This window comes from Massilia sp. Root133, from assembly GCF_001426525.1.
GTDB classification, from domain to species: Bacteria; Pseudomonadota; Gammaproteobacteria; order Burkholderiales; family Burkholderiaceae_D; genus Telluria; species Telluria orientalis.
In genome coordinates, this window is record NZ_LMEW01000031.1 from 123,691 (window position 1) to 180,049 (window position 56,359).

The 56,359-nt window shown below is 68.1% G+C and carries 51 protein-coding genes, 2 tRNA genes, 1 pseudogene and 1 riboswitch (1 of these 55 cut by a window edge); of the genes and pseudogenes, 29 read left to right on the forward strand and 25 right to left on the reverse strand.

From position 1 onward, the window contains the following. Window positions 1-20: 20 nt before the first annotated feature. The 4 genes from ASD28_RS18630 to ASD28_RS18645 all read right to left on the reverse strand — a co-directional run bounded on the left by ASD28_RS18630 (window position 21) and on the right by ASD28_RS18645 (window position 3,523). Window positions 21-97 (reverse strand) — tRNA-Arg (locus ASD28_RS18630). Window positions 98-145: 48 nt separating this feature from the next. Continuing rightward, window positions 146-1,921 carry a S8 family serine peptidase gene (locus tag ASD28_RS18635; RefSeq protein ID WP_229412134.1) on the reverse strand — a complete coding sequence of 592 codons (1,776 nt, stop codon included), beginning with the start codon at window positions 1,919-1,921 and terminating at the stop codon, window positions 146-148. A gap of 89 nt (window positions 1,922-2,010) precedes the next feature. Next, window positions 2,011-2,097: riboswitch (cyclic di-GMP riboswitch) on the reverse strand. A 305-nt stretch (window positions 2,098-2,402) separates the two neighbouring features. Further along, entirely contained in the window at window positions 2,403-3,035 is a 633-nt protein-coding gene (locus ASD28_RS31255) for a PEP-CTERM sorting domain-containing protein (RefSeq protein WP_082577292.1), read from the reverse strand. A 411-nt stretch (window positions 3,036-3,446) separates the two neighbouring features. After that, a tRNA-Arg gene (locus ASD28_RS18645) sits at window positions 3,447-3,523 on the reverse strand. Window positions 3,524-3,674: 151 nt separating this feature from the next. On the opposite strand from ASD28_RS18645, the gene ASD28_RS18650 reads away from it, so the two are divergent. Together ASD28_RS18650 and ASD28_RS18655 are read left to right on the forward strand one after the other, a co-directional pair. After that, entirely contained in the window at window positions 3,675-4,529 is an 855-nt protein-coding gene (locus ASD28_RS18650; protein WP_229412133.1) for an SPFH domain-containing protein, read from the forward strand. A 12-nt stretch (window positions 4,530-4,541) separates the two neighbouring features. Continuing rightward, the gene (locus ASD28_RS18655) at window positions 4,542-4,736 is read left to right on the forward strand and encodes a hypothetical protein (RefSeq protein ID WP_056131399.1); all 195 of its coding nucleotides are present in this window, start codon (window positions 4,542-4,544) and stop codon (window positions 4,734-4,736) included. Between the two features lie 129 nt (window positions 4,737-4,865). On the opposite strand, the gene ASD28_RS18660 is transcribed toward ASD28_RS18655, so the two are convergent. Next, complete coding sequence (locus ASD28_RS18660) at window positions 4,866-5,327, reverse strand: GNAT family N-acetyltransferase (protein WP_200948860.1); 462 nt, start codon at window positions 5,325-5,327, stop codon at window positions 4,866-4,868. Between the two features lie 202 nt (window positions 5,328-5,529). Between ASD28_RS18660 and ASD28_RS18665 the strand changes: the two genes are divergently transcribed. Beyond that, on the forward strand, window positions 5,530-9,435 hold the full coding sequence (locus tag ASD28_RS18665; protein WP_229412132.1) for a two-component regulator propeller domain-containing protein: 3,906 nt from the start codon (window positions 5,530-5,532) through the stop codon (window positions 9,433-9,435). On the opposite strand, the gene ASD28_RS18670 is transcribed toward ASD28_RS18665, so the two are convergent. Together ASD28_RS18670 and ASD28_RS18675 are read right to left on the reverse strand one after the other, a co-directional pair. Continuing rightward, entirely contained in the window at window positions 9,432-10,376 is a 945-nt protein-coding gene (locus ASD28_RS18670) for a D-2-hydroxyacid dehydrogenase (RefSeq protein WP_056131407.1), read from the reverse strand. The genes ASD28_RS18665 and ASD28_RS18670 overlap by 4 nt on opposite strands. Before the next feature lie 116 nt (window positions 10,377-10,492). After that, on the reverse strand, window positions 10,493-10,822 hold the full coding sequence (locus ASD28_RS18675; protein ID WP_056131410.1) for a hypothetical protein: 330 nt from the start codon (window positions 10,820-10,822) through the stop codon (window positions 10,493-10,495). A 211-nt stretch (window positions 10,823-11,033) separates the two neighbouring features. Here ASD28_RS18675 and ASD28_RS18680 point away from each other — a divergent pair, with 211 nt between their 5' ends. Together ASD28_RS18680 and ligD are read left to right on the forward strand one after the other, a co-directional pair. Then, complete coding sequence (locus tag ASD28_RS18680; protein WP_229412131.1) at window positions 11,034-12,704, forward strand: M28 family metallopeptidase; 1,671 nt, start codon at window positions 11,034-11,036, stop codon at window positions 12,702-12,704. A gap of 73 nt (window positions 12,705-12,777) precedes the next feature. Further along, window positions 12,778-15,384, forward strand: a complete 2,607-nt coding sequence (gene ligD / locus ASD28_RS18685) for a DNA ligase D (protein ID WP_056131412.1) — start codon at window positions 12,778-12,780, stop codon at window positions 15,382-15,384. A 56-nt stretch (window positions 15,385-15,440) separates the two neighbouring features. Here ligD and ASD28_RS18690 read toward each other — a convergent pair whose 3' ends face one another. Genes ASD28_RS18690 through ASD28_RS18700 form a run of 3 tightly spaced genes read right to left on the reverse strand, consistent with a single transcriptional unit; the run spans window position 15,441 to window position 17,822 of the window. Next, the gene (locus ASD28_RS18690) at window positions 15,441-15,737 is read right to left on the reverse strand and encodes a hypothetical protein (protein WP_307168578.1); all 297 of its coding nucleotides are present in this window, start codon (window positions 15,735-15,737) and stop codon (window positions 15,441-15,443) included. Further along, on the reverse strand, window positions 15,738-16,829 hold the full coding sequence (locus ASD28_RS18695; protein ID WP_056131415.1) for a Ku protein: 1,092 nt from the start codon (window positions 16,827-16,829) through the stop codon (window positions 15,738-15,740). It abuts the gene before it with no gap. Between the two features lie 21 nt (window positions 16,830-16,850). Next, on the reverse strand, window positions 16,851-17,822 hold the full coding sequence (locus ASD28_RS18700) for an SDR family oxidoreductase (RefSeq protein WP_056131418.1): 972 nt from the start codon (window positions 17,820-17,822) through the stop codon (window positions 16,851-16,853). 147 nt (window positions 17,823-17,969) lie between these two features. Between ASD28_RS18700 and ASD28_RS18705 the strand changes: the two genes are divergently transcribed. From ASD28_RS18705 to ASD28_RS18750, 11 genes are all read left to right on the forward strand, one after another. Continuing rightward, window positions 17,970-19,406, forward strand: coding sequence for a GGDEF domain-containing protein (locus ASD28_RS18705; RefSeq protein WP_056131421.1), 1,437 nt, complete (start codon window positions 17,970-17,972; stop codon window positions 19,404-19,406). Between the two features lie 14 nt (window positions 19,407-19,420). Continuing rightward, entirely contained in the window at window positions 19,421-21,073 is a 1,653-nt protein-coding gene (locus ASD28_RS18710; protein WP_229412406.1) for a sulfate permease, read from the forward strand. 91 nt (window positions 21,074-21,164) lie between these two features. Then, entirely contained in the window at window positions 21,165-21,326 is a 162-nt protein-coding gene (locus ASD28_RS31930) for a hypothetical protein (protein WP_156133696.1), read from the forward strand. Between the two features lie 256 nt (window positions 21,327-21,582). After that, on the forward strand, window positions 21,583-22,407 hold the full coding sequence (locus ASD28_RS18715) for an urease accessory protein UreD (RefSeq protein WP_056131424.1): 825 nt from the start codon (window positions 21,583-21,585) through the stop codon (window positions 22,405-22,407). A gap of 9 nt (window positions 22,408-22,416) precedes the next feature. After that, window positions 22,417-22,719, forward strand: a complete 303-nt coding sequence (locus ASD28_RS18720) for an urease subunit gamma (protein ID WP_056131427.1) — start codon at window positions 22,417-22,419, stop codon at window positions 22,717-22,719. A gap of 7 nt (window positions 22,720-22,726) precedes the next feature. Continuing rightward, window positions 22,727-23,044 carry an urease subunit beta gene (locus ASD28_RS18725; protein WP_056131430.1) on the forward strand — a complete coding sequence of 106 codons (318 nt, stop codon included), beginning with the start codon at window positions 22,727-22,729 and terminating at the stop codon, window positions 23,042-23,044. Beyond that, entirely contained in the window at window positions 23,044-24,744 is a 1,701-nt protein-coding gene (ureC, locus tag ASD28_RS18730; RefSeq protein WP_056131434.1) for an urease subunit alpha, read from the forward strand. The genes ASD28_RS18725 and ureC overlap by 1 nt, the downstream gene beginning before the upstream one ends. 15 nt (window positions 24,745-24,759) lie before the next feature. Beyond that, a complete protein-coding gene (gene ureE, locus ASD28_RS18735; RefSeq protein ID WP_056131437.1) occupies window positions 24,760-25,260 on the forward strand; it encodes an urease accessory protein UreE in 501 nt (166 codons plus the stop codon). Beyond that, window positions 25,257-25,922 carry an urease accessory protein UreF gene (locus tag ASD28_RS18740; protein ID WP_056131440.1) on the forward strand — a complete coding sequence of 222 codons (666 nt, stop codon included), beginning with the start codon at window positions 25,257-25,259 and terminating at the stop codon, window positions 25,920-25,922. Before ureE ends, ASD28_RS18740 begins: the two co-directional genes overlap by 4 nt. 13 nt (window positions 25,923-25,935) lie before the next feature. Beyond that, window positions 25,936-26,547 (forward strand): urease accessory protein UreG, encoded by a 612-nt coding sequence (gene ureG, locus ASD28_RS18745; RefSeq protein ID WP_056131442.1) that lies wholly within the window; start codon window positions 25,936-25,938, stop codon window positions 26,545-26,547. Between the two features lie 11 nt (window positions 26,548-26,558). Continuing rightward, window positions 26,559-27,173, forward strand: coding sequence for a HupE/UreJ family protein (locus tag ASD28_RS18750; RefSeq protein WP_056131445.1), 615 nt, complete (start codon window positions 26,559-26,561; stop codon window positions 27,171-27,173). On the opposite strand, the gene ASD28_RS18755 is transcribed toward ASD28_RS18750, so the two are convergent. Then, a complete protein-coding gene (locus ASD28_RS18755) occupies window positions 27,147-27,779 on the reverse strand; it encodes a 1-acyl-sn-glycerol-3-phosphate acyltransferase (RefSeq protein WP_056131447.1) in 633 nt (210 codons plus the stop codon). The genes ASD28_RS18750 and ASD28_RS18755 overlap by 27 nt on opposite strands. Before the next feature lie 160 nt (window positions 27,780-27,939). Between ASD28_RS18755 and arsC the strand changes: the two genes are divergently transcribed. From arsC to ASD28_RS18775, 4 genes are all read left to right on the forward strand, one after another. After that, entirely contained in the window at window positions 27,940-28,287 is a 348-nt protein-coding gene (gene arsC / locus ASD28_RS18760) for an arsenate reductase (glutaredoxin) (protein WP_056131450.1), read from the forward strand. A gap of 101 nt (window positions 28,288-28,388) precedes the next feature. After that, window positions 28,389-29,867 (forward strand): glycoside hydrolase family 30 beta sandwich domain-containing protein, encoded by a 1,479-nt coding sequence (locus ASD28_RS18765; protein ID WP_200948858.1) that lies wholly within the window; start codon window positions 28,389-28,391, stop codon window positions 29,865-29,867. 260 nt (window positions 29,868-30,127) lie between these two features. After that, window positions 30,128-32,236 (forward strand): elongation factor G, encoded by a 2,109-nt coding sequence (fusA, locus tag ASD28_RS18770; protein WP_056131457.1) that lies wholly within the window; start codon window positions 30,128-30,130, stop codon window positions 32,234-32,236. Window positions 32,237-32,384: 148 nt separating this feature from the next. Beyond that, a complete protein-coding gene (locus tag ASD28_RS18775; protein ID WP_056131458.1) occupies window positions 32,385-33,215 on the forward strand; it encodes an aldo/keto reductase in 831 nt (276 codons plus the stop codon). Between the two features lie 7 nt (window positions 33,216-33,222). On the opposite strand, the gene ASD28_RS18780 is transcribed toward ASD28_RS18775, so the two are convergent. Genes ASD28_RS18780 through ASD28_RS18790 form a run of 3 tightly spaced genes read right to left on the reverse strand, consistent with a single transcriptional unit; the run spans window position 33,223 to window position 36,694 of the window. Continuing rightward, window positions 33,223-34,968, reverse strand: a complete 1,746-nt coding sequence (locus tag ASD28_RS18780) for a bifunctional diguanylate cyclase/phosphodiesterase (RefSeq protein WP_056131461.1) — start codon at window positions 34,966-34,968, stop codon at window positions 33,223-33,225. After that, complete coding sequence (locus ASD28_RS18785; protein WP_229412130.1) at window positions 34,965-36,311, reverse strand: sensor domain-containing diguanylate cyclase; 1,347 nt, start codon at window positions 36,309-36,311, stop codon at window positions 34,965-34,967. Before ASD28_RS18785 ends, ASD28_RS18780 begins: the two co-directional genes overlap by 4 nt. Continuing rightward, window positions 36,308-36,694 (reverse strand): hypothetical protein, encoded by a 387-nt coding sequence (locus tag ASD28_RS18790; RefSeq protein ID WP_056131464.1) that lies wholly within the window; start codon window positions 36,692-36,694, stop codon window positions 36,308-36,310. The genes ASD28_RS18785 and ASD28_RS18790 overlap by 4 nt, the downstream gene beginning before the upstream one ends. Window positions 36,695-36,860: 166 nt before the next feature. On the opposite strand from ASD28_RS18790, the gene ASD28_RS18795 reads away from it, so the two are divergent. Further along, window positions 36,861-38,153, forward strand: coding sequence for an AMP-binding protein (locus tag ASD28_RS18795; protein WP_082577290.1), 1,293 nt, complete (start codon window positions 36,861-36,863; stop codon window positions 38,151-38,153). A 521-nt stretch (window positions 38,154-38,674) separates the two neighbouring features. On the opposite strand, the gene ASD28_RS18805 is transcribed toward ASD28_RS18795, so the two are convergent. Further along, window positions 38,675-39,121, reverse strand: coding sequence for a thioesterase family protein (locus tag ASD28_RS18805; RefSeq protein WP_056131469.1), 447 nt, complete (start codon window positions 39,119-39,121; stop codon window positions 38,675-38,677). 78 nt (window positions 39,122-39,199) lie between these two features. Continuing rightward, window positions 39,200-40,066, reverse strand: a complete 867-nt coding sequence (locus ASD28_RS18810; protein ID WP_056131471.1) for an endonuclease/exonuclease/phosphatase family protein — start codon at window positions 40,064-40,066, stop codon at window positions 39,200-39,202. A 130-nt stretch (window positions 40,067-40,196) separates the two neighbouring features. On the opposite strand from ASD28_RS18810, the gene ASD28_RS18815 reads away from it, so the two are divergent. Continuing rightward, window positions 40,197-40,577, forward strand: a complete 381-nt coding sequence (locus ASD28_RS18815) for a hypothetical protein (RefSeq protein ID WP_200948856.1) — start codon at window positions 40,197-40,199, stop codon at window positions 40,575-40,577. A 19-nt stretch (window positions 40,578-40,596) separates the two neighbouring features. Here the strand turns inward: ASD28_RS18815 and ASD28_RS18820 are convergent, their stop codons facing one another. The 3 genes from ASD28_RS18820 to ASD28_RS18830 form a co-directional block, all read right to left on the reverse strand. Then, window positions 40,597-41,427 carry a hypothetical protein gene (locus tag ASD28_RS18820; protein WP_056131474.1) on the reverse strand — a complete coding sequence of 277 codons (831 nt, stop codon included), beginning with the start codon at window positions 41,425-41,427 and terminating at the stop codon, window positions 40,597-40,599. A 2-nt stretch (window positions 41,428-41,429) separates the two neighbouring features. Continuing rightward, on the reverse strand, window positions 41,430-44,078 hold the full coding sequence (gene pepN, locus ASD28_RS18825; protein ID WP_229412129.1) for an aminopeptidase N: 2,649 nt from the start codon (window positions 44,076-44,078) through the stop codon (window positions 41,430-41,432). A 195-nt stretch (window positions 44,079-44,273) separates the two neighbouring features. Beyond that, window positions 44,274-45,338: an alkene reductase gene (locus tag ASD28_RS18830; RefSeq protein ID WP_056131477.1), complete on the reverse strand. Its 1,065-nt coding sequence runs from the start codon at window positions 45,336-45,338 to the stop codon at window positions 44,274-44,276. 162 nt (window positions 45,339-45,500) lie between these two features. Here ASD28_RS18830 and sugE point away from each other — a divergent pair, with 162 nt between their 5' ends. Next, window positions 45,501-45,821, forward strand: a complete 321-nt coding sequence (gene sugE / locus ASD28_RS18835; protein WP_056131479.1) for a quaternary ammonium compound efflux SMR transporter SugE — start codon at window positions 45,501-45,503, stop codon at window positions 45,819-45,821. Window positions 45,822-45,839: 18 nt separating this feature from the next. On the opposite strand, the gene ASD28_RS18840 is transcribed toward sugE, so the two are convergent. Beyond that, window positions 45,840-46,607 carry a transporter substrate-binding domain-containing protein gene (locus ASD28_RS18840; protein WP_162252946.1) on the reverse strand — a complete coding sequence of 256 codons (768 nt, stop codon included), beginning with the start codon at window positions 46,605-46,607 and terminating at the stop codon, window positions 45,840-45,842. Window positions 46,608-46,812: 205 nt separating this feature from the next. On the opposite strand from ASD28_RS18840, the gene ASD28_RS18845 reads away from it, so the two are divergent. The 4 genes and pseudogenes from ASD28_RS18845 to ASD28_RS33105 form a co-directional block, all read left to right on the forward strand. After that, window positions 46,813-47,853 (forward strand): glycosyltransferase family 2 protein, encoded by a 1,041-nt coding sequence (locus tag ASD28_RS18845; protein ID WP_056132479.1) that lies wholly within the window; start codon window positions 46,813-46,815, stop codon window positions 47,851-47,853. Further along, window positions 47,850-49,448, forward strand: a complete 1,599-nt coding sequence (locus ASD28_RS18850; protein ID WP_056131484.1) for a glycosyltransferase family 39 protein — start codon at window positions 47,850-47,852, stop codon at window positions 49,446-49,448. The genes ASD28_RS18845 and ASD28_RS18850 overlap by 4 nt, the downstream gene beginning before the upstream one ends. Window positions 49,449-49,452: 4 nt before the next feature. Further along, entirely contained in the window at window positions 49,453-50,316 is an 864-nt protein-coding gene (locus ASD28_RS32310) for a phosphatase PAP2 family protein (protein WP_056131487.1), read from the forward strand. Next, a pseudogene (locus ASD28_RS33105) lies at window positions 50,309-50,536 on the forward strand (lipid-A-disaccharide synthase N-terminal domain-containing protein); the annotation flags it as partial. The gene ASD28_RS32310 and the pseudogene ASD28_RS33105, both read left to right, overlap by 8 nt. A gap of 24 nt (window positions 50,537-50,560) precedes the next feature. Here the strand turns inward: ASD28_RS33105 and ASD28_RS32485 are convergent. Further along, window positions 50,561-51,172 (reverse strand): LysE family transporter, encoded by a 612-nt coding sequence (locus ASD28_RS32485; protein WP_056131490.1) that lies wholly within the window; start codon window positions 51,170-51,172, stop codon window positions 50,561-50,563. Between the two features lie 68 nt (window positions 51,173-51,240). Beyond that, window positions 51,241-52,215: a succinylglutamate desuccinylase/aspartoacylase family protein gene (locus ASD28_RS18865; protein WP_056131492.1), complete on the reverse strand. Its 975-nt coding sequence runs from the start codon at window positions 52,213-52,215 to the stop codon at window positions 51,241-51,243. Between the two features lie 99 nt (window positions 52,216-52,314). Between ASD28_RS18865 and ASD28_RS18870 the strand changes: the two genes are divergently transcribed. Then, on the forward strand, window positions 52,315-53,463 hold the full coding sequence (locus ASD28_RS18870) for an acyltransferase (protein WP_056131495.1): 1,149 nt from the start codon (window positions 52,315-52,317) through the stop codon (window positions 53,461-53,463). Here the strand turns inward: ASD28_RS18870 and ASD28_RS18875 are convergent. From ASD28_RS18875 to ASD28_RS18885, 3 genes are all read right to left on the reverse strand, one after another. After that, a complete protein-coding gene (locus ASD28_RS18875) occupies window positions 53,432-53,917 on the reverse strand; it encodes a hypothetical protein (protein WP_056131497.1) in 486 nt (161 codons plus the stop codon). The two genes, ASD28_RS18870 and ASD28_RS18875, sit on opposite strands and share 32 nt — an antisense overlap. A 106-nt stretch (window positions 53,918-54,023) precedes the next feature. Continuing rightward, a complete protein-coding gene (locus tag ASD28_RS18880) occupies window positions 54,024-54,917 on the reverse strand; it encodes a pirin family protein (protein ID WP_056131501.1) in 894 nt (297 codons plus the stop codon). Window positions 54,918-54,942: 25 nt separating this feature from the next. Further along, entirely contained in the window at window positions 54,943-55,536 is a 594-nt protein-coding gene (locus tag ASD28_RS18885; RefSeq protein ID WP_056131504.1) for an FMN-dependent NADH-azoreductase, read from the reverse strand. A gap of 109 nt (window positions 55,537-55,645) precedes the next feature. On the opposite strand from ASD28_RS18885, the gene ASD28_RS18890 reads away from it, so the two are divergent. Continuing rightward, window positions 55,646-56,359 carry the 5' portion of a LysR family transcriptional regulator gene (locus ASD28_RS18890; RefSeq protein ID WP_056131507.1) on the forward strand. 198 nt of this gene lie beyond the right edge of the window, so 714 of the gene's 912 nt are visible here — the first part of the coding sequence; its start codon is at window positions 55,646-55,648; the stop codon falls past the right edge of the window.

Below are 56,359 nucleotides of genomic sequence, written 5' to 3' on the forward strand. Positions count from 1 at the left end.
ATCTGGCCTTTCGTATAAGYTGGTGCGGCTGGCAGGAATCGAACCCACGACCCCTTGGTTCGTAGCCAAGTACTCTATCCAGCTGAGCTACAGCCGCCCCGAGGCCGGCATTATAGCGGACTTTTTCCTTTTGGCAAATACGAGATCACTTCGTCGTCACGGTGACCGACGTGCTGCTGGTATTGCCCGCCGCATCGCGCGCCGTCGCGGTGATGGTGTGCTGGCCGGCAGCGACCTTGCGCGTGTTCCAGTTATAGCCGAGCGTACCGCCCGTGCCCTGGGCCTTCGTCTGGCCGTCGATGACGAGCGTGGTCTTGATGCCGGCGGCGCCTGCGTCGTCCGTCGCGTTGACCGAGACCGCGACGTTGCCGTTGACCGTACCCGCCACCGGATTGCCGATGGCGACGGCAGGCGCCGTCGTGTCCTTGCTGACCGTCGTCACGCTGTTGGCGACGTTGACGGCGACGGCGGCGGACTGGCCGGCGTTACCCGCAGCGTCGTAGGCGACGGCGACCAGGCTGGCCATGCCGTTGGCGACGCCGGTCGAGTCCCAGCTGAAGCTGTACGGCGCGGCGGTGTCCGTGGCGACCACGGTGCCGTTGACCTTCAGGTCGACGCGCGCCACGCCCACGTTGTCGCCGGCATTCACGGAGACGCCGACGAGGCCGGAGACCGAGCTGTTCGCCAGCGGCGCGGCGATCGATGCGAGCGGGGCGGCCGTGTCGACCGGCGACTGGTAGGCCACGGTGGCGCGCAGGGCGGCGGCGGCATCCACGCGGCCGTAGCCGAATACCGGATCGCGGCCGGCCGCGCCGAGATCGACGGCCGTCGAGTACAGCAGCGACTGGATCGTGTTGCCGCCCAGGTCGGGACGGGCCGCCATCATCAGCGCGGCGACGCCGGCAGTGACCGGGGCCGAGAACGACGTGCCGTTCCATGCCGAATAGCCGAGCGAATTGTTCGTCGTCCAGATGTTCGTGCCCGGCGCTGCGATGGTGACGAAGCTGCCCCAGCTCGAGAAGCTGGCCTTGGCGTCGTTGCTGTCGGTGGCCGACACGACGACCAGCGCCGGATCGGGCACCACGTTCTCGTCGACGTTGTTGTTGCCGGCGGAAACGAACACGAGACCGCCCTTGCTGTTCATGTAGCGGGCCGCGCTGAGGATGGCGGAGCTGCCGGCGATGCCGGTATAGCTGATGTTCGCGATCCGCGCCCCGTGGTCGGCCGCATACGTGATCCCGCTGGCGATCGTGCTGAAGTAGGCGTGGCATCCGGTGCTGTCGCTGTAGGCGATGCGCAGGGGCATGATGCTGGCCGCGCCCGCGATGCCGGCCACGCCTGCCGCGTTGTTGGACGTGGCCGCCGCCGTGCCGGCGACGGCAGTGCCGTGCCCGCAGACGTCCGTCAGGTCGGTGTTGCTGCCATAGACGTTATAGCCGGCGACGAGGCGGTCCTTGAGGTCGGGGTGGTTGACGTTCACGCCCGAGTCGAGCACGGCGATCGTCACGCCGCGGCCGAGGGAGCTGTCCCACGCGCTGGTCGCGCCGATCTTGTTCAGGTGCCACTCGCTGCCGGCATACGGGTCGGTCACGGCCAGCGCGGCCGGCACGATGCGGTCGAGTTCCGCGAATTTGAGTTCGGGGCGGTGCGCCAGCTTCGCGACGACGGCCACTTCCGACGCGTTGGCCGGCAGGTCGACGATTTGCAGGCGGCTTTGTCCGAGCTTGCGGCGCTTGCCGCCGTGTTCCTTGAGGATGCGATCCAGGGCCGCGTCCGACAGGCCCGGGCGCGCCTCGACCAGGATGCGGCCGCGCGCATAGCCGGCGTCTTGCGCGGCGAGGGCGGACTGTGCGGCACCGATGGAAAGGGTGCTGGCGATCAACATCGGCAGCAGGCTGAGGGAGGTGTGTGCGGACTTCATCACGTACGATTCCTTGAGATAAAAATTAGCAGGATCGTGCGCAATGACGTTCTGTCGCGACAGGCGGGGGCCTGTATCGAAAGCTGGCATCTGGCAGTCCTGCCGTCCTGGAGCCTAAGCTCGTTAGACCGTTGACTTTGCGTCACCCGCTTTCGCGGGCTTTGCCCTTTTCAATAAGCAGCGTTCAGCTGTTTCGGGAAATCATAATCGTTTCCGGAAACAAATTTACTGCGAAATGGAAAGAAAATGTAAGCGTATCGCGATTTAATTGCGCTGGCGCAACAGTTCAATATCGAAAGTGAAATGGGTGTGATAATGAAATTAATACATTGCTGGGTAAAGAGAGGGAATCAGAAAAAACGAAACGATTAAAAACAAGGAAAGTGACTTGCAGTCAAAACAAGACTTTTTATGAGCCTGGAATAAAAAAAGCCCACCGGGCGGTGGGCTTTGAGATGAGCGAGGAATGCGGCCGAAAAAATCAGCCTTTGCGGCGCAATTTGGTCATGCCGAGCAAGCCGAGGCCGAGAAGTGCCAGTGTCGCGGGTTCCGGCACTTCGCCGCCGCCCGAATCGCCCGATCCGTCGCCATTCCGGTAATACACGGAGATATGCGAGATATTGTGCACGGTCGAGGCGCCATTCAGCGGGAACGGCGGATCGGTGAACGGCGACGAGTAAGTGCCGCCGTAAGGCATCTTCAGCAGATACCCGACCAGGTTGGTATTGTCGCCGTCCTTGAAGATCAGCATCACGTCCTGCGGTGCGGGGGAGCCGCCGGCATAGATGTAGGTGCCCGACACGTTGTTGCCGGTGAAGTTGAACAGTGCCGAGGTGTCGCTGCCTCCGGACGAGTCCATGTTGTCGTACTTCCCGTCGAACAGCCAGTTCGAGATGCCGAAGAAGCCACCGGAATTGATGGTGGAGAGAGAGTTGTCATTCTGGTTGGCGTCGATCGGCGAGAGAATTGCGCAATTACTGGTATTACTGACTTTGCCCGAAATATCGTAAGCGGGCGATACGCCGGTACACGATACCGTAGTGGCAAATGCGCCTTGTGCAGCGAACAGTATGGAGCAGGCGACGCTGGCTTTTACAAGATTTGTGCGGAACATGATTTCTCCCTGGTTTCAGATGGGTGGTAATGCAATGATTAATGCTGCAATGACCGTGCCAGGAAATAGAAACCTTGTGTTTACGGCGATTTAATTTAGAAACTCTTGGTTAAAAAAGATCGATGTAAATTTATTCGACAGATATAGTTGTTTCTAATCAAGTGATCTAAAGAAAGAGAGAAGGAAACGATGAAATAGACCGCTTCAGCGGAACATTCATTTCCGGCGAGACCGGGTAGAGGCCGCGCTGGCGTGGCAAGAATATTGCGTGATGGAATTGCGTGAGGCGAGGCGGCGCGCGTCGAAGAAAACGGCAAAGGCAGAAAAGACGGAAAACGTCGCAGAACGGTACGCATCAATGAAAAATGGCTCATAAACCGCAATGCGTTTTATGAGCCATTCGTAATGAGTTGGTGCGGCTGGCAGGAATCGAACCCACGACCCCTTGGTTCGTAGCCAAGTACTCTATCCAGCTGAGCTACAGCCGCCCGAGGCACGCATTATAGCAGGCTTGCCCCGAATGACAAAATGGAACGCTTGACAACGCGGAAAGGTGATCCTAAAGTGATATCACTTTCATATAACCTCATGGGATCCTGCATGTCCGCACACACTCGTCAGGAAATACCGCTCTCTTCGATGAATGGCTACCTCGCCCTGGCCGGTGGCATCCTCGCCGTCCTGGCCGGCGCCTGGCTGGTCCACCTGTCCATCCTGGGCAGTATGGCGGGCGGGGCGGCGCTGGTCGGCATTGCGCTCGTCTTTGCCGGCGTGTTCGTGTGCGCAGGACTGTACATGCTGCAGCCGAACGAGACGGCCGTGCTGACCTTGTTCGGCCGCTATATGGGCACGGACCGCGGCGAGGGCCTGCGCTGGGCGTTCCCGCTGTATCGCAAGCGCAAGCTGACCGTGCGGGCGCGCAACCTTAATATGTCGACGCTGAAGGTCAACGACAAGCGGGGCAATCCGGTGGAACTGGCCGCCGCCGTCGTCTGGCGCGTGCGCGATACGGCGCAGGCGCTGTTCGAGGTCGACGATTTCGAGCGCTACGTCAGCGTGCAGGCCGAAGCGGCGCTGCGCCACCTGGCCGCGCAATACGCGTACGACGAGGGCGAGGACCTCGCGCCGGGCGAAACGACCCTGCGCGGCGGCGCGGCGGAAGTGGCGCACGCGCTCAGCGTGGAACTGACCGCGCGCTTCGAGGCGGCTGGCGTCGAAACGCTGGATGCGAAGCTGACGCACCTGGCCTACGCCCCCGAGATCGCCCAGGTGATGCTGCGCCGCCAGCAGGCGCAGGCGATCATCAGTGCGCGCGCCCGCATCGTGCATGGCGCCGTCACGATGGTGGAAGATGCCCTGAAAGGCCTGGCCGAGCGCGAGATCGTCGAGCTGGACGCGGAACGCAAGGCGTCGATGGTCAGCAATCTGCTGGTCGTGCTGTGCTCGGACCGCGACGCGCAGCCCATCATCAATGCAGGCACCCTGTACAACTGAGGCGGTGCGTCGATGGCAAGTCCCGGCAAGAAGTCCTATCCGCTGCGGATCGATCCCGCGTTGTGGGAGCAACTGCAGCGGCTGGCCGCCAACGATTTGCGCAGCGTGAACGCGGAGATCGAATTCCTGCTGCGCGAGGCGCTGGCGCGGCGGGGCATCCGGGTCGGGTCCGCGCAGCCGGATGCGGAAGAGGGAGGCGCAAAATGAAAAAGGCCAGATCTTGCGATCTGGCCTTTCGTATAAGCTGGTGCGGCTGGCAGGAATCGAACCCACGACCCCTTGGTTCGTAGCCAAGTACTCGCATTATAGCAGCGGTTTCCAGTTTGGCAAAGCGCGTTACAGCTCGTGCGTGTACACGATGAAGCCCAGGTGCCGCGCGACCTTGTCGTAGAGCGCGCGCCCGGCCGCATTGTCCGTGTGCGTCTGCCAGTACACGCGCGAACTGCCGGCCGCGCGCGCCTTGTCGTAGACGGCTTCGATCAATTGTCGGCCGACGCCCAGTCCGCGCCTGTCGGGTGCGGTGAACAGGTCTTGCAGGTAACAGACGTCGTGCAACCGCGTCGTGCTGCGATGAAAGATGTAATGGGCGAGGCCGACGATACGGCCGGATGCCTCGGCGACCAGCGCGTGCACGGGCTCGGCCGGATCGAAGAACCGGTGCCACGTGACTTGCGTAATGGATTCGGGCAGGGCCGTCGGGCCGCTGCGTCCGTAGAAGGCGTTATAGCCGTCCCACAGCGGGCGCCAACTGGCGAGGTCCTGGGGATCGAGGGGGCGAATGATGAGCTGGTCGGACATGATGAGATGTGGCGCAGCAAATGGAAAAGGCCAGATCTTGCGATCTGGCCTTTCGTATAAGTTGGTGCGGCTGGCAGGAATCGAACCCACGACCCCTTGGTTCGTAGCCAAGTACTCTATCCACGCATTATAGCAGTGGCATGGCGAATGAGGAAGTCTTAATTTAATTCAACATTTTCGGGGGTTCTGGTAGATTAGCCCTGTGTCCTGGAAACCCGAACTCCTCCCGTCAGTCAACCAAGCGCTGCGGCGCATGCTGTGCGGCCTGCTGCTGGCCTGCGTGTGCTCGCTGGCGCTGGCGGGCAGTCCGCGCAGCCTGCGTTTCGAGCGCATCGGGCTGGAAGAAGGACTGTCGCAGGAATCCGTCCTCGCGATCCTGCAGGATCACGACGGCTTCATGTGGTTCGGCACGCAGGCGGGCCTGAACCGCTTCGACGGCTACCGCAACCAGGTCTTCCGCAACGACCCCAACGACCCGGCCAGCCTGGCCGACAACTACGTGCAGGCCGCGTACGAGGATAGCCAGAACCGGCTGTGGTTCGGCACGCGCGGCGGGCTCGCACGGTTCGATCCCGCGAGCCGCAAGTTCATCCGGCTGCCCCTGCTGGCCGGCACGGAACCCAATGCGCGCAACAGCGCCGTCACCGCGATCATCGGCGACGGCGCCAACGGCCTGTGGGTCGGCACCAGCGACGGCATCGTGCACGTCGATCCGGCGGCGGGCGCGCTGCGCACGCTGCGCCACGATGGCCGGGATCCCGGCAGCCTGCGCGACGACCGCGTCACGGCGCTCGCCCTCGACCCGCGCGGCGGGCTGTGGGTCGGCACCGGCGTCGGTCTCGACCACCTGCCGGCGGGCGCCACCCGCTTCGCCCATTACGACATCGACACCGGCAAGCGCAATGCGGTCGCCGCGTTGTCGATGGGCCCGCGCGACACGCTGTGGATCGGCACCGACGCCGGCCTGGAAGCGTGGCGCATCGGCCAGGGTGCGCCGCAGCGCCACCATGTCGGCGCCGACGAAGGCATGGACGACGGCCGCGTGCAGTCGCTGTACCACGACCAGGGCAACACGCTGTGGGTGGGCACGGAACTCGACGGCCTCAAATGGCGCGACCCCACGACCGGGCGCTTCATCGGCTACACCAGCCAGCCCCTCGATCGCCACACGCTGTCCGACAACCGCGTCATGGCGATCTGGGTGGACCGCACGGGGACGCTGTGGGCGGGCACGATGTTCGGCGGCGTCAGTCGCGCGGACCTCGCCAGCGGCGGCTTTTCCCGCTTCGCGCTGTTGCCGGGGCAGGTGGCGGACCCGCGCAGCGCGCGCAAGATCCGCAGCATCGCCGTCGGCGCCGACGGCCGCCTGTGGCTGGGCACGACCGGCGGCGGCATCCTGCACCTCGATCCGGAGAGCGGCCGCGTGGAGATGCTGCGCCACGATCCGCACGACGCCGCCAGCCTGCCGGACGACACGGTCAACAGCGTGCTGCCGGGACGGGGGCGCTTGTGGGTTGGCTCGCCCAGCGGCCTGTCGTGGCGCGATCCGGCGACCGGCCGGTTTACATCCGTGCCGCTGGGGCGCGAGGCGGGCGCCAACTGGGTCCAGGCGCTCACGCTCGACCGCACCGGCGCGCTGTGGATCGTCACGCGCGGCGGCCTGTTCATGCTGGAGGCGGACGGCACGCTGCACGGCTGGCGTCACGATCCGGCGAATCCGGCCAGCCTGGGCGACAACTATGGCTTCGCCGCGTTCGAGGACCGTGCCGGCACGATCTGGATCGGCACGGAGAATGGCCTCGACCGTTACGACCGCGCGACGAACACGTTCACGCACTTCCGCCACGACGCGCGCGACCCCGCGAGCCTGGGCCACAACCGCGTCTATTATCTGCAGGAGTCCGCGCGCGGCGACCTGTGGGTCGGCACGGCGGGCGGCCTGCACCGCATGCAGCGGGAGCCCGGCGGCAAGACGGCGTTCCGCAGATTTCCCGTCGCACCCACGCGCGAGCAGGTGCCGATCGGCGGCATCCTCGAAGACGGCAACGGCCAGATCTGGGTCAGCACGACGACGGGCCTGACCCGCGTCGATCCGGAGACGGGGCGCTACAAGAACTACGCGGCCAGGGACGGCCTGACGGACGGCTCGTACTTCGTCGGCTCGGCGGCGCGCGGCGCGGACGGCGAGCTGCATTTCGGCGGCATCAACGGCATGACGTCGTTCCAGCCGGAAGACATCCACGACAACCCGTTCCCGCCCGCAGTCGTCATCACCGACTTCCTCGTGTTCAACCGGCCGCGCGCGCTGCCCGTCGCCGTCGACCGCCTGCGCGCCATCCGCCTGAGCCACCGCGATTCCGTGTTCACCCTGGAATTCGCCGCGTTGCACTACGCCGATCCGCAGGCGAACCGCTATGCCTACCGGCTGCTCGGCTTCGACCAGGACTGGACCGAGACGGACGCCCGCAAGCGCTTCGCCACCTACACGAACCTCGATCCGGGCGAGTACGTGTTCGAGGTGAAGGCCGCCAACAAGGACGGCGTGTGGAGCGAACGTCCGGCTACCCTGAACATCTCGATCCCGCCCCCGTTCTGGATGACGTGGTGGTTCCGCCTGCTCGTGGCGACCGTGCTGGCGACCATCGCCGTCGCGCTGTACCGCTTGCGCGTGCGCGCGCTGGTGCAGCAGAAGGCGCGCCTGGAACGCCAGGTCGGCGCGCGCACGGCGGAACTGGTGTTGCAGAAGGAGCAGGCGGAAAAGCGCAAGCAGGAGGCCGAGGCGCAACAGGAAGCGGTGGAGCAGGCGCGCCGCAACATCGCGCTGCTGTCCGACATCGGGCGCGAACTGACGGCGAACCTCGACGGCGAGGCGATCATGGCCAACGTGTACGGCCAGGTGCGCCAGTTGATGGACGCGCCGCTGTTCGCGATCGGCGTGGCGCGCGTGGACGGGCCGATCGACTACCCGTACGTCGTCGCCGACGGCCGCCGCGTGCCCGAACAGGGACGCTTGCCCGCGCGCGTGCGCGGCCTGGGCGAATACTGCCTCGCGACGGGCGAGGAGATCCTGATCGGCGACCTGGCGCGCGACTACGCCCGGTTCGCGGGACTCGTGCGCGACGTGCTGGGTGCGGATCCGGCCAGCACGGACGCCGACACGCCGCCGGCGCCGCGCTCGCTGATGTTCGTGCCGATCCTCGTGGGCCAGCGCGTGCTGGGCGTGATCACGGTGCAGAGCGGCCGGCCGGGCGCGTACCAGAACGTGCAGCTCGACATGCTGAGCACCCTGGCGTCCTATGTCGGCGTCGCGCTGGACAATGCGGACGCCTACCGCCAGCTGAAGGAAACCCAGGCCCAGCTGGCCGCGCGCGAAAAACTCGCGTCGCTCGGCTCCCTCGTCGCGGGCGTCGCGCACGAATTGAACACCCCGATCGGCAACAGCCTGCTGATGGCCAGCACCCTGGAAGAAAAGACGAACGCGCTGGCCGACCGCTTCGCGCACAACGCGCTGAAGAAATCGGACCTGGAGACGTGGATCGCGGCGGCGCGCGAAGCGGCGGGCCTCATCGTGCGCAGCCTGCACGGCGCGGCCGACCTCGTGAACAGCTTCAAGCAGGTTTCGGTGGACCAGGCCAGCACGCAGCGGCGCCGCTTCGACCTGGACCAGGCCTGCCACGAGATCGCGGCGACGATGATGAACCAGGTGCGCCGGGCCGGTCACACGCTCGACCTGCAGGTCCCGGCCGGCATTGCGATGGACAGCTATCCCGGCCCGTTCGGCCAGGTCGTCATCAACTTCATCAACAACGCGCTGCTGCACGCGTTCGACGCGCCAGGCGGCCACATGCGCATCGATGCCCGGCCGCTGGACGGCGACCGCGTGCGCATCGAATTCGCCGACGACGGCCGCGGCATCGCGCCGGAGCACTTGTCGCGCATCTTCGATCCATTCTTCACGACGCGCATGGGACAGGGCGGCACGGGCCTCGGCCTCAACATCGCCTACAACCTCGTGACCACGCTGCTGCAGGGGACGATCCGGGTCGAGAGCCGGCCCGGCCACGGCACGGTGTTCATCATCGAGCTGCCGCTGCGGGCGGACGGTTAGACCACGTTGGTCGGCTTCCCGGCCACCCACGCCTCGAGATTATCGACCAGCATGTCGGCCAGCGTCTGCATCGCGCCGCCGCTGGCCCACGCCACGTGCGGCGTCAGCACGAAGTTCGGCAGACGCAGCCGCAAGAGCGGATTGTCGGGCACGGGCGGCTCCTTGCTCAGGACGTCGAACCCGGCGCCGGCGATCGTGCCTTCCGTGAGCGCCCGCGCCAGCGCCGCTTCGTCGACGAGGCCGCCGCGCGCCGTGTTGACCAGGATGGCGCTCTTCTTCATGGCCGCGAGCTCGCGTGGTCCGATCATGTGGCGGGTCTGGTCCGTGAGCGGCAGGTGCAGGCTGACGACGTCCGACGTGGCCAGCAGCTCGTCCAGCGGCAGCTGCACGACGTCCGTGTCCGCCACGGGCGAACGCGACGTGACGGCGACGTCCATGCCGAACGCGCGCGCGATCTGGGCGACGCGGCGCCCCAGCGCGCCATAGCCGACGATGCCGAGGCGGCTGCCGGCCAGGTCGCCGATCGGGTGGTCGAGCAGGCAGAAACGCGTCGACGCCTCCCAACGCCCGTCCTCGACGTCGGCCACGTAGGCGCGCAGGTTGCGGCGCACGGCGAGGATCAGCGCGAAGCAGTGTTCGGGCACCGAGACCAGCGAGTAGTTGCGGATGTTCGCGACGACGATGCCCCGTTCGCGGCAGGCGGCGAGGTCCACGTTGTCCGTGCCCGTCGCGGCCACGGCGATCATCTTCAGGTCCGGCAGTTGCGCGATCGCGTCCGCGCGCAGCGGCACCTTGTTCGTGATGGCGATGGTGGCGCCGCGCAGGCGTTCGACGACCTCGTTCGCGTTCGTGGCGGGGTAGTCGCGCCAGCGGTGCTCGAAGGAGGGTTTGCGGATGTTCGCGATCAGGCTGTCGCGATCGAGGAAGACGATGTCGTGCATGGTAGTCCCGGCTGATAACGGACTGCCATTGTAGATCGCGGACGAAAAAAAGACAGGGCGAACCCTGTCTTCGGAGGATGGAGGGGCTTGAGCCGGTTATGCGCTGCCGGAGGGGCTTACTTGGCAGCGGCGGCTTTCTGGTCTGCGTGTGCCTCGGCCTTGTCGGCTGCGGCTTCCGCCTTGGCTTTGGCGGCTTTCTTGTGTGCTTTGGCTTTCGTCTTCGCGGCGTCTGCCTTGGCGACGGCGACGTCCGCATTGGCTTCCGCGGCTTTCTTCTCCAGCTTCGCGTCCGCTTTCACGTCGGCCTTTTCTTCCTTGGCTTCCGCCTTCGCGGCCTTCTTGTCGGCCTTCATTTCTGCATGGGTCGTGGCCGGGGTGGCGGTCGTCTGGGCGTACACCGAGGTGGCGAACAGGCCTGCGATCAGGGTGGCGACGATTTTGTTCATGGCGGTGTTTCCTTCAGGTGTCGTTAAGGGGTGCTACTGGGCCAGAAACGCGGCCGTGCAGCGGGTGGTTGACGATGCTTTACATCCCGTTACAAGTGTACGTACGGAAATCCTTTTGTCGGAACGATGTTTGACAGTGGAAATCATTCGAACGATACTTTGGCGGCACTATCCGTGCCCATCCAATAATTCGACGCCCAAGAGACCGCTCGTGAGACCACAAACTTCCCTCCGTACCACCCTGACCGCCATCGCGCTCGCCACCGCGGCGCTGGCGGCCCACGCCGCAGACGCCGTCCACATCGATCCGAAAATCCTGTCGCAGGACGTGAAAGTCCTGTCGTCCGACGAGTTCGAAGGCCGCGGCCCGAACACGGCCGGCGAGACGAAGACCGTCAACTACATCATCGACCAGTTCAAGCAGGCCGGCCTGCAGCCGGGCGGCGACCTCGTCGACGGCAAGCGCGGCTGGACGCAGGACGTCCCGCTGGGCCGCTTCGAGATCAGCGGCCCGGTCGACGTGTCCGTGACGGCCGGCGGCACCACGAAGACCTTCACGCAGGGTAACGAAGTCGCCGTGCGCGCCGCGATGACGGGCGCGAAGAGCGTCGACTTCAAGAATGCGCCGCTCGTGTTCGTCGGCTATGGCGTGACGGCACCGGAACGCAAGTGGGACGACTTCAAGGGCCAGGACCTGAAGGGCAAGCTGGCCGTCGTGCTGATCAACGATCCGGACTTCGAGACGGGCAAGGGCGACTTCGGCGGCAAGGCCATGACCTACTACGGCCGCTGGACCTATAAATTCGAGGAACTGGCCCGCCGCGGCGCGCTCGGCACGCTGATCGTGCACGAGACCGCGCCGGCATCGTACGGCTGGGCCACGGTGAAGAATTCGAACACGAACGTCCAGTACGACATCGTGCGCAAGAACCCGTTGGAAGCGCACGCGCCGGTGGAAGCGTGGATCCAGCGCGACGTCGCCGTCGACCTGTTCAAGCGCGCCGGCCTGGACTTCGACAAGCTCAAGAAGCAGGCGCAGGCCCGCACGTTCAAGCCGGTCGAGCTGAAGGGCGTGACGATGTCCGCGCACTACGCGGTCGACGCCAAGGTCATCACGTCGAAGAACGTGCTGGCCGTGCGTCCGGGCAGCGAGCACCCGGACCAGGTCGTGATCTATAGCGGCCACTGGGACCACCTGGGCGTGGGCCTGCCGGACGCGAAGGGCGACAAGATCTACAACGGCGCCGTCGACAACGCCACCGGCATCGCCGCGCTGCTGGAACTGGGCCGCGCCTATGCCAAGGCCCCGGCACCGAAACGCAGCGTCGTCTTCCTCGCCGTGACGGCGGAAGAGAAGGGCCTGCTGGGCTCGGAATACTACGCGAACAACCCGGTCTACCCGCTGGGCAAGACGGTCGGCGTGATCAATATGGACGCGCTGAGCCCGTACGGCCCGTCGCGCGACTTCACGATCTCCGGCAGCGCCAAGCTCGACCTGCTCGACCGGCTGGTCGCGAAGGCCAGGCAGAACGGCATCCGCTACTCGGCCGATCCGAAACCGGAAGCGGGCCACTTCTTCCGTTCCGACCACTTCCCGTTCGCCAAGCACGGCGTCCCGGCGATCTCGTTCGGTTCGGGCGAGGACTGGGAGCAGGGCGGCGTCGCAGCGGGCAAGGCCGCCGAGGACAAATACGTGTCCGTCGCGTACCACCAGCCGGCCGACGAATGGAGCGCCTCGTGGCCGTTCACCGGCATGGCGCGCGACCTCGGCGTGCTGTACTCGGTGGGCCGCGACCTGGCCGATTCGGGCGCCTGGCCGAACTGGTCGAAGGACTCCGAGTTCCGCGCGGCGCGCGACGCGAGCGCATCGGAGCGCAAATAACGTGAGTTAGCTGGCGAACAGTCGCGTCTGCAGCTACTGCCTACACTAAGGCACACACTGTAGAGGTGATGCCATGCCCGACCCGTTAAAGCTGTACAAGGCCAAGCGCGATTTCAAGATCACTGCCGAGCCCGCAGAGGGTGGGGAGGCCAGCAAAGGTCTTCTCACCTTCGTGATCCAGAAGCACTGGGCTTCGCGCCTGCATTACGATTTCCGTCTGGAACTGGACGGCGTCATGAAGAGCTGGGCCGTACCGAAAGGCCCCAGCTACGACACCCACGACCGCCGCATGGCCGTGCACGTGGAAGACCACCCCATCTCGTATTCCGATTTCGAAGGCACGATCCCGCCGCACCAGTACGGCGCGGGCAAGGTCATCATCTGGGATAAAGGGACGTGGGAACCCGTCGGCGACCCGCGCCAGGGTTATGAAAAGGGCGAGATCAAGTTCGAGATGCACGGCCACAAGATGCACGGCCGCTGGGTCCTCGTGCGCCTGCGCGGCCACGAGGACGACAAGCAGGAACCGTGGCTGCTCATCAAGGAAAACGACGAGTACGCGAAACCGGCCACCGAATTTTCCGTCGTCGACGAGTTCCCCGACAGCGTGAAGGACCTGCCGATGCCGGAGCATGGCGCCGAGGTGAAGGTGGAGGAACTGAAGGCAGACAAGCCGGCGCCGAAAAAGGCGGCGCAGGCAAAGCGCGGCGCGATGCCCGCCGGCGCCGTCAAGGCCGACCTGCCCGAGACGCTGACGCCCGAACTGGCGACCCTCGTCGACGGCCCGCCCGCCGATCCGGAGAACTACATCTACGAGATCAAGTTCGACGGCTACCGCATGGTCACGCGCGTGCAGGGCAAGGACGTCCGCCTCGTCACCCGCAACGGCAACGACTGGACCGACAAGCTGAAACCGCTGCAGCAGGAGATCCGCCGGATGAAACTGCCGGACGGCTGGTACGACGGCGAGATCGTCGTCCACGACGAGAACGGCAAACCGAATTTCAACCTGCTGCAGCTGGCGTTCGACGGCTCCAACAGCGCGCAGATCGTCTACTTCCTATTCGACGCCCCCTACTTCAAGGGCTACGACCTGCGCGATGTGCGGCTCGACGAGCGCCGTCCGTTGCTGCAGGAGGCGCTGGCGGCGCGGCCGTCGGACACGGTGCGCTTCTCCGCAGAATTCGGCACGGACCCCGCGCAGCTCGTCGTGGCCGCGTGCCAGATCGGGCTGGAGGGTGTGATCGGCAAGCGCAAGGACTCGCGCTACGTCACGCGCCGCTCGCCCGAGTGGATCAAGCTGAAATGCGGCCAGCGCCAGGAATTCGTCATCGGCGGCTACACCGATCCGCATGGCGCCCGCACGGGCATCGGCTCGCTGCTGCTCGGTTACTACGACAAGGATGGCGTGCTGCGTTACGCGGGCAACTGCGGCAGCGGGTTCAACGGCGCCTCGCTGCGCCACATGCGCGAGGTGCTGGAAGCGATCGAGACGGACGAGAATCCATTCCCGCCGCGCGCCGTGCCGGGACGGACGAACCACTGGGTGAAGCCGGAGCTGGTCGCGGAAGTCAGCTTCTCTGAGTGGACGGCCACCGACTCCATCCGCCACCCCGTATTCCAGGGCCTGCGCAAGGACAAGCCGGCGAAGAGCGTCGTGCGCGAACTGCCCAAGCACATGCAGGAGGTCCCCGTGGAAAATGCGAAACCCGCCCTTAAACAGGCGACGAACAAGCGGACGACGAAGAAGGCCGAGCCGGAGAGCGGCCTGCCGGGCAATCTTCCCGCCACGTTCAAGGTGACGCACGGCGACCGCGTGATGGATGCGGAGAGCGGCGTCACGAAGGTCGAGATGGTGCGCTATTACGCGCTCGTCGGCGAGCTGATGATGGAACACCTGAAGGGCCGCCCCGTCTCGCTGGTGCGCGCGCCCGATGGCGTGGGCAAGGAGCTGTTCTTCCAGAAGCACGTCGTCGACACCGCGAAGATGCCCGGCGTCGCGCAGATGGACCAGGCGCTGGACCCGGACCACCCGCGCATGACGGAGATCGCGACGATCGAAGGCCTGCTGTCCAGCGCGCAGTGGAATGTCGTCGAGATCCACAGCCAGAACGCGACGGCGAAACACTACGACACGCCGGACCGCATGGTGTTCGACCTCGACCCGGGCGAGGGCGTCGACTTTTCCAAGGTGCGGGAAGCGGCCCAGCTGATGCGCGCCTTCCTGCAGGAGCTGGGCCTGAACCCGTTCCTCAAGACGAGCGGCGGCAAGGGCTTGCACGTGGTCGTGCCGCTGAAGCCCAGGCTGGACTGGGACACGGTGAAGGATTTCTCGCGCGCGATCGTGACCCACCTTGCGAAGACGATCCCGGACCGCTTCTCCGCCAAGAGCGGTGCGAAGAATCGCGTCGGCCGCATCTTCATCGACTACCTGCGCAACGGCCGCGGGGCGACGACGGTGGCCGCGTGGTCGGCGCGCGCGCGGCCCGGCCTGGGCATCTCCGTGCCGGTGCGCTGGGAAGAACTGCCGAAGCTGAAGTCGGGCAGCCACTGGACCGTCAAGAACGTGCATACCCGGCTGGACGAGGGCAATGCGCCGTGGGCGGACTACGACAAGAGCGCGGTCACGCTCACCAAGGCCATGAAGGCGCTGGGGTTCAAGGCGGAAAAGAAAGAGTAGGGAGACGCCGTCGTCCCCGCGCAGGCGGGGATCCATGCTGAGTCTACATAAGTGGCTCAGTATGGGTTCCCGCTTTCGCGGGAACGACGTGTCGGGGTATCGTCCACCGGATCCCCCTGCTCGTTGCGGAAGATCGCGCGTACGTTCATCGCGGCGAGGCCGGCCTGCAGCGCGATCAGCGCCCACGCCTCGTCGTGCACGCCCCACACGATCCACAGCACGTTACTGAGAATGAAGGTCCAGAACCCGATCACGCGCTTCCTGGCGTGACGGGCGCCGACGAGAAAGGCGGCCACCAGCGTGACCGCCATCGCGGGCCATTGCAGCAGGTCCAACAGCGTATCGACATCCACTCAGGCGGCCTTCCTGCGCCGCACGGGCGCCGCTTTGGCTGCAGGTTTCGCCGCGGCCCTGGCGGCGGTTTTCTTTGCCGCCGTCTTCGTCGCCGTTTTCGTCGCGGCCGACTTGGCCGCTGTCGTACGTTTTGCGCTCGCGTGCGTGGCCGCATGCGAAGGCGCCTTGCGCGCGCGTGGCGGCGGCCGATTGCCCGTGTCCTTGTCGGTATCCCCGTCGTCCTTCGACGGTTTCCTCGACTTGCGCGGCGGCGGCTCGTCGTCGTCGTCATCGTCCGCCGCAGCGGCCTTGGCCGGCTTCTTGCCCAGGCTGGCCTGCAGCAGCGAGACGAGGTCGATGACGTTCGACTTGGCGGGTTTCTCTTCTTCCGGCTCCGGTTCGGTGAGCGTCTTGGTCTGGTTGGCGGCGATCTTCTTCTTGATCAGCGCCATCACGTCCTCGCGGTACGTGTCGTGATACTGCTGCGGCTTCCATTTCTCGCTCATGCCTTCGACAAGCGCCTTGGCCATCTGCAATTCCTTCTCCGTGACCTGCGCCGCCTTCGCGTCCGCCGCCGGGATTTTCAGCTCGTCGGTGGGACGGATCTCGTCCGGGTAGCGCAAGGTGTTCAGCACGATGGTGTCGCCCACGCAGACGAGGGCGGCCAGATGCTGCTTGACGCGGATGACGACGTTGGCGATGCCGATCTTGCCGACGTCGCGCAAGGTCTCGCGCAGCAGCGCATAGACCTTGTCGCCGCCCTTGCCGGGCGCGAGGTAGTAGGGCTGTTCGTAGTAGATCAGCGGGACCTGCTCGGCGTTCACGAACGCGATGATGTCGATCGTCTGCGTCGCTTCCGGGTTGGCGCGGCGCAGGTCCTCGTCGGACAGCACGACGTATTCGCCGTCACTGTACTCGTAGCCCTTGACGATGTCGTCCCACGAGACTTCCTTGCCGGTGGCCTTGTTGTAGCGCTTGAAGCCGATCGGCGCGAAGTCGCGCCGGTCCAGCATCGACAGGTCGAGCCCCTGGTCGCTCGCCGCCGGATACATCTCGACCGGGATGTGCACCAGCCCGAAGCTGATCGCACCCTTCCACATGCTGCGTGCCATTTTGAGCTCCCTGGATGAGAATTATTCGCCCACCGACCCCGTGATCGGCAGCACGACGCCCGTCACATAGCCCGAGCAGACGTTGGACGCCAGGTAGACGTACGCCGGCGACAGCTCTTCCGGCTGCGCGGGGCGGCCGAACGTCGTGCTCTGGCCGAACTTGGTGATGTCTTCCGGCGACTGGTCGGCCGGGTTCAGCGGCGTCCACACGGGGCCGGGCGCGACGGCGTTCACGCGGATGCCCTGGTCCAGCAGGTTGGCGGCGAGGGACATCGTGAAGGCGTGGATGGCGCCCTTGGTCGTCGAATAGTCGAGCAGCTTCTTCGACCCCTTCAGGCCAGTCACGGAGCCCGTGTTGATGATCGCGGCACCGCGCTTCATGTAGGGCAGGCAGGCCTTCGCCATGTGGAAGTAGCCGTAGATATTCGTGCGCATCGTCTCGTCGAAGCGGTCTTCCGTCAGGTCGAGCAGCGACTCGGCGTGTTCCTGGAACGCGGCGTTGTTGACGAGGACGTCGAGGCGGCCCCACCTGGCGACGATCTGGTCGACGGCCTGCTGGCAGAATTCCATGTCTTTCACGTCCCCGGCGACCGTCACGCATTTCGTGCCCTCGGCCTCGATCAGGCGCTGCGTCTCGGCCGCGTCTTCGTGTTCGTTCAGGTACAGAATGGCGACGTCGGCGCCTTCGCGCGCGAACAGGATCGCGACGGCGCGGCCGATGCCGGAATCGCCGCCGGTCACGATGGCGACCTGGCCGGCCAGCTTGCCGCTGCCCTTGTAGTGCTCGGCCATGAACTTCGGCTTCAGTTCCATCTGGGCTTCGATGCCCGGCTTGGCAAGGTGCTGGGCGGGGAAGTCGCCGCTGGGCTGCTGGATCCCCGTCTGGGCCGCGCCACCCGAGCCCGGGTCACCCTTCTGCATGCTGGCGTCGTGCTGGTCCTGGCGGTTCTGGATGGCTTTCTGCTTGTTCGCTGCGTCGTCCTGTGTTGCCATGGTGCTCTCCTTGTGCATGATTCCGCCAGTATTCCCGCCCCGAGGACGCGCTGACGGTGCGCTTCCACACATTGCGCGCATTTGCTGGCTGTTACAGGTGCTTTGTGGCAAACTTGTTAGCGTAACAAAGTATTCCAGAGGTGATTCATGCTAGAGCAGACCGCGATATACCTGAGTCCGATGGCGCAACGGCGCGCCGAATTCGGGGACGCCTGCGCCTCCCTGTTCGCACGCCTGCACCTGGCCGACAGCGCCGACGTCGCCGCGAGCCTGATGGCGCGGGAGCAGCCGGACCTGCTCGTGATCGACCTCGACCGATTCGAGCCCAGCATCGACGCGGACGCCCTCGGCGACCTCGTCGCCCGCCGCGCCGGCGCGCCCGTGCTGTTGCTGTGTCCGTTCGCCGGCGCCGCCTGGCTGCCCGCGCTGATGGCACACGGCCCCGTGCACTATGCCGTCACGCCGCTCGACGCGGCCGCGCTGCGCGCCGCGGTGGGCACGCGCCGCGCGCAGCCGGAAGTGCCGGCGAGCGACGCCGCCGGCCTGCGTACGCTGCTGGACCTGCGCGCCCGCGTGCAGGCCGCGCTGGACGGGGCGGAAGATGCACATACTTTGTCCGAAGCCTTGTGCGCCGCGCTGTGCGCGTGGCCGGGCGTGCTGCATGCGGGCGTCTTCCTGCTCAAGGACGGCAACGATTTGCAACTGGAAGCCCAGCAGGGACTGGAAGGATTACTGCTCGGCGCGCTGCTGCAGCGCACGGACCGCCTGCTGCAGGCGCCGCTGCGCCACGCGTTCCCCGGCCTGCTGGCCGCGGCGGGCGGCACGGCTGCGTTGATCGAGGTCCCGGAACAATCGGGCGAGCCGGCATTGGCGGAAGGCCTGCGCGCGCACGGCGTCGCGATGGCGCTGGGCCTGCCCATTCCCGCCGACGGACCCGGCACGCCGCGCGGCGCGCTGTCGCTGCTGTTCGGCGCCGCACGTGCACTCACGCCGGACGAGTGGGCGACCTTGCAGGACGTGACGCGCCTGGCCGCCTTCGGCCTGCGCCTCGTCGCCATCGGCCAGGAAAACGAACACCTGACGGCGCGCCTCACGTACATCTCGACGACGGATGCGCTGACCGGCGTCGCGAACCGCCGCCACGGCGAGGAATTGCTGGAAAAAGAGATCAAGCGCGCCCGCCGCTACCGCGTGCCGCTCGCGCTGCTGTCGTTCGACATCGACCGTTTCAAGGCGGTCAACGACACCTACGGCTATCCCGTCGGCGACATGGCGCTGCGCACCGTGGCCGACACGACGCGCGCCGTCCTGCGCGCCAGCGACATCCTCGTGCGCTCGGGCGGCGAGGAATTCCACATCATCGCGCCGCACACGAGCGCCATCGACGGTTTGAAAATGGCGGAAAAGGTGCGCGTGGCGATCGAGCAGGCGGAGATTCCCGGCTGCGACCACGTGACGGTGAGCCTCGGCGTGGCCCAGCTGGGCGAGCAGGAGAGCGGCGATTCGCTGACGCAGCGCACCGACGCCGCCCTCGCGCGCGCCAAGCGGGCGGGCCGCAACTGCGTCGAACTGGCGATGCAGTGAGCAGCATGGTGTCGATGAATCCGCGGCTGCTCGGCTGGCTGCGGGCGTACCGCCGCGACGATCTCGCGGGCGACGTGGGCGCCGGCATCGTCGTGGCCATGATGATGATCCCGCAGGGCATGGCCTACGCGCTCGTCGCCGGCCTGCCGCCCGTCGCGGGCCTGTATGCCAGCATCGTGCCGCCGCTGCTGTACGCGCTGTTCGGCACCAGTTCCTCGCAATCCGTCGGGCCGATGGCGATCATCTCGCTGATGACGGCGTCGGCGCTGGCGCCCCTCGCATCGCCCGGCAGCGCGCTGTACGGCATGCTGGCGGCGCAGCTGGCGCTGGTGTCCGGGGCCGTGCTGCTCGCGTGCGGCCTGCTGCGCGTGGGCTACCTCGCCAACTTCTTCTCGCGTCCCGTGATGAGCGGCTTCACGCTGGGCTCCGCCGTCGTCATCTCGCTGGGGCAGGTGCGCACCTTGGTGGGCGGCGCGCTGCCACACGTGCACAGTCCCAGCGCCGCGCTGGGCGTCGGGAGTATCGCGCTGCTGCTGTTCGCGCGGCGCTGGCTGGCGCCGCTGCTGCGCCGGCTCGGCATGCCGTGCGGGGCGGCCGACGTCGCCGCGCGGTTGGCGCCGATGGTGCTCGTCCTGGGCGGCATCGCGCTCGTGGCCTCGTTGCGCCTCGACCGCATGGGGGTGCAGGTGATCGGCGCCGTGCCGTCCGGGCTGCCGGGCTTGCGCCTGGCGACGTCCGCTGCGCATTGGCAGGAACTGCTGAAACCATCCCTCCTGATCGGCTTCATGAGCTTCCTGATCGCGATGTCGGGTGCGCAGACGCTGGCCCTGAAACGCGCGGAAAAGCTGCACACGAACCGCGAACTCGTGGGGCTGGGCCTGGCCAACGTCGGCAGCGCGCTGTCCGGCGGCTTTCCCGTGACCGGCAGCCTGTCGCGCTCGGCCGTGAACTTCGCGGCCGGCGCGCGCACCCAGCTGGCGGGTGTGATCACCGCGGCGCTGCTCGCGGGCGCGCTCGTGCTGCCCACCGGCTGGCTCGCGCTGCTGCCGCTGCCCGTGCTGGCCGCGACGATCATCGTCGCCGTGCTCGGCCTGCTGGACTGGTCGACCCTGCGCACCGCATGGCACTACGACCGCGCCGACGCGCTCGCGCTGCTGGCCACCAGCGGCGGCGTCCTGCTGCTCGGGGTGGAGGCGGGCGTCGTGCTGGGGCTGCTGCTGTCGCTAGGGACGATGATCTGGCGCGAGAGCCGGCCTCACATCGCGGTGCTGGGCCGGATTCCGCACACTGAACACTTCCGCAACATCGACCGGTACGCGGCCGAGACGGACCCGAACGTGCTGCTGCTGCGCGTGGACGCGGGGCTGTTCTTCGGGAATATCGAAGCGGTCAGCGAGCGCATCGAGGAAGAACTGGCCGCACACCGCGCGGCGCGCCATCTCGTGCTCGTGCTGTCGGCCGTGAACGCCATCGACAGTTCGGCGCTGTTCGGGTTGCTCGAATTGAATCGCGCCCTGGCCCGGCGCGACGTCCGGCTGCACCTGGCCGAGGTCAAGGGGCCGGTGCTGGACCGCCTGCGCGCGTCGACTTTGTTGAGTGAGCTCAGCGGACGTCTCTTTTTAAGTACAGCAAATGCCTGGAATGCCCTCGCACGGCACGACACGTGATTGCAAGCAAATCCCAGCTGTGGCAGGATGGAACCACGGTTTTAGAGAAAAGGTGGATATCATGCCGCGCCCAAGTACTATCGTTATTCTGTTGTCAACCGTCGCCTTGCTCGCCCTTGGCTTCGCCGCCGCTGTCCCGGCCGGCATCGCCCTGGCGCTGACGTTCGAACTGGCCGCCTACAAGCGCGCCGCCGACCGCGAACGCGCCCTGCGTCCGGTCCGTATCGCCCGCCCGCTGCGCCGCCGCCGCTGATCGTTTCCAGCCCCGGTTCGCCTGCTTGACCGGCATTCTTCGCCGGTCGGGCCTGCGGACACCCTCTGTTTCCCCCTCCCTGGTCGCCACGCGCGGCCGTCTGCCGGCTTCACCTTTGATATTGCCGAAATCATATTGATCACCTGATCTGGGCGTGCGCCTGCACCGTTCCGGTGCCGCCGGTGCCGTGCTGGTGCGCCGCGTCCACCGGTGTCCCTGTCCCGCGAGTGGCACGCATCGTGCTAACTCATCGCGTATGCCCTTTGACGACCCAACTTGCACCACCTGGCACGCATCCCTGCGCCTCGGCTTCGCCCGTGACGGCGGCTGCACGCGGCTCGTCCGGCGCGAGCACCGCGGGCCGCTGCGCGTGCAAAAGGCGCTATACCCGGAAGGCCCTGGCGCCTGCCACGTGATCGTCGTGCATCCGCCCGGCGGCATCGTCGGCGGCGACCGGCTCGACATCGCGCTCGACGTGCCGGCGGGCTGCCACGTGCTGGCCACGTCGCCCGGCGCCGCGAAGTGGTATCGCGCCAACGGCCGCACATCGCGCCAGGACGTGCACCTGGCCGCCGGTCCCGGCGCCGCGATCGAATGGCTGCCGCAGGAAACCATCGTGTACGACCACGCCGACGTGATGCTCGCGCACGACGTCGACCTGGCCCCGGGCGCCGTCTACATCGGCAGCGAGGTGCTGTGCTTCGGCCGGCGCGCGTCCGGCGAACGTTTTACGCGCGGCCGCGTGGGGCAGCGCACGCGCATCCGCGTCGGCGGGCGGCCCGTGTGGTGGGAGCAGGGCGGCGCCACGCCCGCGCTGCTCGCGAGTCCGCTGGGCATGGATGGACACAGCGTGTGCGCGACGCTCGTCGCCGTCGGCAAGCCCGTGCCCGCGGCCCTGCAGGACGCGGTGCGCGCCGTCGATCCAGGTCTCGCCGTCAGCCAGGTGAAGCAGGTGTTCGTGGCGCGCTTCCTCGGCGACGACGGCGAACGGGCCCGTGCCGCGCTGACGGGGGCCTGGACGGTGCTGCGGCCGTACCTGCTGGACCGGCCGGCCACGCCGCCGCGCATCTGGAATACGTAAAGGATCGCCATGGACCTGACCCCACGCGAAAAAGACAAGCTGCTGATCTTCACGGCGGCGCTGCTGGCCGAACGCCGCCGCGCGCGCGGCCTGAAGCTGAACTACCCGGAAGCCGTCGCGCTGATCACGGCCGCGATCATGGAAGGCGCCCGCGACGGCCGCAGCGTGCCCGAGCTGATGAGCGAGGGCACCCTGATCCTGACGCGCGCGGACGTGATGGACGGCGTGCCGGAGATGATTCCGGACATCCAGGTCGAAGCCACGTTCCCGGACGGCAGCAAGCTCGTCACCGTCCACAACCCGATCCCGTGAGCGCCCCATGATCCCCGGCGAATACTTCCTCGAGAATGGCGACATCGTCATCAACGCGGGCCGCCCCACGGTGACGCTCGTCGTCGCGAACGCGGGCGACCGTCCCGTGCAGGTCGGCTCTCATTACCATTTTTTCGAAGCGAACGATGCGTTGCAGTTCGAACGCGAGCAGGCGCGCGGCATGCGCCTGAACATCGCGGCCGGCACCGCGGTGCGCTTCGAGCCGGGGCAGCGGCGCACCGTCGAACTGGTGGCGTTGAGCGGCGCGCGCATCGTGCATGGCTTCCAGGGCCTGACGGGCGGCCCGCTCGATGGAGGCGTCTGATGGCCGCGCTCTCCCGCCAGGCGTATGCCGATATGTACGGACCGACGACGGGCGACCGTATCCGCCTCGCCGACACGGCGCTCGTCATCGAGATCGAAAAGGACTACGCGATCTACGGCGAGGAAGTGAAATTCGGCGGCGGCAAGGTGATCCGCGACGGCATGGGCCAGTCGCAGCGTGTGCGCGCGGACGTAATGGACACGGTGATCACGAACGCCGTCATCGTCGACCACTGGGGCATCGTCAAGGCCGACATCGGCATCAAGGACGGCCTGATCGCCGCCATCGGCAAGGCCGGCAACCCGGACATCCAGCCGGGCGTGACGCTGGCCATCGGCGGCGCGACGGAGATCATCGCGGGCGAAGGCATGATCGTGACGCCGGGCGGCATCGACACGCACATCCATTTCATCTGTCCGCAGCAGATCGACGAGGCGCTGATGTCCGGCATCACGACGATGCTCGGCGGCGGTACCGGTCCCGCCGTCGGCACCGCGGCGACGACGTGCACGCCGGGCGCGTGGCACATCCACTCGATGCTGATGGCGGCCGACGCGTTCCCGATGAACCTCGGCTTCTTCGGCAAGGGCAACGTGAGCCAGCCGCGGCCACTCGAAGAGCAGATCGAGGCCGGTGCCGTCGGCCTGAAGCTGCACGAGGACTGGGGCAGCACGCCGGCCGCGATCGACAATTGTCTTTCGGTCGCCGAGCGCATGGACATCCAGGTCGCGCTGCATTCCGACACGCTGAACGAGGCCGGCTTCCTGGAGTCCACGCTGGCAGCGTTCAAGGGCCGCACGATCCACACGTTCCACACGGAAGGCGCGGGCGGCGGGCACGCGCCGGACATCATCGCGGCCGTCGGCCAGGACAACGTGCTGCCGTCGTCGACGAACCCCACGCGCCCGTACACGGTGAACACGCTGGACGAGCACCTCGACATGCTGATGGTCTGCCACCACCTCGACCCCGCCATCGCGGAAGACGTGGCGTTCGCGGAATCGCGGATCCGCCGCGAGACCATCGCCGCCGAAGACATCCTGCACGACCTGGGCGCCATCTCGATGATGTCGTCCGACTCGCAGGCGATGGGCCGCGTGGGCGAGACCATCACGCGCACGTGGCAGACGGCGCACAAGATGAAGGTGCAGCGCGGCCCGCTGGAAGGCGATACGTCCCGCAGCGACAATGCGCGCGTAAAACGCTACGTGGCCAAGTACACGATCAACCCGGCCATCGCGCACGGGATCTCGCACGCGGTGGGTTCGCTGGAGCCGGGCAAGATCGCCGACATCGTGCTGTGGCGGCCCGCGTTCTTCGGCGTGAAGCCGTCGATGATCCTGAAAGGCGGGATGATCGCGGCGAGCCTGATGGGCGACCCGAACGCATCGATCCCGACGCCGCAGCCGGTGCACTATCGCCCGATGTTCGGTGCGTTCGGCGGTGGGCTCCGCAAATCGTTCACGTTCGTGTCGCAGGCCGCGTTCGACCTTGGTATCGCGCGCGAGCTCGGGCTGGCGAAGACCGTGATCCCGGTGCGCGGCACGCGGGGACTGCGCAAGCGCGACATGGTCCACAACGGGGCCACGCCGCACATGGAAGTCGATCCGGAAACCTACGAGGTGCGCGCCGACGGGCGCCTGCTCGTGTGCGAGCCGGCCAGGGTGCTGCCCCTCGCGCAGCGGTATTTCCTGTTCTGATCATCGGGAGCCATCATGATGTCACTGCATACGAAGATCGCCCACGCGGACACCGTCCACGACCTGCTCGAGCTGCCGTACGACCAGCGCGAAAGGTGCCGCCAGCGCGCGCGGCTCGCATCCGGCGAGGAAGTCGCCCTGTTCCTCGTACGCGGCGCCGTGCTGCGCGACGGCGACCTGCTGACGGGCGAAGACGGACGCGTCGTGCGGGTCGTCGCCGCACCCGAGCCGACGTATCTCGTGCGCTGCGCGAACCCGACGCTGCTCGCGCGCTGCGCCTTCCACCTCGGGAACCGCCACACGCAGACGCAGGTCGGCGCGGGCTGGCTGCGGATCCGCGTCGATCCGGTGCTGAAGGACATGGTGCTCGGCCTGGGCGCGCACGTCGAGGAAGAGCAGGCGAAGTTCGAACCGGAAGCGGGCGCGTATGCGGGCGGCCACGGCCATCACGATCACCGCGGCCTGCTGGCGCCCGTGCCGCTGCGCCAGAAGATCCACCGGCCGGCGGACGCATGAACGCCGCGAGCCTGCTGCACCTGCTGCAGTTCGCGAGCCCGGCGCTGCCGATCGGCGGCTACAGCTATTCGCAGGGCCTGGAGACGGCCATCGAGGCAGGCCGCGTGCACGATGCGGCGAGCGCGCACGCGTGGCTCGTGCGCTATCTCGACGAGGTGCTGGCGCGCTGGGACGCGCCGCTGCTGTGGCGTTTGTTGAGCGCGTTCGCCGCGCGCGATACCGCGGCCATTGCAGAGTGGAGCGCCTGCTTCCTCGCGTCGCGCGACACGGCCGAGTCGCGCGCGGAGACCGTCCAGATGGGCTATTCGCTCACGCGGCTGATCGCGGAGCTGGGCGTGGCCGACGTCGGCCTGCTCGGCGGCGAGGTGACGCTGCCGGCCGCCTACGCGTGCACCGTCGACGCCCTCGACATCCCGCATGAAGAGGCAGTGTTGGCGATGCTGTTCGCGTGGACCGAGAACCAGGTGCTCGTGTGCGTGAAGTCGGTGCCGCTGGGGCAGGTGGCGGGGCAGCGGCTGCTGCTGTCGCTGCGGCCCGATCTCGAACGCACGGCCGTCACGGCCTGCACGCTGCCCGATGCGGACCTGTCGAACTGGTCGCCCGGCCTGTCCATGCTGTCGATGCGGCACGAGGTGCAGCATGGACGGTTGTACCGTTCCTGAAAGAGGTAAAACCATGACATCGAATCCCCTGCGGGTGGGCATCGGCGGCCCCGTCGGTTCCGGCAAGACGGCGCTGTGCGAGATGCTGTGCCGGCGCATGCGCGACCGCTACGACATGGCCGTGATCACCAACGACATCTACACGCGCGAAGACATGGAAATCCTGCTGCGCGCGAACGCGCTGCCGCCCGAGCGGCTGATGGGCGTTGAGACCGGCGGGTGTCCGCACACGGCGATCCGCGAGGATGCGTCGATCAACCTGGAGGCCATCGCGCGGCTGCAGGCGGACTTTCCGGCACTGGAACTCGTGCTGGTGGAATCCGGCGGCGACAACCTCGCGGCCACGTTCAGCCCCGAGCTGTCGGACCTCACCCTGTACGTCATCGACGTGGCGGGCGGCGAAAAGATTCCGCGCAAGGGCGGACCCGGCATCACGCGCTCCGATCTTCTCATCATCAACAAGACGGACCTCGCGCCGCACGTGGGCGCCGACCTGGACGTGATGGCGCGCGACGCGCAGCGCCAGCGGGGCGCGCGGCCGTTCGTGTTCACGAATCTGCGCACGGGCGAGGGCGTGGACACCGTCGTTTGCTTCATCCGCGAGCAGGGATTACTTGACCAGTGAAAGGGAAAGCCATGAAATGGAACGACAACCCGAAGTCCCGCGTGCGTCATGAAGGCCCGTCCCCGCGTCCGCGCACGCGCCTGGGCGGTGCGGTCGCCGCGCTCGCCACCCTCGCCGTGGCGCTGCCCGCGGCCGCGCATCCGGGGCATCCCGACGGCGGCTTCGCGGCCGGCCTGCTGCATCCGCTGACGGGGCTGGATCACCTGTTCGCGCTGCTGGCTGTCGGCCTGTGGAGCCGGCAGCAGCGCCATGGGGCCGTGCTGCCGCCCGCGTTCCTCGTGATGATGGCGCTCGGCGCGGCCTGTGCCGACGCGGGCCTCGTGCTGCCCGCGCTGGAGGCGTCGATCGCCGCGACCGTGCTGGTGCTGGGAATGCTGGTCGCGTGCGCGCCCGGCCTGCAGCGGCGCCTGCCGCCGCAGGTGGCGGTCGTCGTGGTGGGTGGGTGCGCCTTCCTGCACGGGCTGGCGCATGGGCGGGAACTGGCGGGGATGGCGAGCGGCGCCGGCTTCCTCGTCGCGAGCGCCCTGGTGATGCTGGCCGGCGCGCTGCCGGGGGAACGCGTGCACCGCATGGCCGGCGCCGCGATCGGCGCGGCAGGCTTATACCTGCTTGCGGGCGTCGTCTGAACGCGGCCCTGGTTCGGCCAGGCGGATCGGCGCCGCCTTCTCCGGATACAGCGCGCGCACGCCGTCGTACGCCTGCGCGATGGCGGCCATGTCGACCGTTTCATCGCCCGTCATCGTCAGCGTGCGCGTGACGTCGATGACCTTCTTGCCGTAGTCGAGCGAGACGAGCAGCACCGGCACGTCGGCGGCCAGCGCGATGCGATAGAAGCCGCTCTTCCAGTGCGGCCGGTAGCTGCGCGTGCCTTCCGGCGTGATGGCGAGCCAGAACCAGTCGGCCGCGTGCATCGTCTGCGCGAGGCGCCGGATCGCGCCCTGCGGCGAGCTGCGGTCGATCGCCACGCCGCCCCAGTAGCGCATCAGGGCGCCCATCGGGCCGCGGAACAGCGAATCCTTGGCGAGCCAGCGGAACTGGATGCCGACGGCCCACTTGGCCAGCAGGCCGATGGGGAAATCCCAGTTCGACGTGTGCGGATACACGACGACGATGCCGTGCGGACCCGGCAGGGGTTTGAAATTGAAGCGCCAGCCGAACGCGTTCAGCAGGCGCAGCGCGGCGCGCTGGCGCAAGGTCGGCAGCCCCTCGGGGCGCACCAGGTAGTCGTCCATGTTCTCTCCGTACGGCGGGCCGTCTGCAAGCAATGGTGATTGCGCCTCGGCAAGCAAACCGGGCATTTTATAGCGCTGCCAGAAGGCGGACAAGCAAAAAAACTGGAAGCGTTGCGGCCGCGTCGGTATCATCCTTGCCTCTCAATCAAGGATTTTCAAGATGGACATCACGATTTTTCACAATACCCGCTGCGGCACGTCGCGCACGACCCTCGAGGCGATTCGGGCGACCGGCGTCGAGCCGCGCGTCGTCGATTATCTGGCGCAACCGCCGACGCGGGACGAGCTGAAGGACCTGATCGCCCGGGCGGGTTTGCAAGTGCGCGACGCCGTGCGCAGCAAGGAAGCGCTGTTCAAGGAACTCGGCCTGGACGATCCGGCCACGACCGACGACGCGCTGCTCGACGCGATGGTCGCGCATCCGATCCTCATCAATCGTCCGTTCGTCGTCACGACCAAGGGTGTGCGGCTGTGCCGGCCGTCCGAGCTGGTGCAAGAGATTCTGTAAAACAGTCTTTTGACATCGTGAAACGACGAGTGGTATAGTCGTCCGACTTCGATTGGTAACGTTTCCAATCGCGCAGCCGCCAACACACGACAGGAGACACGATGACGACGAGACGAGATGCAATGCGGCTGCTGGGCGCCGCGACACTGATGGGCGGCCAGGTGGCCGTGGCCGGCCGCACCGCGGCAGCGCCCGCAACCGCCCCGGCGGCCGGCGCCACCGGCTGGCAGGTCGTGACGTCCGCACCCGGCGCTGACCGCTTCGCCGCCCGTCCGCTCGGCGCCTTCCAGCCGGCAGGCCAGCCGCCGGAGACGGACATCGCCGTCTTCGTCGACACGTCGAAGCGCTACCAGGAAGTGTTCGGCTTCGGCGGCGCCGTCACGGACGCCGTCGCCGAGGTCCACGCGACCCTGACGCCGGCGCAGCAGCAGGCGTTCCTGGCGGCGTACTTCGACCCGCGCGCGGGCCTGGGCTACAACATCCTGCGCACGACGATCCACAGTTCCGACTTCGGCAGCGGCAGCTACACGTACGTGCGCGACGGCGACCGGTCGCTCGCATCGTTCAGCATCGCGCCGGACCTGAAGCTGCGCGTGCCGCTGCTGCGCGCCGCGCTGGCGGCTGCGCGCGCCCACGGCACGGACATGCGCGTGTTCGCCAGCCCGTGGAGCGCGCCGGCATGGATGAAGTCGAACCAGAGCATGCTCGCCGGCGGCAGCCTGCTGCCCGAGTACCGCGACACGTGGGCGCGCTACGTCGTGAAATTCGTCCAGGCGTACGAGCAGGCCGGCATCCCGCTGTGGGGCCTGTCGGTGCAGAACGAACCGATGGCGAAGCAGAAGTGGGAGTCGATGATCTTCAGCGCCGCCGAGGAAACCCGCTTCCTCGGCGACCACCTGGGCCCCGCCTTGACGGCGGCGGGACTGGGCCGCAAGAAGGTCATCGTGTGGGACCACAACCGCGACCTGCTGCCGCAGCGCGCCGCGACGATCCTGGCGGATGCGAAGGCGCGGCCGTACATCTGGGGCGTCGGCTACCACTGGTACGAGACGTGGGCCGGCGGGGAGCCGATGCACCGCAACGTCGCCGCCGTGCACGCGGCCTGGCCGGACGTGAACCTCCTGATGACGGAAGGCTGCATCGAGAAATTCGATCCCGCGCGCCTGCAGGACTGGGCCAACGGCGAACGCTACGGCCGCGAGATGATCGCGGACCTGAACGCGGGTTCCAGCGGCTGGGTCGACTGGAACATGCTGCTCGACAGTCGCGGCGGCCCGAACCACAAGAACAACTTCTGCTTCGCGCCGCTGCACGCGAGCGCCGACGGCCAGCTCGTGTTCACCCCGATCTACACGGCCATCGGGCACTTCAGCCGCTACATCCGTCCGAAGGCTCGCCGCGTGGGCGCCACGACGAGCCGCAGCACGCTCGATGCGACGGCGTTCCGCAACGCGGACGGGCGCCTGGCCGTCGTCGTCATGAACCGCAGCGACCAGCCGCAGCGGTACCGGCTGTTCGTCGACCGGCAGGAGGTGGCGGTCGAGATTCCGGCGCGGGCGCTGCAGACCATCGTCGGTTGAATATCGAACAGCGTCGTTCCCGCGAAGGCGGGAACCCAAGTTCGGCGTACCCGCTGCGCATGCAAATTGGGGGGATGGCGCCTGTGGCGCTATCCCGCCTCCGCGGGGGCGACGTTCAGGCTGCATCTCCTGCACGAACGCCGCACTTCAGTTACATTGTGCAGCTATACCCTCTGTCTTAAGACCGGTTCACGCAGCCCGGCCTTGAAAGTGGGGGTATATGCACTTACATTGGCGTTCCGTATCCACAGGAGATTGTGATGAGCCGTAAGACCCCCATCGAGCGTTACCGCAACATCGGCATCAGCGCCCATATCGATGCCGGCAAGACCACCACCACGGAGCGCATCCTGTTCTACACCGGCGTGAATCACAAGATCGGCGAGGTGCACAACGGCGCGGCGACGATGGACTGGATGGAACAGGAACAGGAACGCGGCATCACGATCACCTCGGCCGCGACGACGGCCTTCTGGAAGGGCATGGGCGGCAACTTCGCCGAGCACCGCATCAACATCATCGACACGCCGGGCCACGTCGACTTCACGATCGAGGTCGAGCGCTCGATGCGCGTGCTCGACGGCGCCGTCATGGTCTACGATTCCGTCGGCGGCGTGCAGCCGCAGTCCGAGACCGTCTGGCGCCAGGCCAACAAGTACAAGGTGCCGCGCATCGCGTTCGTCAACAAGATGGACCGCGTGGGCGCTGACTTCTTCCGCGTCCAGCAGCAGATCCGGGACCGCCTGAAGGGCAACGCCGTGCCGATCCAGATCCCGCTCGGCGCCGAAGAGCATTTCGAGGGCGTGATCGACCTCGTCAAGATGCAGGCCATCCGCTGGGACGACGCGAGCCAGGGCGTGCGCTTCGCGTATGAAGACATCCCGGCCGACCTCGTGCCCGTCGCGGAAAAATGGCGCGAGACGATGATCGAAGCGGCCGCCGAGGCGACGCCCGAGCTGACGGAGAAATACCTGAACGGCGAGGCGCTGACGGAAGACGAGATCAAGGCCGCGCTGCGCGCGCGCACGATCGCGGGCGAGATCGTGCCGATGCTGGCCGGCTCCGCCTTCAAGAACAAGGGCGTGCAGGCGATGCTGGACGCCGTCATCGAATACCTGCCGTCGCCGGTGGACGTGCCCGCGATCGCCGGCCACGACGAGGACGACAAGCCTTTGGAACGTCATCCGTCCGATGACGAGCCGTTCTCGGCGCTCGCCTTCAAGATCATGACCGACCCGTTCGTGGGCCAGCTGACGTTCTTCCGCGTGTACTCGGGCGTCGTGAATTCGGGCGACACCGTGTACAACCCGACCAAGGGCCAGAAGGAACGCCTGGGCCGCATCCTGCAGATGCACGCCAACGAGCGCAAGGAGATCAAGGAGGTCTTCGCGGGCGACATCGCGGCGGCCGTCGGCCTGAAGGGTGTCACGACGGGCGACACGCTGTCCGACCCGGACAAGGTCATCGTGCTGGAAAAGATGACGTTCCCGGAACCCGTGATCTCGCAGGCGGTAGAACCGAAGACGAAGGCCGACCAGGAAAAGATGGGCATCGCGCTGTCGCGTCTCGCGCAGGAAGACCCGTCGTTCCGCGTGCGCACGGACGAGGAATCGGGCCAGACGATCATGTCGGGCATGGGCGAGCTGCACCTGGAAATCCTCGTCGACCGCATGAAGCGCGAGTTCGGCGTCGAGGCGACGGTCGGCAAGCCGCAGGTGGCGTACCGCGAGACGATCCAGAAGGCCGTCGAGAACGTCGAGGGCAAGTTCGTCAAGCAGTCGGGCGGCAAGGGCCAGTACGGCCACGTCGTGCTGAAGCTGGAACCGCTGGAACCGGGCAAGGGCTACGAGTTCGTCGACGCCATCAAGGGCGGCGTCGTGCCGCGCGAATTCATCCCCGCGGTCGACAAGGGCATCCAGGAAACGCTGCCGAACGGCGTGCTGGCCGGCTATCCGGTCGTGGACGTGCGTGCGACCCTGACCTTCGGTTCCTACCACGACGTGGACTCGAACGAGAACGCGTTCCGCGTGGCGGCGTCGATGGCGTTCAAGGACGCCATGCGCAAGGCGTCGCCGGAACTGCTCGAGCCGATGATGCAGGTCGAGGTCGAGACGCCCGAGGAGTTCACGGGCAACGTGATGGGCGATTTGTCCACGCGGCGCGGCGTCGTGCAGGGCATGGACGAGATCCCGGGCGGCGGCGGGAAGCTGATCAACGCGGTCGTGCCGCTGGCGGAGATGTTCGGCTACTCGACGACGTTGCGTTCGCTGACGCAGGGGCGGGCCACGTACACGATGGAGTTCAAGCATTACGCTGCGGTGCCGAAGCATATCCTCGACCAGATTGCGACGGCCAGGGCGGCGAAATAACGTCGTCCCCGCGGAGGCGGGGACCCATGCTGACGTTGCGGTTACGCGACTTGCGCAGCATCGCTAGCGCAGTATGGGTTCCCGCTTCCGCGGGAACGACGGTGTTTGATTTTGCTGTATCTTCGTGTTTTCGAATCCGGAGACCGCCATGAACCCACTCCCCATCCTCGGCCAGGGCACCTGGAACATGGGCGAAGACCCGTCCGCCCGCGCGGCCGAAGTGGCCGCGCTGCGGCTCGGCCTCGATCTCGGCATGACCCTGGTCGACACGGCCGAGATGTATGGCGAGGGCGGTGCCGAGGAAGTGGTTGGCGAAGCTATCGCCGGCCGCCGCGACGATGTCTACCTCGTCAGCAAGGTCTACCCGCACAATGCGTCGCGCGCGGGCGTGCGTGCCGCGTGCGAGCGCAGCCTGCGGCGCCTGCGCACCGACCATCTCGACCTCTACCTGCTGCACTGGCGCGGCGGCGTGCCGCTGGCGGAGACGCTGGAGGCGTTCGAGCGCCTGCGCGACGAGGGAAAGATCCGCGCCTACGGCGTCTCGAATTTCGACACGGACGACATGCTGGAAGCGGCCGCGCTGCCCGGCGGATCGGGCATCGCGGCGAACCAGGTGTTGTACAACCTGGTCCAGCGCGGCATCGAATGGGACCTGCTGCCGTGGTGCCGCGAGCGCGGCATCCCCGTGATGGCGTACTCGCCGCTGGAATCGACGCCGGCCGAGCAAATGCCGCTGTTGACCCGTCCGCAACTGGGCGAGGTGGCGCGCCGCCACGGCGTCACGCCGGCCCAGGTGGCGCTCGCGTGGCTGCTGCGCCAGGACGGCGTCGTCGCGATTCCGAAGGCCGTGCAGCCGGCCCACGTGCGTGCCAACCGCGCCGCGCTCGACCTCGCGCCGCAACTCACGGCCGACGACCTGGCGCTGCTGGACGCGGGCTTTCCGCCACCTGGCCGGCGCCGGCCGCTGGCGATGCGCTGAACGCGGTTCAGCGAGTCGTCAGCCAGTCGAGCAGGTCGGGCGAGGCGAGCGGACGGCTGAACAGATAGCCCTGGCCCTTGGCGCAGGACTGGGCACGCACGGCGGCGGCCTGCGCCTCCGTCTCGATGCCTTCGGCCACCGTGCTCATGCCGAGGCTCTGCGCCACCTTCACCGTCGCCTCGATCAGCACGCGGTGGTGGTGGCTGGTGTCGGCCTGGCACACGAACGAGCGGTCGATCTTGACCGTGTCCACCGGCAGCTGGTGCAGGCTGGAGAGCGATGAATAGCCGGTGCCGAAATCGTCCAGCGCCAGCGTGACGCCGATGGCCTTCAGTTCGTGCAGGCGCTGCTGCACCTGCTGGTCCTGCGCCGCCAGGCTTTCCGTCACTTCCAGCTGCAGCTGGTCCGGACGCATGCCGTTCTGCGCCAGCACGTCGCGCACGACGGCGGGCCAGCCCGGTTCCGCCAGCTGCGCGCGCGACAGGTTCACGGCCAGCAAACGCGGCGCGCGTTCGCCCAGGTCGCGCTGCCACGCGGCGAAGTCGCGGCATGCACTGCGCAGCACGAAGTCGCCCAGCGCGCCGATGAGGCCCGATTCCTCCGCCACCTGGATGAATTCGACGGGCGGCACGACGCCGCGCACGGGATGGCGCCAGCGCACGAGCGCTTCGACGCCGGCGGCATGGTCGGTGGCGCCGTCCGGGCGCAGTCCGACGACGGGCTGGTAGACGACGAACAGCTGGTCCTCGACGAGGGCCTGGCGCAGGTCGGATTCGATGTCGGCGCGGCGCGCGGCCCGTTCGCGCATCGCGGTCTCGAACGCGATGCAGCGGGCGCCGCCCGCGCGCTTGGCCTCGACCATCGCGATGCTGGCGTCGCGCAGCATCTCGCCGGCAGACGCGCCCGCGTCGGCGCTCCACACGAGGCCCATGCTCAGGCGGATGACGATATCCTGGCCGTGCAGCGCATGCGGCCGCGCCAGCGCGTCGAGCAGGCGCGCGGCCACGCGCTCGGCGTCGCCGCGGCTGCGCAGGCCGTCCAGCACGACGGCGAATTCGTCGGCGCCGACGCGGGCCGCCATCTGGCCCGCGCCCGCGTGCGGGTCGATGCGGTCGCTCGGCGGGCGCAGCGTGGCGCGGATGCGGTCGCCGATCTGCACGAGCAGGCGGTCGCCGGCGGCCTGGCCCAGCGCGTCGTTGACCTGGCGGAAGCGGTCGCAATTCATGAACATGAGTGCGAAGCCGCTGCCGTCGGCAAGCGGGGCCCGGCCCAGCATCTGCTGCAGCTGTTCCAGCACGGCTTCGCGGTTGGGCATGCGCGTGAGCGCGTCCGTGCGCGCCTGGCTGCGCAGGCGGCGCGCGAGGCGCTCCTGCTCGCGCTGCACTTCCGCGGTGGCGTCGGTCACGGTGGCCATCAGCCGCGCCCCGTCCAGTTTCAGGACGCTCAGCGACAGCACCTGCGGTCCGCCCGGCGCGGCCGCATCGCCCAGCTGCACGCGCAGGCCTTCGCACACGACGCCGGACGGCGCCGCGAAGTCCGCCGTCATGGCGCGCAGCTGCGGCGCCACGTCCTGCAGCACCGTGAACAGGTTATCGAGGCTGCCGTCGCGCGCGAGCGGCATCAGGAGGCTGGACGACATCGGGTTCAGCATGTCGACCGTGCCGTCCAGGCCCGCCTGCACGAGGCCGATGGGCGCGCGGTAGAGAAACTGGACCAGTGCCTCGTAGGCGTCGACCTTGTTCGTGTCGATCATCGGCGCGCCTCGCTGGCCAGGGCCGGATGCCAGCGCTCGACGCGGTCGCGGCCTGCCGCCTTCGCGGCGTACAGGGCCTGGTCGGCGCGTTTCATCAGGCCGTCCAGGCCGGGCGCCTCGCCGTCGCACACGGCGACGCCGGCGCTGACAGTGCACGCGATGTGCGCGCCGTCGTACGCGACGGGGCGGCCGGCGACGAGCCCGCGCAGCCGTTCGGCCACGGCGACGGCGGCATCGAGGCCGGTCGACGGCAGCAGCACGGCGAATTCCTCGCCCCCCACGCGCGCGACGACGTCGACCTGGCGGAACGTGGCGGCCAGCAGCTGCCCCAGGTGGCGCAGCACGGCGTCGCCGCCGGCGTGGCCATGGCGGTCGTTGATGCGCTTGAAGTGATCGGCGTCGAGCAGGACGAGGGCCGTCGGCCGCGGCGCGCGGCGGTTGCGGTCCAGTTCCAGTTCCGCCGCTTCGAAGAACGCGCGGCGGTTGGCGACGCCGGTCAGGTGGTCGCAGAACAGCGATTTGCGGCGCGCATCGAGTGCTTCGCGCTTGTCGCTGACGTCGCGCAGCACGAGGCAGTACGCGGCTTCGCCCGGCTCGGCCACGTCCGCGTCGCGGTCGGGCAGCGGCGAAATCATCGCGCTGGCCCAGAACTCGCTGCCGTCGGCGCGTACGCGCGGGCCTTCGTCGAGGCTCCAGCCGTTCTGGTCGGCCTCGCGCAGGCGGTCATGGGTGTGGTCGGACGTCGTCGCGCCCTGCGGATAGAACACGGAATACGGCTGGCCGACGACGTCTTCGCCATGCCCGGTGACGCGCGCGATCGTCTCGTTCCACGCGCTGACGCGGCCGGCGCCGTCCAGGCCGACGAGGGCGTAATCGGTGATGCTCGTAAGGAGGGCGCCCAGCCACGCCTCGTTCTGGCGCAGCTGGCGGTCGCGCCGCACCTGTTGCGTGACGTCGGCCAGCACGGCCATCAGGCGCGTTCCGTCCAGCTTCAGCAGGGTCAGCGACAGCACCTGCGGCGTGCGGCCATCGACGTGGATGTGCAGGCCGTCGCACACCATGCCGCGGGGCCGCGCGAACGCCGCGCACAGGTGGCGCAGTTCGGGCGCGACGCCCGCAAGCGCGTCGAACAGGTTGACCAGGTTGCCGTCCTGCTGCAGCGGCATCAGCAGCTGGGCCGAGACCGGGTTGATCATGAGGATCTCGCCGTCGGCCGCCGTCTGCACGAGGCCGACGGGGGCCAGGTACAGGAACTGCATCAGCGCCTCGTGCTCGGCGGCGAGGCGGTCGTAGGCGTCGCCTGCGCGCACGTCGCCTACACGCATGTCGATGCCCGCCGTCATGCTTTGCGCTGCACGAGCACGTAGCGCACGGGCGTATGGGGCGCGGCCAGCAGGCGCAGGGCGACTTTTACCGGGCGCATGCGCAGGGTCAGCACGTAGTCGATGGTGTCGTCGAGCGTCGTGCCGTCGTCCTGGGCATCCTCGAAGCGCTGCGCCACCATGAAATTGTTCAGGCAGGGGGCCACGTTCGTGAACAGCGGCTGGCCCAGCACGCGCGGCGGCGTGAGCCCGGCCGCTTCCGATTCCGTACGGTTGTACTGGCACACGGTGGTGTCGCCGTCGAAGCCGATCACGCCGAAATCGAGGCGGTCGAGATCGTCCCCTGCCAGTTGCGCGAGGCGCGCGTGCAGGTCCGGAGTGGCGAAGGACAGGTTGGCGGTCATGGGAAGCTCCAGCGGAATGGTGTTGCAGGGAAGAAAGGCATAGTGACATGACGCCATGTCTCTGTCAAACCAATCGTGCGCGCATGTCACATTGGCGCGTCCGTACGCATTTGACAGCGGCGTGCCGGCCCGTCATAGTCTGCGCGCTCATCGACGACGGAACATCATGCCGGGACGATCACATTCTGCCTCAAGTGCCACCGGGCGCGGCGCCTGCCCGGACGCGTGGTGGACGCGCGGCGATGCGCTGCGCCGCGTCGTCACGGACCTGCTCGCCGCCGAGCTGGCGCAGATGCGGCCCGGCCGGCCGGCGTCGACCGCGCTGTGGTTGCCCGAGACCCAGTTCGTGCGCGACCTGGGCGTCGATTCACTGGAGCTGATGGGCCTGGGCACGGCGCTCGTCGAGACTTTGCACCTGCAGCACGGCGGCATCGACGAGCAATTGCTCTCCCGGCCATGCAGCGGCGACTGGATCGCGAGTGCGCGGGCGGGACTGGACGCGTGCGCGGCAGCCGGCGTGGGCACTGACGAGGCTGCCCTGACGTTCCGCACGTCGGGCAGCAGCGGCAGCCCGAAGCGTTGTACGCATGCGCTCGCCATGCTGGAGCAGGAGGTGGCCGTGCTGGCGTCGCTCGTGCCGGGCCGGCGCCGTGTGCTGAGTGCCGTGCCCAGCCACCACATCTACGGCTTCCTGTTCACGGTGCTGATGCCGCGATGGCTCGCGGGCGCGGCCGAGCCTATCGAGGTGATCGACGTGCGCCGGGCCGGTCCGGCCGCACTGGCCAGCCTGGTGCGGCCCGGCGACCTCGTCGTCGCGCACCCGGGGTGGTGGGAAGCGGCCGCACGGGTCACGACGGCATTCGGCGCGGATATCGTCGGCGTGACGTCGACCGCGCCATGTCCGGATGCGCTCGCCGCTGCGCTGGCCGCCGCCGCCGGCCTGCGCCTGCTGCAGGTCTACGGCAGCTCGGAAACGGCCGGCGTCGGCTGGCGCGACCGGGCAGACGAACCGTTCACCTTGCTGCCGTACTGGTCCCGCACGGACGATCCGGCCACGCTGGTGCGCACGCTGCCGGACGGTATGCCACGGCGTTATCCGCTGCAGGATCGCCTGGACTGGTCCGACGGCACGCATTTCCTGCCCGCGGGACGCATCGACGACGCGGTTCAGGTCGGCGGCATGAACGTGTTCCCGGCCTATGTGGCGGACGTGCTGGCCCGGCATCCGCAGGTACGGGAAACGGCGGTGCGGCTGATGCGGCCCGACGAAGGCCGGCGCCTGAAAGCCTTCGTCGTGCCGCAACCCGGTGCCGACGCCGACGCGCTGCGCGCCGATCTGCCCGCGTGGATCGCGGAACGGCTGACGGCGCCCGAGCGGCCCGCCGCGTGGACGTTCGGCCCGCGCCTGCCGCGCCAGGCCAGCGGCAAGCCGGCGGACTGGATCATCGACGCGGAGTGACGCCAGCGCGCGCCGGCGGTGCTTGAGCGCATCGGCCTGGCGGCTGCGCGCACGGAATCTTGCGGCCTTGTTTCACTCCAACATCGACGGCAGCCGGCCGGACGGTGGACCAACAGATCCGAGACCATGAACATCCAGATCGAAGCCAAGGACGTCGTCCTCGTCCTCGTGGGCGTGGCGCGCAGCATGGTCGCGAGCTATATCTACCGGTATCTGGAAAGCGCCAGTACCGCGTCGCAGGCGCTGGAACGGGACCTCGAGTCCGCCGACCCGGCCGTCCGCGACCGGGCGGCACGGCATTGCCTGCTGACGGCCGCGAAATTCTTCGTGTTCGCGAACATCTTCACGGTCGTGTCGGGCGGCGCCTGGATCTTCGGCAACGCCCTGTACAACCTCACGCTGCTGGTGCTGGGGGCGTCGTCGGTGATCGCCATCCTGCTGCTGTGGGTGCGTTGCGCTGGCTCGTGCGGGCACAGCAGGGGAATTGCGGCTGACGCGCGCGAACGCTGCTCCGTGCCGCGTCAGGACGCGGCCTGCGCGTCCACCACCACCGTCATGTACGCGTCCAGGAATTCCTGCGGCATGCGACGCGGGCGGCCGCTCGACAGTTCGATGCACACGAGATCCCAGCGGCCGCGCAGCACCGTCGCGCCGTCGCGTTCGCGCACGAGCTGGAAGCGGCGCCTCATCGCCAGCTTGCCGTCGCCCGCGACGAGCCATGTGCCGAGCACGAGCGCTTCGTCCGCAAAGGTCGGCAGCAGGTAATCGTATTCGCCGCGCCGGATCGCCATGGCGCGGTCGAGGCGCCGGTAATCGTCCAGCGACAGGCCCAGTGCTTCCGAGTGGGCCCACCCGGCCTGTTCGCACCAGCGGACGTAGACGGCGTTGTTGGTGTGGTTCAGCCCGTCGATGTCGGCCGCTTCGGGCACGCGGGGCAGGGTGAACGGGTGCGGGTAATCCCAATCCAAGAAAAGTCCTTCCAGTTGCTGCGGTGCCGTCTATTCTACGTCGGCGCGCGCACAGGATGGTCTTTACGGCCGCGCTGCTCATGCCAGCTCCAGCAGCAGCGGCTGGTGATCGGATCCGGCCGCGGCCGTATCCACGCGGAGCCTGTGCACCCGTGGCGCCAGCGCGGGGCTGACGCAGGCGTAGTCGAATGTGCAGGGCAGTTCGGCCGAGGTGTCGTGCAGCCCCACGGTCGGCGCATGCGGTTCGCCGGGATGCGCCAGTTCCCAGGCGTCGCGCCACAGGGGGCCGCCGTCCGGCCCTGGCGCCAGCAGGCGTGCGTGGCCATCCGAGCCGGGCGCCATGTTGAAGTCGCCGGCGAGCACGGCGGCGGCGGGATGCGGCAGCGGCGCGAACGGGACGCCGCCCGGACCGTCGGGCGCCGCCGCCGGCGCGCCGGAGACGCCCGCGTGCGCGTGCGCTTCCGCCTGGAGTGCGCGCAGATGCTCGACCTGGGCCATGCGCTGGCGCGCCGAAAAATACTCGAGGTGGATGTTCAGCACGCGCAACATGCCATCCGCCGTCGCGATGACGGTCTCGAGGGCGGCACGGGGCATCGCAGGCACCCCGGGATCGGGCGGCCAGGGCAGGGCGTGGCGGCGCACGTGGACGATGTGGCCGCGCGCGAACGTCATGCAGCCCAGGCGGCGCGGGGATCCGTCCGGGTTGCGCGTGTCGAGGGCGAAGGCGGACGCGGCGTGCAGGTGGTCGAGGCGCCGGGCGAGTCCCGCGAACTGGTTGCCGACCGGCCGGCCGTCGCGCGCGGGCAGGCCGCAACCGACTTCCTGCAGCAGCAGGATGTCGAAACGGGCACCGAACGCCAGCACGCGGTCGGCGACGCGGTCGAGGTCGGCGCCGTCGTCCGGCGTACGGGCGCATTGTATGTTCCAGGTGAGCAGTGTGAGCATGGCCGTCCTTTCGAGATCGTCAGGCTAGCGCGGCACCAATGCCGCGGACTGATCCAGCTCAGGCGTGCGCAGCGAACCGCCGGACCGGCGTACGGTCTATGCAAATGACGGAGAGGTGACGATGTACACGATGATTCTTCTGTTGTACCTGCAGCAGGGCCTGGACGTGACGCTCGACCAGGCCAACCTGCGGGGGCAGTACCTGAAGCAGGGCGAGTGCGAAACGGCAGCACGCAGGTTGCGTGGGCCGGTGCCCATTCCCCGCAATTACTCGGCGGCGTGGCAGGACGTCATGTGCATCAAGGTGAACAACAACGTCCGGGTCAACGAGATGAAGCCGGTCGACCTGTCCAAGGCGCTGCAGGCGTATGCCCCCCTGCATTGCCAGGCCGAAGGAGCATGGGAACGGATGGCCGAGCTGTGCCGCGCGCCGGAACAGCCGGGCAATGGCGAGGAAGGAGGTGGCGGCGGGGGCAGTGGCGACAGGCCGGCCAGGTCGGCAAGACGCTAGCGCGGGGCGGCACCGGTCATCAGTCCTGGTTCCACACGACACCTTTGGGGCAGGCGGTGGCGCCGGCGGCGCCCGCGCTTGCCGCAGTGATCGAGCCGGTGCCCGGCATCCCGGCAAGGGGCATGCCGACGCCGCCGGCGCGGCGGCAGCGCACGCGGTTGCCCTGGCGGAAGCGGTAGATGACCACGCCGTCCGGCGACGTGTACGTGTCCGACTGCCAGGTCAGCGTGCGGTCGATGTAGGCGGCCTCGACGCCGCGCTGGAAGCGCGCCGCCGGGGTATCCGCTTCGGTCGGCACGCCCGGTTTGCCCTTGCGGAGTTCGCGGTCGATGCGTCCGGCCTGCTGCTTCGCGAGACCAGCCACGAAGCCGCCTTGCGCGGGGCGTGCGCCCGCGCGCGCGTCCATGTTTGGGGCGACCGGCTGGGCCGTGTCGATGGGGTTGGGCGCGAGCGCATCCGGCGTCGATGGTGCGGCGGCGGGCGCGGCGTCGGCAGGTACGTCGACAGGTACGTCGGCATGCGGGCCGCGCCGGGTGGCATGCTGGATGTCGTCGTCATCGGCACGGTGCACGGGTTCGGGCTGCAGCGCGGGCGCGGCTATGGAAGGTGGGGCCGGCAGGGACGGCTCGGGCAGCAGGTGCACGTCGGCGTCCAGCGGCGGCCGCGCTGGCTGAGCACGTTCGGTTTGCAGGAGGATCGTCACGGCCCGGGGCGGGCGGAGGGGAAGGACGCGCCGTTCCTGCGTCCACAGGAACAGCGCCAGCAGGTGGACAGCGCACGTGACCGCCAGCACGCCGCGCCGGCGCGCGTCGAACGTGGCGTTGGGCAGCGTGTGCGCGCCGTGCCGCATGCTCAGTGCGCGGTCATCGCCTGCTTGATGGTGACGCAGCGCTGGGCGTCCTCCACTGCGTCGACGAGGGCGCGGCGGGTGCCGGCGGACAGGTCCTTGCCGGCGTCGGCCGCCGCTTGCAGGCGCTGGACGGCGGCCGGCGTGCAGCCGGCCGGGATCAGTGCCGCACCGTAGGCGCGCATGAAGACGGGACCGGCCGTCTTGTCGAGCTGCGGCAGGCGTGCAAGACGCGCGCCGGCCGTCTGTTCGTCCAGGCCGTGCTGCTCGGCGGGGTACAGGTGCTGCATCGCCGTGCGCACCTTCGAGAACGGCAGCTTCGTCTGCAGGTCGTGCACGGTGTCCAGCCACTCGGTCTTGACGGCCGGGTCGGGGCGGCTGACGACGGCCGTCAGGGCGGCGGCCTGGCCGGCGTCGGACTTGTCGCGCGCCTGCTCGGCGTCGACGAGGGCCGCGGCGCCGGGGTAGTTGTAGCGGTTCAGGCGGCCGATGATCGCCCAGCGCAGGTCCTGGTTGATCGCGAGGCCGTCTACCTGTTCCTTGCCGTCGAGGAGGGCGGCGAGGCGGCGCAGCGCGTCCGGCGAGCTGGCGACGTCGACATAGGTGCCGAACCAGCGGCGCTGAAAGTTGTCGTCGCCCTTGCTCGCGAGGGTGCTCGTCCAGGCCATGTCTTCCAGTTGGCGGGTGACCGCCTGGGCGTATGCTGCCTGCGGATCCATCAGGTCGAGATAGCGCTTCGCACCAAGGACCTTGCCGAGCACGTCGCCGAGCAGTGTGTAGTCTTTTTCCTGCGGCGCATTGTTGAGTGCCGTGGACAGGAAGTCGTTGAGCGCAAGCTTGCCGTCGCGGACGCCGTCCCACAGGCTTTGCCACAGCATGGCGCGCAGCAGCGGGTCGGCAACAAAGGCCAGGTGGCTGCGTGCGCTGTCGAACGAGCGCGGATCGAGCTGGACCTTCACGAAGCCCCAGTCATCGTAGTTCGGGTACACGAGGTCGGGGCACGCCGCGCCGTTCATGGCCGGGACCGGCGTTTTAGCGCCCATGTACGTGACGGCGACGTTGCGTTCGAGCTTGTAGTCCTTGCCGTCCAGGCGGAACGCGGCGACCTGCACGCGTTGTTCGCGCAGGGTCGGCAGGGCCTTGCTTTGCGCAGTCTGGGTGAGCGTGAAGCCGGTGACCTTGCCGGCCTTGCAGGTGTAATTCGCGGCGATCGTGTTGACGCCCGGCTGGTACAGCCATTCCTTCGTCCAGCCCGTCAAGTCGCGGCCGGCGGCCTGGCCGAGGCTGCCGATGAAGTCGTCCAGCTTCGCGTTGCGGTACTGGTATTTGACGAGGTAGTTGTGCACGCCCTTGCGGAACACGTCGGCGCCCAGCAGGTGGCGCAGCTGCATCAGGGTCGACGCGCCTTTGGAATACGTGATGTTGTCGATGTTGTCGAACGCGTTCCGGGTCGACGGCACCGGGACTTCGATCGGGTGCGTGGTGGTGCGCTGGTCCTGCGCGTAGGCGCGCTGCTTGCCGTCCGAATAAAAGGCGCGCCATGCGTCCTTGAATTCCGTGGCCTCGGCCGTCGCCAGCGTGCCCATGAACGACGCGAAGCTTTCGTTCAGCCACAGGCCGTTCCACCACTGCATCGTGACGAGGTCGCCGAACCACTGGTGCGCCATCTCGTGCATGATGACGTAGGCGAGACGCGCGCGCTGTTCGGCCGTCATGTCGGCCTTGTACATGAAGCCGCGCTCGGCGAACGTGATCGCGGCGGCGTTTTCCATCGCGCCGTACAGGAAGTCCGGCACGAGCACCTGGTCGTATTTCTCGAACTGGTAGGGAATGCCGAAGTAATCGTCGAAGAACGCGAGGCCGGCCTTCGTGTACTTGAACCATTCGGCCGGCTTGATCTGCGCGGCGACCGACTGGCGCGCGAACAGGCGCATCGGGTATTTGCCGCTCGTGTCTTCCCACATCTTGTAGGGACCGGCGTGCATCGAGAAATTGTACGGACTCAGCTTCTTGGTCTTCGCGAACGTCCAGCGGCGCAGGTCGCCGGCCGGGGCGACGTTCGTCTCGCGCGTGGTCGAGATCACCTGCCAGTCGGCCGGGACGCTCACGGTCACCTGGTACGTGGCCTTCAGGTCGGGCTGGTCGAACACGGCGAACATCTGGTGCGCGGCGGCCGGTTCGAAATGCGAATACGTGTAGACGCGGCCATCGACGGGATCGACCATGCGGTGCAGGCCTTCGCCGTTCGTGCTGTGCGGACGTTCGTAGGCGACGACGACGGTGTTGCGGCCCTTGACCAGATCCTGGGCGGACAGCGTGATGAACCAGCCGTTGTAGCGCGGCGTGACGGTCTTGCCGTTGACGGTCAGCGACTTGATCGTCGCCTTGTCGAGGTCGACGGTGAGCGGGCTGTCCGCATCCTTCAGGTCGAACGTCAGGGTCGTCGTACCGCTGAACGTCTCCTTGCCGGTGAGCGTGAAATCGAGCAGGTAGTCGACGTTGGACACGCGCGCCGAGCGGGCGGCCGCGTCGAGTTGCGACAGGTAGGCGTTGTCCGCACGAGCCGGGGTGGTGGCGTGGACGGCAGGGGATGAGGCAAACGCCAGCGCGGTGGCGACGGCGAGCGGCAACAGGCGGGGGTGGCAGGTCTTCACGGGACTCCTTGCGAGGCTGAACGAAGGCCGCGGCTTGTGACCACGGCCAGTAGGAATCTCACAAGAATATCATGTCAGCAATAGTAATCGTATCGGTGACGCCCGCGAATGAAGGTTTTTTTACCGCGATATATGCATGAGAAAGGAGAGAAATGCCCGGACGGGCAGGGTGCGCATCCGGGCATTGGAGCGGCGTCAGCCGTTGGCCTGCAGGACCGGATAGTCCGTATAGCCTTCCGCGGTCGGCGCATAGAACTTGTCCGGACGCGGCGCGTTCAGCGGCGCATTGCGCTTCAGGCGCTCCGGCAGGTCCGGGTTCGCGATGAACCATTGACCGAAGGCGACCGCATCCGCGTCTCCGCTCGTCAGCAATTGCTCCGCACTTTCCTTCGTCAGCTTTTCGTTGGCAATGTAAACGCCGCCGAAGATCTTTTTCAGCTGCGGGCCGAGGCGATCCGCGCCGATCGCTTCGCGGGCGCAGATGAACGCGATGGCGCGCTTGCCGAGCTCGCGTGCCACGTAGCCGAACGTGTCCAGCGGCGCCGAGTCGCCCATGTCGTGGGCATCGCGACGCGGGGCGAGGTGCATGCCGACGCGGTCGGCGCCCCATACCTCGATGCACGCGTCCGTCACTTCCAGCATCAGGCGGGCACGATTCTCGATCGATCCGCCGTACGCGTCCGTGCGCTGGTTGGTGCTGTCTTGCAGGAACTGGTCGAGCAGATAGCCGTTGGCGCCGTGGATCTCGACGCCGTCGAAGCCGGCCTTCTTCGCGTTCTCCGCGCCCTTGCGGTAGGCGGCGACGATGGCGGGGATTTCCTCGAGCGTCAGCGCGCGCGGGGTGACGTAGGGCTTCACGGGGCGCACGAGGCTGACGGTGCCCTTCGGCTGGATGGGCGACGGCGCGACCGGCAGCGCGCCGTCCAGGAACAGCGGGTCGGAGATGCGGCCCACGTGCCACAGTTGCAGGAAGATGCGGCCGCCCGCGGCATGCACGGCGGCGGTGACCTGCTTCCAGCCTTCGACCTGTTCGTCGGACCAGATGCCCGGGGTGTCGGCATAGCCCACGCCCATCGGGGTCACCGAGGTCGCTTCCGACAGGATCAGACCGGCCGAGGCACGCTGTACGTAGTATTCGGCCATCAGGGCATTCGGCACGCGGCCGGCGCCCACGGCGCGCGAGCGGGTCAGCGGCGCCATGATGATGCGGTTCGGCAGCTCGAGGCTACCGACCTTGATCGGGTCAAACAAAGTCGTCATCGGTACTCCTGTTTCGTTGATCCGCCGCGTTCGTGCGGCGAAAGAGGGCATCTTAAAGCAGGGTCGGAAATCCTGCAGAGGACGGCTCGATTTCGCCCTGCCGGCGCGGCGTCGCCGGACCGCTGCTATACTGGCCGGTTTTTCGTCGGGCAGGAGCAATCGATGAGCTGGATCTACCTGGCCGTGGCCGGCCTGCTGGAAGTCGCGTGGGCGGTCGGACTCAAATACACGGCGGGCTTCACGCGCCTGTGGCCATCCGTGTTTACGCTCGCCACGATGGCGGGCAGCGTCGGCATGCTCGGGCTGGCGCTGCGGACCCTGCCGCTCGGTACCGCCTACGCGGTCTGGACGGGCATAGGCACGATCGGCACGGCGGTGGCCGGGATGGTGCTGCTGGGCGAGCCGGCCGGCGCGCTGCGGCTGCTGTCGATCGGACTCATCGCGGCCGGCATCGTCGGCCTCAAATTGCTGACGCCGGCCTGACCGGCATCCGGGCCAACATCAGGGCGTGCCGGCCCAGCGTGCGTAGATGCGGCCCAGCTCGCCGCTGGCCTCCAGCTTGTCGAGGGCGGCGCCCAGCAAAGGCGCGAGCGCGGGCGCGGCCCTGCGGCTGACCCAGAAATACGTCGGCTCGTCGGCCAGCACGACCGGCAGCACGCGCACGCGGTTTTCCAGCCCTTCCTTGCGGATCAGGTAGTGCAGGGTGAGGTCGTTGATGTACGCAAAGCGGCCGTGGCCGGCCAGGATCTTGCGCAGGTTCGCGCGGTTGTCGTCGGTCGCATCGTCGATCCGCACACCGGCCGCGACCAGGCGTTCCGTGAACACGGAGGCGCGCTGCGTCGTGACGAGGTCGCCCAGCCGCGCGAGGTCTTCCTCCGATTCGATCGTCACCGGATCGTTCCTGCGTACCACGAGGTAATGGCGGACCTGGTAGATCGGCTTGCCGACCGGCTGCCCGATGCCGAGCCGGCGTGCCGACGACACGAGGCCGCAGGCGGCATCCAGCGTGCCCGTCTCCAGTCCGGTTTCGATGCCGGACAGCGAACGGCTGGTGCGCTGGTAGCCGGTGAAGCGCAGGCGCGGTTCGATCTTCTGGATGGCCGTCATGATGTCCGGACAGATGCCGGTGACGCGGCCGCCCGCGCGCAGCCACTTCGGTTCCAGCACTTCCTGGGAGGCGACGCGAACCTCCAGCGCCCATGCCGCCGGGCCCGCGGCGAGCGCGCATGCCAGCACCGCGCACCGCACTGTCCTTGCGTAATCTTCCATTCGCATGTCGTTCTGTCGAGATCTTGCGAGACGGCCGATTGTCGCACGACCCGCGCACGTTTGACCTGAATCGTCCCCGCATCGCGGCCGCGCGCGAAGATACCGCTGCCAGCCCGCCGCGGCCGGCATCGACAAGGAGATGGGATGATGGTCTTCATCGCGAAGCCGGGCCCGGTTGCACACGCCGGCCGGCACGGAGTTCGCCATGCGTGAGCCGGGGTCCGGGGCGGGCCACTCGCTCTCCATCGTCGTGCCGCTGCGCGACGAGGAAGACAACGTGCTGCCGCTGGTGACCCAGGTCCAGGCCGCGCTGGCGGGCGCGCCGTGGCCGTGGCAACTGATTCTCGTCGACGACGGCAGCCGCGACCGTACCAGCGAACGCATCCGCGAGGCCGTCGCCGCGGGCCCGCGGCACCTGAGCGGCGCGATCCTGCGCCGCGGCTTCGGCCAGACGGCCGCCATGCAGGCCGGCATCGACCTCGCGCGCGGCACCGTCATCGCCACGCTGGATGGCGACCTGCAGAACAATCCCCACGACATCGTGCGCATGGTGCGCCGCCTGCTCGACGAAGACCTCGACCTTCTCGTCGGCTGGCGCCGCGCGCGCCGCGACGGCCTGTGGCGGCGCCTGCCGTCGCGGCTGGGCAACCGGCTGATCGGCCTGCTGACGGGCGTGCCGCTGCACGACTACGGCTGCACGCTGAAGGTCTACCGTGCCGCCGTGCTGCGCCGGGTGCGCCTGTACGGCGAGATGCACCGCTTCATCCCGAGCTGGATGGCAACCCTCACGTCGCCGGACCGCATCCGGGAGGAAGAGGTGAGTCACTTCCCGCGCCGTCACGGCCGCTCGAAATACGGCGCGTACGGCGTCGGGCGCGCCGTGAAAGTCTTGCTGGACCTGCTCACGATGGCGTTCTTCGTGCGCTTCCGCGCCAGCCCGGGTCACTTCTTCGGGCGCATCGGGCTCGGATGCGGCGGCGCCGGGCTCGCCGTGCTGGGGTGGCTGACGTGGCTGAAGCTGGCCGAGGGCGCCGCCATCGCGGGGCGCCCGCTGCTCCTGCTGGGCATCCTGCTCGTGGTAATCGGCGCGCAATTCGTCTGCACGGGCATCCTCACCGAAATGCTGGCCCGCACCTGGTTCGAAGCGGGCGGGGCGCCGACCTATCTCGTGCGCGAGACGGTCGGCGGCGCCGGCGAGGACCTGCCGTCCCACCAGCGGCCGCGTACGGCACGGGAGCGGCCATGAGCGCGGCGCGTGGTCGAACGGTACCGGTGCCCCCGTCCGGGGCGCGCGCCGTGTTGGCGGCGTGGGCATGGCCGGTCCTGCTGGCGGCGGCCGTGGGGCTCGGGCTGTTTTACAACCTGGGAGCGATCCCGCTGTTCGATGTGGACGAGGGTGCGTTCGGCGAAGCGACGCGGGAAATGCTGGTGCGGGGCGACTACGTGTCGACATGGCTGAACGGCCAGCCCCGCTTCGACAAGCCGATCCTCATCTACTGGCTGCAGGCCGCATCCGTGCGCCTGTTCGGCCTGGATGAGTTCGCGCTGCGGCTGCCGTCCGTGCTCGCGGCCATGGCGTGGATCGCCGCGATTCACACGTTCACGCGCCAGGTCGTCGACCGCGACACGGCCCGGGCCGCCGCGTTCATCGCGGCCACGAGCGCGGGCGTCGTCGTGATCGGCCGGGGCGCGATCGCCGATGCGCTGCTGAACCTGTTTCTCGCGCTGGCGCTGTTCGATGTCTACCGCGAGCTCGTCGACCCGCGGCCGCGCTGGCGCCGCCGTGCATTCTTCTGGATCGCGCTCGGCGTGCTGACGAAGGGACCGGTCGCGCTGCTCGTGCCGGCCGCGGCCAGCCTGCTCGCGTTCGGGCTGCAGCGGCGGATGGCCGCCTGGTGGCGCGCGGTGCGCGACCCGGCCGGCTGGCTGATCCTGCTCGCCGTCGCGGGGCCCTGGTATGCGCTGGAATACGCGGCCCGAGGCGACGCGTTCCTGGCCGGCTTTGTCATGCGCCACAACGTCGAACGCTTCCTCGTGCCGCTGCAAGGCCACGCGGGCAGCCCGTTCTTCTATGTGCCGGCGTTGCTGCTGCTCATGCTGCCGTACACGGGTCTCCTGCTCGCCACGCGTCCCGGCATCCGGCGGCTGCACGCGACGCCGCTCGACACCCTGCTGTGGTGCTGGTTCCTGTTCGTGTTCGGCTTCTTCACGCTGGCGGGCACCAAGCTGCCGCATTACCTGCTGTACGGCGCGACGCCGCTGTTCATCCAGATGGCGCGCCAAAGGCACGCGCTGCGCAGCCGCGTGGCGGCGCTGTGGCCGGCGCTGGTGCTGGCCACAGCCGTCGCGGCCCTGCCGTTCGTGCTGCGTCTTGCCGCACCCGGCGCGCGCAACGCCTATGCGCGCGAAGCGCTGGGGCGGACCGACATGTTCGGCCCCGCATGGCATGCACAGGCGATCGCCCTGCTCGCTTGTGTGGTGCTGCTGGTGCTGTGGCCCGGCCGGCCGGCCACGGGCGGGCCGTGGCTCCGCCTCGTCGCGGCGGCGCTGGCCTGTTCGTACGCGATCGGCGGCCTGCTGCTGCCCGCCGTGGCCGAGCTGCAGCAGGGACCCGTCAAGCGGGCCGCGCTGCTGGCCCGGCAGGCCGGCTGGCCCGTGCGCAGCTGGCGCATCGACGTGCCCAGCTTTTCCGTCTACCGCCGCGCCGTCACGCCCGCGACGTCGACGCCCCGCCCGGGCGACGTCATCCTCACGCGCAGCGACGCGCTGGACGGTTTGCCGTCACCCGTCCGCGTGCTGTACCGCGAAGGCGGCGTGCTGCTGGTGCACGTCGAACGGTGAGGCGATGCCTGTCTCACTGCGCTCGCCCTGGACCTGGCTCCCGCCCGCCATCGCGCTGGTGCTGGTGGCCGGCATCCTCGCCACGGGCACCAACCGTGCGCTGTTCCTGTGGCTGAACCGGAGCGGCCAGGGCGTCGGCGACCTCGTGTGGTTCCACCTGACGATGCTGGGCGATGGCGCGGTGGCGCTGGCGCTCGTGCTGCCCTGGATCCGGCGCGCGCCGCGCCTGTTCTGGGCCGCGCTGCTGGCGGCCGTCGTGGCGGGCCTGTGGACCCAGGTCACGAAGGCGTTCGTCGACGTGCCGCGTCCGCTGTCCGTGCTCGCGGGCGGCGCGTTTCACCAGGCCGGACCGGCCTACCGCCGCGTGTCGTTCCCATCCGGCCACGCCGCGGCCGCGTTCGCGCTCGCCGGCATCTGGGCGATGGGCGTGCGTGGCCGGCGGCTGTGGCGTGGGCTGCTGCTCGTGCTGGCCAGTCTCGTCGGGGTGTCGCGCATCATGCTTGGTGTGCACTGGCCGCTGGACGTGTTGTGGGGCATGTTGGGCGGCTGGCTGGGCGCGTGGTGCGGCCTCGCGCTGCAGGCCCGCCGGCAAGGGCCGTGGCAGACGGCGGGAGCGGCCGGCAAGCTGGCCGGTGCGGTGCTGATGGCCGTCGCGGCGAGCCTCGTGGTCAGCCGCCACATCGGCATCCCGGCGGTGCTGCCCGCGCAGCGCCTGCTCGCGGTCGCGTGCCTCGCCTGGGGCGCCTGGGAGATGGGTTGCCTGTCCCGAGCACCGCCGATCCGCGCGCCGCAGGTGCGCTGGTGGCCGCGGAGAATCGGCCTGGTCCGGCTCGTCCAACGGGCACAGAGGAGGAGGCAGGATGGCTGACGTGGATGGGTGGCTGCTGCTGGGCTTCGGCGGACAGGCCGTGTTCATGGGCCGGTTCGTCATCCAGTGGCTGGCCAGCGAGCGCGACCGCCGCAGCGTGATCCCCGTGTCGTTCTGGTACCTGAGCATCGCCGGGGCGCTCGTGCTGCTCGCCTATGCGCTGCACCGGCGCGATCCCGTGTTCGTCGCCGGGCAGGGCCTCGGCGTCGCGATCTATTTGCGCAACCTGCAGCTGATCCGGCGCTCAGCGCACGGCGAGCAGGGAGACCTTGGCGGCCAGCACGAGCAGCACGGCGCCCACCGTCCGGTCGAGCCAGACGAGGCGCGCGCGCAGCCACGCCAGCACGGGGCGCGACGAGAACAGCAGCGCGACGAGCGCGAACCAGAGCAGCGACTCGGCGACGAGCAGCGTCCAGAGCAGGGCGACGTCGGCCGCGGCCAGGTCCGGCTTCAATGCCTGGGACAGCACCGAGCCGAAGTACAGCATGGCCTTCGGATTGAGCAGGTTCGTGAGGAAGCCGCTGACGAACGCCTTGTGGCCGGCCTGGGCCGCCTGCGCCTCGGGCAGCTGGCCGCGGGAACGCAGGCACTGGATGCCGAGCCAGGCGAGGTACAGCGCGCCGACGACGGCCAGCACGCGCGACAGGCCCGGCAGTGCGGCCAGCACGAGCGACATGCCGAGGACCGAGACGAGGACGTAGATGCCGATCGCCGTCGCGACGCCGGCGGCGGCCCACAGGCCGGCACGGCGCCCGGAGACGATGGCGGTGCGGGTCACGACGGCGAAGTCGGGACCCGGTGAGATCAGCGCCAGCGCGTGGATGCCGAGGATGAGGAACAAGGTGTCGGACGTCATGGTCTGAAGGCGGCGTGGACGGTGCCGGACATCGTAGCACCGTCTGCGTCAGTCCGCAGACCTCGACATCACTCGCGCCCGAACGCGGGATTCGGACGCGTGAGGTAGTACCACTCGTGGTTCGGCTGGGCGTTCACGTCCGGGAACAGGATACGGCCCGCGAATTCCGCGACGACGGGCGTGCCGTCCGCACGCACGCCGATCTGTTCGCCTTCCGCGACGGGGTCGAAGCTGGCCCACTGGCGCGTGAACTGGTCGCCGGCGTCGAGCTTGTCGTGCACGACGACCATCTGCAGGGCTTCCATCTGTTCGAACGGGATGGGTTGCGGCTCCGGTGCGTCGATGATTTTCAGGAAGGCAAGGGTGTTCATGATCGCCGTGTACGCGACGTCCGGCGCGCGCGGGTCGAGGTGCTGGCCGCATTCGAGCGTCAGCGCGTAGCCGCCCGTGCTGCGCATGTATTCCGTCGTGCCCATGCCGTAGCGCAGTACGGTTTGCAGTTCCTGCGCGTTGCCGCGCGAGCGGCGCTGGACGCCCCCGCCATACGCGGCCATCCAGCCCGTGACGAAGCGGCGCACGCCCAGGCGGCGTGCAAGTGCGCGTTCGGCGCGCATGTGCGTGAACGGCTCCAGCGGGCCCTCGTTGTCGAGCGGGCCGACCATCACGAACGGTTCGCCGTGCGCGGCGTTGAACGAGTGCAGGTCGAGCAGCACGTCGTGCTGCGCGAGCAGCGGGCACAGCCAGTTGGCGACATGGTCTTCGAAGTCGTGCGGTTCCGCTTTCGGGGACAGGTCGCGGTTCAGGTTGCGGTCGCCCGAGCGCGTGTTCTGCGCGTAGGCCTTCGGGTTCACGATGGGGACGAAGGTGACGCTGCCGTTGACGATGGGGAGGGTACCGGCGTCGATCTCCGCCATGATCCGCTGGATGGCCTGGGTGCCGCACTTTTCGTTGCCGTGCGTGGCACCCATGATGATGACTTTCGGGCCGGGGCCCTGGCCGGTGTAGTTGACGGACTTGAAGTGCAGCTGGCTGGCGGGGATCATGCGTCGTGTTCCAAAAGAATGAATGCGAAGAATGCCGGCATTGTAGCGTGCCGGCCCCGCCCATGGCATCATCCGTGGTTTTCGTAAAAGAATGTCAGCATGGACGGCGTCAATACCGGGACTGCGTCCCGCATCCACGGCCTCGATACCTTGCGCGCCCTTGCGGTCACGCTCGTCGTGCTGCACCACTACACGCTGTTCGTCAGCGACGCGCCCACGTTCGGCTGGGTCGGGACGATGGGCTGGGCGGGCGTCGACCTGTTCTTCGCGCTGTCCGGCTACCTGATCGGCAACCAGATTTTCGGGGCGCTCGGTTCCGCCCGCGGGTTCGGCCTAGGCCGGTTTTATGTGCGGCGGCTGCTGCGCACGCTCCCCAATTTCTGGGTCGTGCTCGCACTGTACGCGTTGTGGCCGGCGTGGCGCGGCGACACGCCGATGCTCCCCCTGTGGCAATACCTCACGTTCACGCAAAACATCCATCTGCAGCCGGGCACCGCGTTTTCCCACGCGTGGTCGCTGTGCATCGAAGAGCAGTTCTACATGCTGTTGCCGGCGGCCGCCATCCTTGGTGCCGCGCTGGGGCAAGGCGGCGTGCGGCAGCGCTGGGCGTGGGGTGCGTTGCTGCTGGCCGTCGCGGGCGGCATGCTGGCCCGCGCGACGATCTGGCAGCACGGCGAGAATGCACCTAACCGACTCGGTTACTACTACCAGTACATCTACTACTCGAGCTGGTGCCGCGCCGACGAATTGCTGGCGGGCGTGGCGCTCGCGCTGCTGAAGCATCGCGCGCCCGGGTTGTGGCGCCGCCTGCTTGCGCACGGCGCTGCGTTGCTCGCCGCCGGCACGGCTGTCATCGGCGCCACGTTCGCGTGGTTTCTTGACGATCACTATGGATACGCGCAGACGGTGGCCGGCTACCCGCTGCTCGCGCTCGGCTTTGCCCTGCTGATCCTGGCCGCGCTGGCGCCGGATTCCCTGCTTCACCGCGTGCGCGTGCCGGGCGCGGCCAGGCTCGCGCTGTGGTCGTACGCGATCTACCTGACGCACAAATCCGTCAGCATTCTCGTCGCGGAACGGCTGGCGCAGGCGGGCCACGGGCCGGAGGAGGCGCTCACGATCGCCGCATGCATGGCGGCATCGCTGGCGGCCGGGTGGCTGTTGTACATCCTCGTCGAGGCGCCGTTCATGCGCCTGCGCGCACGGTGGGACGCGGCGCTCAGCCCCGTACCCGCACCGGCGCTTCGATGACGTCGAAGGCGGCCGGCATGTCGGCCAGCCAGGCTTGCAGGTGGGCGATGCGCATCGACGGGTCGTAGCCGTCCGTGGACGCCAGCGCCGCGCGCAGGCCGGGCAGGGCTTCCGGCGTGCGCGGGCTGTCGCAGGCATCGATCAGCATCGCGACGAGGTCCGTCGGCGCCGTGCCGCCGCGGCGCAGGCGCGCGTGGATGATGGCCAGCAGCGCGCGCTGCATGCGCGGTGTCGGATGGGTGATGTGGGCAAACACCATCGGCGTGTTCGTGATCGCCTCGCAGATCGCCGTCTCCATCCGGTCCGCCGTGAGGTCGGACGCGATGTCGAAATAGGCGCGGTCCCAGCGCGTATGGGGATAGCGGTGGCCGGGCGGGAAGGCGTCGACGCTTTCCAGGCCGAGGGCGCGGCTGGCGCGGGACAGCAGGGACGACAGGACGGGGAGCAGCGGCATCGTTAGCGAACGTCAATCATGCAATGCGCGCTAGTGTAGACCAAGAACGGGAAACGCGCGGGGAGCAGACGCCATGGTCGCTCGCCCGCGCGGAAAACTGGAACGATTACGCTGCCGAAGCCGCCGTGCTGTCCGTGAACTTCCCGTTGCGGAAGTCCTCGACGGCCTGGAACACCTCGGCCTGCGTGTTCATCACGAACGGGCCGTATTGCGCGATCGGCTCGTTCAGCGGCCGGCCCGCGATCAGCAGCAGGCGCGACGGTTGCGACGCCTTGATGCGCACGCCGTCGGCGGCCTTCGCGTTGTCGAGGATCGCCATGCGCGCCTGCGGCACGGCCTTGCCTTCGACGACGACCTCGCCCCGGAACACGTACAGGAACGCGTTGTGGCCGGCCGGCAGCGCCTGCTCGAACGTGGCGCCGGCGGGCAGCTCGATGTCCAGGTACAGCGGTTCCGTCACCTCGCGCTGCACGGCGCCGGCGACGCCGTGGGAGCTGCCGGCGATCACTTGCACGGTCGCGCCCGAGTCCAGGGTGAAACGGGGCACGGCTTCGGCGGGAATGTCGCGGTACCACGGTGCGCTCATCTTGTCCTTGGCGGCCAGGTTGAGCCACAGCTGGAACCCTTCCATCAGGCCTTCGTTCTGCTCCGGCATTTCCGAGTGGATCACGCCGCGGCCGGCCGTCATCCACTGCACGCCGCCGTTCGTGATCGCGCCTTCATGGCCGGCGCTGTCGCGGTGGCGCATGTTCCCGGTCAGCATGTAGGTGACGGTCTCGAAGCCGCGGTGCGGGTGCTCCGGGAAGCCGGCGATGTAGTCGCCGGCCTTGTCGCTGCCGAACGCGTCCAGCATCAGGAACGGGTCGAGGCGGCGCTGCAGCGTTTGCGTCAGGACGCGGTTGATCTTGACGCCCGCGCCATCCATCACGAACTGGCCGCCGACGAGGCGTTCGACGCCGCGGCTGGTGGCCACGGCCTGGGTTTGCACTTGCTGGGTCATGATCTCTCCTTGACGCTGTGATGGTTTATGCCAGTGCTGCGACTGCGGCGTCCGCTTCTGCCTGGCCTTTCGCTGCCGCTTCCGGACCCATCGCCAGGCCCGCCGAGTAGATGAACTGGTGGTCCGTCAGGCCCAGGAAGTTCAGCAGCATGCGGATGTGCGGGACTTGCGGGTCGGCATCGAGCGGGTAGATGCCGCCGCGGGCCGTGGCCACGTACACCTTCTTGTTCTTCAGCAGGCCTTCCGGACCGTTCTCCGTGTAGCGGAAGGTCACGCCGGCGCGGGCGATGGCGTCGAACCAGGCTTTCAGCTGGATCGGCATGCCGAAGTTGTACATCGGGGCGCCGAGCACGATCACGTCGGCGGCCTGCGCTTCGGCGATCAGCGCGTCGTCCAGGGCCACGCGGGCAGCCTGGTCGGCGGTGCGCTGGTCGGCCGGGGTGAACAGGGCGCCCAGCGCCGCTTCGTCCAGCACCGGATGCGGGTTCGCGCCCAGGTCGCGCACGGTGACGGTCGCGCCCGGATTGGCGGCGGCCACTTTGGCGACGATCGCATTGGCCACGCGGGTCGATTCGGATTGGGTGCCGCGCAGGCTGGAATTGATCTGCAGGATGTTCATGGTGTCTTCCTTGGTTTGCGTTTCGATATGGACACTTTAGCGGTTCCAAATATCGTGCGCTAGACGGTAGAATGGATAACATTATTCAACTAGTGGAACAATCCCATCTATGGACGTCGAACCGAACGACCTGCTGCTGTTCGCGCGCATCGTCGAGGCTGGCAGTTTCAGCATGGCCGCGCAGCGCCTCGATTTGCCGAAGTCGACCGTATCGCGCCGCATCGCGATGCTGGAGGCGAGCGTGGGCGAGCGCCTGCTGCAGCGGACGACGCGGCGCCTGATGCTGACGGAATTCGGCGCGAGCCTGCTGGAACACGCGCGCAAGGTGGCGGAAGAGGTGGAGGCGGCCGGGGCGCTGGCCCAGCACCGCCAGGCCGCGCCCAGCGGCAAGCTGCGCATCTCGATGCCCCAGGATTTCGCCAACGTCGTCATGGCCGACATGATTCCGCAATTCATGGACCGCTATCCGGCCGTGTCGCTCGAACTGGACCTGTCGCCGCGGCGCGTGGACCTCGTCGCGGAAAATTTCGATATCGCGATCCGCATGGGCGACCTGCCCGAGGACTCCACGCTGGCCGCGCGCCGCGTCGCCATCCAGCAGTTCGGCCTGTACGCGGCGCCGTCCTACCTCGCACGGCGGGGCTTGCCGGAGCATCCGGACGATCTGCTGCAGCACGACCTGCTGTGCATCCTCAGCCGATCGGGCGGTGCCGTGCCGTGGATTCTGCAACGGGGCAAGGTGCGCTGGGAAAAGGAGCTGACGGCGCGCCTGACCGCCAATTCGCCGCAGTTGCTGGCGAAGATCGCGAGCAGCGGGGCCGGC

Coding starts and splice junctions, on each gene's coding strand:
- ASD28_RS18635 (WP_229412134.1), bottom strand. CDS start 1,921: ATGAAGTCCGCACACACCTCCCTCAGCCTGCTGCCGATGTTGATCGCC.
- ASD28_RS31255 (WP_082577292.1), bottom strand. CDS start 3,035: ATGTTCCGCACAAATCTTGTAAAAGCCAGCGTCGCCTGCTCCATACTG.
- ASD28_RS18650 (WP_229412133.1), top strand. CDS start 3,675: ATGAATGGCTACCTCGCCCTGGCCGGTGGCATCCTCGCCGTCCTGGCC.
- ASD28_RS18655 (WP_056131399.1), top strand. CDS start 4,542: ATGGCAAGTCCCGGCAAGAAGTCCTATCCGCTGCGGATCGATCCCGCG.
- ASD28_RS18660 (WP_200948860.1), bottom strand. CDS start 5,327: ATGTCCGACCAGCTCATCATTCGCCCCCTCGATCCCCAGGACCTCGCC.
- ASD28_RS18670 (WP_056131407.1), bottom strand. CDS start 10,376: ATGCACGACATCGTCTTCCTCGATCGCGACAGCCTGATCGCGAACATC.
- ASD28_RS18675 (WP_056131410.1), bottom strand. CDS start 10,822: ATGAACAAAATCGTCGCCACCCTGATCGCAGGCCTGTTCGCCACCTCG.
- ligD (WP_056131412.1), top strand. CDS start 12,778: ATGCCCGACCCGTTAAAGCTGTACAAGGCCAAGCGCGATTTCAAGATC.
- ASD28_RS18695 (WP_056131415.1), bottom strand. CDS start 16,829: ATGGCACGCAGCATGTGGAAGGGTGCGATCAGCTTCGGGCTGGTGCAC.
- ASD28_RS18700 (WP_056131418.1), bottom strand. CDS start 17,822: ATGGCAACACAGGACGACGCAGCGAACAAGCAGAAAGCCATCCAGAAC.
- ASD28_RS18705 (WP_056131421.1), top strand. CDS start 17,970: ATGCTAGAGCAGACCGCGATATACCTGAGTCCGATGGCGCAACGGCGC.
- ASD28_RS18710 (WP_229412406.1), top strand. CDS start 19,421: ATGAATCCGCGGCTGCTCGGCTGGCTGCGGGCGTACCGCCGCGACGAT.
- ASD28_RS18715 (WP_056131424.1), top strand. CDS start 21,583: ATGCCCTTTGACGACCCAACTTGCACCACCTGGCACGCATCCCTGCGC.
- ASD28_RS18720 (WP_056131427.1), top strand. CDS start 22,417: ATGGACCTGACCCCACGCGAAAAAGACAAGCTGCTGATCTTCACGGCG.
- ASD28_RS18725 (WP_056131430.1), top strand. CDS start 22,727: ATGATCCCCGGCGAATACTTCCTCGAGAATGGCGACATCGTCATCAAC.
- ureC (WP_056131434.1), top strand. CDS start 23,044: ATGGCCGCGCTCTCCCGCCAGGCGTATGCCGATATGTACGGACCGACG.
- ureE (WP_056131437.1), top strand. CDS start 24,760: ATGATGTCACTGCATACGAAGATCGCCCACGCGGACACCGTCCACGAC.
- ASD28_RS18740 (WP_056131440.1), top strand. CDS start 25,257: ATGAACGCCGCGAGCCTGCTGCACCTGCTGCAGTTCGCGAGCCCGGCG.
- ureG (WP_056131442.1), top strand. CDS start 25,936: ATGACATCGAATCCCCTGCGGGTGGGCATCGGCGGCCCCGTCGGTTCC.
- ASD28_RS18750 (WP_056131445.1), top strand. CDS start 26,559: ATGAAATGGAACGACAACCCGAAGTCCCGCGTGCGTCATGAAGGCCCG.
- ASD28_RS18755 (WP_056131447.1), bottom strand. CDS start 27,779: ATGGACGACTACCTGGTGCGCCCCGAGGGGCTGCCGACCTTGCGCCAG.
- arsC (WP_056131450.1), top strand. CDS start 27,940: ATGGACATCACGATTTTTCACAATACCCGCTGCGGCACGTCGCGCACG.
- ASD28_RS18765 (WP_200948858.1), top strand. CDS start 28,389: ATGACGACGAGACGAGATGCAATGCGGCTGCTGGGCGCCGCGACACTG.
- fusA (WP_056131457.1), top strand. CDS start 30,128: ATGAGCCGTAAGACCCCCATCGAGCGTTACCGCAACATCGGCATCAGC.
- ASD28_RS18775 (WP_056131458.1), top strand. CDS start 32,385: ATGAACCCACTCCCCATCCTCGGCCAGGGCACCTGGAACATGGGCGAA.
- ASD28_RS18780 (WP_056131461.1), bottom strand. CDS start 34,968: ATGATCGACACGAACAAGGTCGACGCCTACGAGGCACTGGTCCAGTTT.
- ASD28_RS18785 (WP_229412130.1), bottom strand. CDS start 36,311: ATGACGGCGGGCATCGACATGCGTGTAGGCGACGTGCGCGCAGGCGAC.
- ASD28_RS18790 (WP_056131464.1), bottom strand. CDS start 36,694: ATGACCGCCAACCTGTCCTTCGCCACTCCGGACCTGCACGCGCGCCTC.
- ASD28_RS18795 (WP_082577290.1), top strand. CDS start 36,861: ATGCCGGGACGATCACATTCTGCCTCAAGTGCCACCGGGCGCGGCGCC.
- ASD28_RS18810 (WP_056131471.1), bottom strand. CDS start 40,066: ATGCTCACACTGCTCACCTGGAACATACAATGCGCCCGTACGCCGGAC.
- ASD28_RS18815 (WP_200948856.1), top strand. CDS start 40,197: ATGATTCTTCTGTTGTACCTGCAGCAGGGCCTGGACGTGACGCTCGAC.
- ASD28_RS18820 (WP_056131474.1), bottom strand. CDS start 41,427: ATGCGGCACGGCGCGCACACGCTGCCCAACGCCACGTTCGACGCGCGC.
- ASD28_RS18830 (WP_056131477.1), bottom strand. CDS start 45,338: ATGACGACTTTGTTTGACCCGATCAAGGTCGGTAGCCTCGAGCTGCCG.
- sugE (WP_056131479.1), top strand. CDS start 45,501: ATGAGCTGGATCTACCTGGCCGTGGCCGGCCTGCTGGAAGTCGCGTGG.
- ASD28_RS18840 (WP_162252946.1), bottom strand. CDS start 46,607: ATGGAAGATTACGCAAGGACAGTGCGGTGCGCGGTGCTGGCATGCGCG.
- ASD28_RS18845 (WP_056132479.1), top strand. CDS start 46,813: ATGCGTGAGCCGGGGTCCGGGGCGGGCCACTCGCTCTCCATCGTCGTG.
- ASD28_RS18850 (WP_056131484.1), top strand. CDS start 47,850: ATGAGCGCGGCGCGTGGTCGAACGGTACCGGTGCCCCCGTCCGGGGCG.
- ASD28_RS32310 (WP_056131487.1), top strand. CDS start 49,453: ATGCCTGTCTCACTGCGCTCGCCCTGGACCTGGCTCCCGCCCGCCATC.
- ASD28_RS32485 (WP_056131490.1), bottom strand. CDS start 51,172: ATGACGTCCGACACCTTGTTCCTCATCCTCGGCATCCACGCGCTGGCG.
- ASD28_RS18865 (WP_056131492.1), bottom strand. CDS start 52,215: ATGATCCCCGCCAGCCAGCTGCACTTCAAGTCCGTCAACTACACCGGC.
- ASD28_RS18870 (WP_056131495.1), top strand. CDS start 52,315: ATGGACGGCGTCAATACCGGGACTGCGTCCCGCATCCACGGCCTCGAT.
- ASD28_RS18875 (WP_056131497.1), bottom strand. CDS start 53,917: ATGCCGCTGCTCCCCGTCCTGTCGTCCCTGCTGTCCCGCGCCAGCCGC.
- ASD28_RS18880 (WP_056131501.1), bottom strand. CDS start 54,917: ATGACCCAGCAAGTGCAAACCCAGGCCGTGGCCACCAGCCGCGGCGTC.
- ASD28_RS18885 (WP_056131504.1), bottom strand. CDS start 55,536: ATGAACATCCTGCAGATCAATTCCAGCCTGCGCGGCACCCAATCCGAA.